Annotated in this window: 56 protein-coding genes, 4 pseudogenes and 1 riboswitch (2 of these 61 cut by a window edge); of the genes and pseudogenes, 24 read left to right on the top strand and 36 right to left on the bottom strand. The window is 64.4% G+C overall.

The window, feature by feature from the left end:
* The 12 genes from AC0KS4_RS15535 to AC0KS4_RS15480 form a co-directional block, all read right to left on the bottom strand.
* Positions 1-52, bottom strand: the 5' end (the start) of a protein-coding gene (locus AC0KS4_RS15535) for a GNAT family N-acetyltransferase (protein ID WP_008260795.1). Its footprint begins 575 nt before the window's first position; only the first 52 of its 627 coding nucleotides appear in the window; the start codon lies at positions 50-52; its stop codon lies off the left edge, out of view.
* Positions 53-658: 606 nt separating this feature from the next.
* A complete protein-coding gene (locus AC0KS4_RS15530) occupies positions 659-1,633 on the bottom strand; it encodes an ImmA/IrrE family metallo-endopeptidase (protein ID WP_008260794.1) in 975 nt (324 codons plus the stop codon).
* Positions 1,630-2,220 carry a hypothetical protein gene (locus AC0KS4_RS15525; RefSeq protein WP_225325531.1) on the bottom strand — a complete coding sequence of 197 codons (591 nt, stop codon included), beginning with the start codon at positions 2,218-2,220 and terminating at the stop codon, positions 1,630-1,632. The genes AC0KS4_RS15530 and AC0KS4_RS15525 overlap by 4 nt, the downstream gene beginning before the upstream one ends.
* A gap of 203 nt (positions 2,221-2,423) precedes the next feature.
* Positions 2,424-2,972: a hypothetical protein gene (locus AC0KS4_RS15520; protein ID WP_008260789.1), complete on the bottom strand. Its 549-nt coding sequence runs from the start codon at positions 2,970-2,972 to the stop codon at positions 2,424-2,426.
* A gap of 66 nt (positions 2,973-3,038) precedes the next feature.
* The gene (locus tag AC0KS4_RS15515; RefSeq protein WP_008260788.1) at positions 3,039-3,245 is read right to left on the bottom strand and encodes a hypothetical protein; all 207 of its coding nucleotides are present in this window, start codon (positions 3,243-3,245) and stop codon (positions 3,039-3,041) included.
* A gap of 104 nt (positions 3,246-3,349) precedes the next feature.
* The gene (locus AC0KS4_RS15510; RefSeq protein WP_041321066.1) at positions 3,350-3,760 is read right to left on the bottom strand and encodes a hypothetical protein; all 411 of its coding nucleotides are present in this window, start codon (positions 3,758-3,760) and stop codon (positions 3,350-3,352) included.
* 308 nt (positions 3,761-4,068) lie between these two features.
* Positions 4,069-4,812, bottom strand: coding sequence for a hypothetical protein (locus AC0KS4_RS15505; RefSeq protein WP_008260785.1), 744 nt, complete (start codon positions 4,810-4,812; stop codon positions 4,069-4,071).
* Positions 4,809-5,765, bottom strand: coding sequence for a hypothetical protein (locus AC0KS4_RS15500; RefSeq protein ID WP_225325532.1), 957 nt, complete (start codon positions 5,763-5,765; stop codon positions 4,809-4,811). Before AC0KS4_RS15500 ends, AC0KS4_RS15505 begins: the two co-directional genes overlap by 4 nt.
* Before the next feature lie 575 nt (positions 5,766-6,340).
* Positions 6,341-6,502 carry a hypothetical protein gene (locus tag AC0KS4_RS15495; protein WP_008260783.1) on the bottom strand — a complete coding sequence of 54 codons (162 nt, stop codon included), beginning with the start codon at positions 6,500-6,502 and terminating at the stop codon, positions 6,341-6,343.
* On the bottom strand, positions 6,495-7,997 hold the full coding sequence (locus AC0KS4_RS15490) for a replication initiator (RefSeq protein WP_310917267.1): 1,503 nt from the start codon (positions 7,995-7,997) through the stop codon (positions 6,495-6,497). Before AC0KS4_RS15490 ends, AC0KS4_RS15495 begins: the two co-directional genes overlap by 8 nt.
* A gap of 2 nt (positions 7,998-7,999) precedes the next feature.
* Positions 8,000-9,436, bottom strand: coding sequence for an FtsK/SpoIIIE domain-containing protein (locus AC0KS4_RS15485; protein ID WP_014942901.1), 1,437 nt, complete (start codon positions 9,434-9,436; stop codon positions 8,000-8,002).
* An 83-nt stretch (positions 9,437-9,519) separates the two neighbouring features.
* Complete coding sequence (locus AC0KS4_RS15480) at positions 9,520-9,861, bottom strand: hypothetical protein (RefSeq protein WP_008260780.1); 342 nt, start codon at positions 9,859-9,861, stop codon at positions 9,520-9,522.
* Positions 9,862-10,109: 248 nt separating this feature from the next.
* Here AC0KS4_RS15480 and AC0KS4_RS15475 point away from each other — a divergent pair, with 248 nt between their 5' ends.
* Both AC0KS4_RS15475 and AC0KS4_RS15470 read left to right on the top strand, forming a co-directional pair.
* Positions 10,110-10,910: a helix-turn-helix domain-containing protein gene (locus tag AC0KS4_RS15475; RefSeq protein WP_008260779.1), complete on the top strand. Its 801-nt coding sequence runs from the start codon at positions 10,110-10,112 to the stop codon at positions 10,908-10,910.
* Positions 10,911-10,917: 7 nt separating this feature from the next.
* Positions 10,918-11,385 carry an NUDIX hydrolase gene (locus AC0KS4_RS15470; RefSeq protein ID WP_008260777.1) on the top strand — a complete coding sequence of 156 codons (468 nt, stop codon included), beginning with the start codon at positions 10,918-10,920 and terminating at the stop codon, positions 11,383-11,385.
* Positions 11,386-11,392: 7 nt separating this feature from the next.
* Here AC0KS4_RS15470 and AC0KS4_RS15465 read toward each other — a convergent pair whose 3' ends face one another.
* The gene (locus tag AC0KS4_RS15465; protein ID WP_036429517.1) at positions 11,393-11,929 is read right to left on the bottom strand and encodes an HD domain-containing protein; all 537 of its coding nucleotides are present in this window, start codon (positions 11,927-11,929) and stop codon (positions 11,393-11,395) included.
* Positions 11,930-12,550: 621 nt separating this feature from the next.
* Between AC0KS4_RS15465 and AC0KS4_RS15460 the strand changes: the two genes are divergently transcribed.
* The gene (locus AC0KS4_RS15460) at positions 12,551-13,474 is read left to right on the top strand and encodes a cation diffusion facilitator family transporter (RefSeq protein WP_008260765.1); all 924 of its coding nucleotides are present in this window, start codon (positions 12,551-12,553) and stop codon (positions 13,472-13,474) included.
* A gap of 787 nt (positions 13,475-14,261) precedes the next feature.
* Here the strand turns inward: AC0KS4_RS15460 and AC0KS4_RS15455 are convergent.
* A complete protein-coding gene (locus AC0KS4_RS15455) occupies positions 14,262-14,612 on the bottom strand; it encodes a hypothetical protein (RefSeq protein WP_225325533.1) in 351 nt (116 codons plus the stop codon).
* Between the two features lie 541 nt (positions 14,613-15,153).
* Here AC0KS4_RS15455 and qcrB point away from each other — a divergent pair.
* The gene (gene qcrB / locus AC0KS4_RS15450; RefSeq protein ID WP_036429510.1) at positions 15,154-16,842 is read left to right on the top strand and encodes a cytochrome bc1 complex cytochrome b subunit; all 1,689 of its coding nucleotides are present in this window, start codon (positions 15,154-15,156) and stop codon (positions 16,840-16,842) included.
* A 450-nt stretch (positions 16,843-17,292) separates the two neighbouring features.
* Here the strand turns inward: qcrB and AC0KS4_RS15445 are convergent, their stop codons facing one another.
* The 6 genes and pseudogenes from AC0KS4_RS15445 to AC0KS4_RS15420 form a co-directional block, all read right to left on the bottom strand.
* Positions 17,293-17,421: a hypothetical protein gene (locus tag AC0KS4_RS15445; RefSeq protein ID WP_255642287.1), complete on the bottom strand. Its 129-nt coding sequence runs from the start codon at positions 17,419-17,421 to the stop codon at positions 17,293-17,295.
* A gap of 27 nt (positions 17,422-17,448) precedes the next feature.
* Complete coding sequence (locus AC0KS4_RS15440) at positions 17,449-19,047, bottom strand: Nramp family divalent metal transporter (RefSeq protein ID WP_008257385.1); 1,599 nt, start codon at positions 19,045-19,047, stop codon at positions 17,449-17,451.
* A gap of 74 nt (positions 19,048-19,121) precedes the next feature.
* Positions 19,122-20,414, bottom strand: a complete 1,293-nt coding sequence (locus AC0KS4_RS15435; protein WP_008260758.1) for a magnesium transporter MgtE N-terminal domain-containing protein — start codon at positions 20,412-20,414, stop codon at positions 19,122-19,124.
* 179 nt (positions 20,415-20,593) lie between these two features.
* Positions 20,594-22,837, bottom strand: a complete 2,244-nt coding sequence (gene ctpC / locus AC0KS4_RS15430) for a manganese-exporting P-type ATPase CtpC (RefSeq protein WP_014942896.1) — start codon at positions 22,835-22,837, stop codon at positions 20,594-20,596.
* A gap of 8 nt (positions 22,838-22,845) precedes the next feature.
* Positions 22,846-23,127, bottom strand: coding sequence for a DUF1490 family protein (locus AC0KS4_RS15425; RefSeq protein ID WP_008257367.1), 282 nt, complete (start codon positions 23,125-23,127; stop codon positions 22,846-22,848).
* A 214-nt stretch (positions 23,128-23,341) separates the two neighbouring features.
* Positions 23,342-23,608 (bottom strand): annotated as a pseudogene (locus tag AC0KS4_RS15420) (IS21 family transposase); the annotation flags it as partial.
* Between the two features lie 164 nt (positions 23,609-23,772).
* Between AC0KS4_RS15420 and AC0KS4_RS15415 the strand changes: the two are divergent.
* The 5 genes and pseudogenes from AC0KS4_RS15415 to AC0KS4_RS15395 all read left to right on the top strand — a co-directional run bounded on the left by AC0KS4_RS15415 (position 23,773) and on the right by AC0KS4_RS15395 (position 29,258).
* Entirely contained in the window at positions 23,773-25,599 is a 1,827-nt protein-coding gene (locus AC0KS4_RS15415) for an IS481 family transposase (RefSeq protein WP_014942895.1), read from the top strand.
* Between the two features lie 561 nt (positions 25,600-26,160).
* Positions 26,161-27,678 (top strand): group II intron reverse transcriptase/maturase, encoded by a 1,518-nt coding sequence (gene ltrA / locus AC0KS4_RS15410; RefSeq protein WP_306454289.1) that lies wholly within the window; start codon positions 26,161-26,163, stop codon positions 27,676-27,678.
* A 251-nt stretch (positions 27,679-27,929) separates the two neighbouring features.
* Positions 27,930-28,160 (top strand): annotated as a pseudogene (locus AC0KS4_RS15405) (methylated-DNA--[protein]-cysteine S-methyltransferase); the annotation flags it as partial.
* Between the two features lie 52 nt (positions 28,161-28,212).
* On the top strand, positions 28,213-28,521 hold the full coding sequence (locus AC0KS4_RS15400; RefSeq protein WP_008260736.1) for a hypothetical protein: 309 nt from the start codon (positions 28,213-28,215) through the stop codon (positions 28,519-28,521).
* A gap of 23 nt (positions 28,522-28,544) precedes the next feature.
* Positions 28,545-29,258 (top strand): hypothetical protein, encoded by a 714-nt coding sequence (locus tag AC0KS4_RS15395; RefSeq protein ID WP_008260734.1) that lies wholly within the window; start codon positions 28,545-28,547, stop codon positions 29,256-29,258.
* Positions 29,259-29,298: 40 nt separating this feature from the next.
* Here the strand turns inward: AC0KS4_RS15395 and AC0KS4_RS15390 are convergent, their stop codons facing one another.
* Positions 29,299-30,444, bottom strand: a complete 1,146-nt coding sequence (locus AC0KS4_RS15390; RefSeq protein WP_008260733.1) for a PPE family protein — start codon at positions 30,442-30,444, stop codon at positions 29,299-29,301.
* Between the two features lie 362 nt (positions 30,445-30,806).
* Between AC0KS4_RS15390 and AC0KS4_RS15385 the strand changes: the two genes are divergently transcribed.
* The 3 genes and pseudogenes from AC0KS4_RS15385 to AC0KS4_RS15375 form a co-directional block, all read left to right on the top strand.
* Positions 30,807-31,106: a PE family protein gene (locus AC0KS4_RS15385; RefSeq protein ID WP_008260731.1), complete on the top strand. Its 300-nt coding sequence runs from the start codon at positions 30,807-30,809 to the stop codon at positions 31,104-31,106.
* A gap of 12 nt (positions 31,107-31,118) precedes the next feature.
* A complete protein-coding gene (locus AC0KS4_RS15380) occupies positions 31,119-32,288 on the top strand; it encodes a PPE family protein (RefSeq protein WP_008260723.1) in 1,170 nt (389 codons plus the stop codon).
* A gap of 124 nt (positions 32,289-32,412) precedes the next feature.
* Positions 32,413-32,567, top strand: a pseudogene (locus AC0KS4_RS15375) (IS256 family transposase); the annotation flags it as partial.
* 387 nt (positions 32,568-32,954) lie between these two features.
* Here AC0KS4_RS15375 and AC0KS4_RS15370 read toward each other — a convergent pair.
* The 7 genes from AC0KS4_RS15370 to AC0KS4_RS15340 all read right to left on the bottom strand — a co-directional run bounded on the left by AC0KS4_RS15370 (position 32,955) and on the right by AC0KS4_RS15340 (position 39,754).
* Positions 32,955-34,622 (bottom strand): NRAMP family divalent metal transporter, encoded by a 1,668-nt coding sequence (locus AC0KS4_RS15370; RefSeq protein ID WP_008260722.1) that lies wholly within the window; start codon positions 34,620-34,622, stop codon positions 32,955-32,957.
* A gap of 31 nt (positions 34,623-34,653) precedes the next feature.
* Complete coding sequence (locus AC0KS4_RS15365; protein WP_225325986.1) at positions 34,654-34,998, bottom strand: CBS domain-containing protein; 345 nt, start codon at positions 34,996-34,998, stop codon at positions 34,654-34,656.
* Positions 34,999-35,345: 347 nt separating this feature from the next.
* On the bottom strand, positions 35,346-35,630 hold the full coding sequence (locus tag AC0KS4_RS15360; RefSeq protein WP_008260719.1) for a WXG100 family type VII secretion target: 285 nt from the start codon (positions 35,628-35,630) through the stop codon (positions 35,346-35,348).
* 28 nt (positions 35,631-35,658) lie between these two features.
* Positions 35,659-35,955, bottom strand: coding sequence for a WXG100 family type VII secretion target (locus AC0KS4_RS15355; protein ID WP_008260715.1), 297 nt, complete (start codon positions 35,953-35,955; stop codon positions 35,659-35,661).
* A 115-nt stretch (positions 35,956-36,070) separates the two neighbouring features.
* Complete coding sequence (locus AC0KS4_RS15350; protein ID WP_008260714.1) at positions 36,071-37,291, bottom strand: PPE family protein; 1,221 nt, start codon at positions 37,289-37,291, stop codon at positions 36,071-36,073.
* A gap of 14 nt (positions 37,292-37,305) precedes the next feature.
* The gene (locus AC0KS4_RS15345) at positions 37,306-37,605 is read right to left on the bottom strand and encodes a PE family protein (RefSeq protein WP_036429503.1); all 300 of its coding nucleotides are present in this window, start codon (positions 37,603-37,605) and stop codon (positions 37,306-37,308) included.
* Between the two features lie 293 nt (positions 37,606-37,898).
* A riboswitch (M-box (ykoK) riboswitch) is annotated at positions 37,899-38,069 on the bottom strand.
* A 414-nt stretch (positions 38,070-38,483) separates the two neighbouring features.
* Positions 38,484-39,754, bottom strand: a protein-coding gene (locus AC0KS4_RS15340) for an IS3 family transposase (protein ID WP_085978347.1) whose coding sequence is annotated in 2 segments (ribosomal slippage) — positions 38,484-39,481 and positions 39,481-39,754 — 1,272 coding nt in all. Because the reading frame shifts where the segments join, the coding sequence is not laid out codon by codon here.
* 253 nt (positions 39,755-40,007) lie between these two features.
* On the opposite strand from AC0KS4_RS15340, the gene lpqS (AC0KS4_RS15335) reads away from it, so the two are divergent.
* The 8 genes from lpqS (AC0KS4_RS15335) (at position 40,008) to AC0KS4_RS15300 (ending at position 47,574) form a co-directional block, all read left to right on the top strand.
* Entirely contained in the window at positions 40,008-40,448 is a 441-nt protein-coding gene (gene lpqS, locus AC0KS4_RS15335; RefSeq protein ID WP_457602220.1) for a putative copper homeostasis (lipo)protein LpqS, read from the top strand.
* A gap of 308 nt (positions 40,449-40,756) precedes the next feature.
* Positions 40,757-41,884 (top strand): pyridoxal-phosphate dependent enzyme, encoded by a 1,128-nt coding sequence (locus AC0KS4_RS15330; RefSeq protein ID WP_008260707.1) that lies wholly within the window; start codon positions 40,757-40,759, stop codon positions 41,882-41,884.
* Positions 41,885-42,029: 145 nt separating this feature from the next.
* Entirely contained in the window at positions 42,030-43,061 is a 1,032-nt protein-coding gene (locus AC0KS4_RS15325; RefSeq protein ID WP_008260705.1) for a cation diffusion facilitator family transporter, read from the top strand.
* A gap of 12 nt (positions 43,062-43,073) precedes the next feature.
* Positions 43,074-43,517, top strand: a complete 444-nt coding sequence (gene lpqS / locus AC0KS4_RS15320) for a putative copper homeostasis (lipo)protein LpqS (RefSeq protein ID WP_046182027.1) — start codon at positions 43,074-43,076, stop codon at positions 43,515-43,517.
* A 109-nt stretch (positions 43,518-43,626) separates the two neighbouring features.
* Entirely contained in the window at positions 43,627-44,772 is a 1,146-nt protein-coding gene (locus AC0KS4_RS15315) for a PLP-dependent cysteine synthase family protein (RefSeq protein ID WP_036429502.1), read from the top strand.
* Positions 44,769-46,073, top strand: a complete 1,305-nt coding sequence (locus tag AC0KS4_RS15310) for an MFS transporter (protein WP_008260700.1) — start codon at positions 44,769-44,771, stop codon at positions 46,071-46,073. Before AC0KS4_RS15315 ends, AC0KS4_RS15310 begins: the two co-directional genes overlap by 4 nt.
* Positions 46,070-46,369, top strand: a complete 300-nt coding sequence (locus AC0KS4_RS15305; protein ID WP_036429500.1) for a PE family protein — start codon at positions 46,070-46,072, stop codon at positions 46,367-46,369. Before AC0KS4_RS15310 ends, AC0KS4_RS15305 begins: the two co-directional genes overlap by 4 nt.
* A 14-nt stretch (positions 46,370-46,383) precedes the next feature.
* Entirely contained in the window at positions 46,384-47,574 is a 1,191-nt protein-coding gene (locus AC0KS4_RS15300) for a PPE family protein (protein WP_008260696.1), read from the top strand.
* A gap of 378 nt (positions 47,575-47,952) precedes the next feature.
* On the opposite strand, the gene AC0KS4_RS15295 is transcribed toward AC0KS4_RS15300, so the two are convergent.
* The 3 genes from AC0KS4_RS15295 to AC0KS4_RS15285 form a co-directional block, all read right to left on the bottom strand.
* Positions 47,953-48,288 (bottom strand): TFIIB-type zinc ribbon-containing protein, encoded by a 336-nt coding sequence (locus AC0KS4_RS15295; RefSeq protein WP_014942886.1) that lies wholly within the window; start codon positions 48,286-48,288, stop codon positions 47,953-47,955.
* A gap of 122 nt (positions 48,289-48,410) precedes the next feature.
* On the bottom strand, positions 48,411-49,148 hold the full coding sequence (locus AC0KS4_RS15290; protein WP_008260692.1) for a DUF1275 family protein: 738 nt from the start codon (positions 49,146-49,148) through the stop codon (positions 48,411-48,413).
* Between the two features lie 330 nt (positions 49,149-49,478).
* Positions 49,479-50,132, bottom strand: a complete 654-nt coding sequence (locus tag AC0KS4_RS15285) for a cation efflux transmembrane domain-containing protein (RefSeq protein ID WP_043955849.1) — start codon at positions 50,130-50,132, stop codon at positions 49,479-49,481.
* A gap of 610 nt (positions 50,133-50,742) precedes the next feature.
* Between AC0KS4_RS15285 and AC0KS4_RS15280 the strand changes: the two are divergent.
* Positions 50,743-51,126 (top strand): annotated as a pseudogene (locus AC0KS4_RS15280) (hypothetical protein); the annotation flags it as partial.
* 28 nt (positions 51,127-51,154) lie between these two features.
* Here AC0KS4_RS15280 and AC0KS4_RS15275 read toward each other — a convergent pair.
* The 3 genes from AC0KS4_RS15275 to AC0KS4_RS15265 all read right to left on the bottom strand — a co-directional run bounded on the left by AC0KS4_RS15275 (position 51,155) and on the right by AC0KS4_RS15265 (position 52,268).
* A complete protein-coding gene (locus tag AC0KS4_RS15275) occupies positions 51,155-51,379 on the bottom strand; it encodes a deoxyribodipyrimidine photolyase (protein WP_225328495.1) in 225 nt (74 codons plus the stop codon).
* A gap of 22 nt (positions 51,380-51,401) precedes the next feature.
* Entirely contained in the window at positions 51,402-51,896 is a 495-nt protein-coding gene (locus AC0KS4_RS15270) for an SRPBCC family protein (RefSeq protein ID WP_225328494.1), read from the bottom strand.
* A gap of 72 nt (positions 51,897-51,968) precedes the next feature.
* A complete protein-coding gene (locus tag AC0KS4_RS15265) occupies positions 51,969-52,268 on the bottom strand; it encodes a glycosyltransferase family protein (RefSeq protein ID WP_238956312.1) in 300 nt (99 codons plus the stop codon).
* A 143-nt stretch (positions 52,269-52,411) separates the two neighbouring features.
* Here AC0KS4_RS15265 and AC0KS4_RS15260 point away from each other — a divergent pair, with 143 nt between their 5' ends.
* Positions 52,412-53,437 (top strand): Rv2578c family radical SAM protein, encoded by a 1,026-nt coding sequence (locus AC0KS4_RS15260; protein ID WP_238956311.1) that lies wholly within the window; start codon positions 52,412-52,414, stop codon positions 53,435-53,437.
* Between the two features lies 1 nt (position 53,438).
* Here AC0KS4_RS15260 and AC0KS4_RS15255 read toward each other — a convergent pair whose 3' ends face one another.
* Positions 53,439-55,022, bottom strand: coding sequence for a purple acid phosphatase family protein (locus AC0KS4_RS15255; protein ID WP_238956310.1), 1,584 nt, complete (start codon positions 55,020-55,022; stop codon positions 53,439-53,441).
* 101 nt (positions 55,023-55,123) lie between these two features.
* Between AC0KS4_RS15255 and AC0KS4_RS15250 the strand changes: the two genes are divergently transcribed.
* Positions 55,124-55,567, top strand: a complete 444-nt coding sequence (locus AC0KS4_RS15250) for a hypothetical protein (protein WP_238956309.1) — start codon at positions 55,124-55,126, stop codon at positions 55,565-55,567.
* Here the strand turns inward: AC0KS4_RS15250 and AC0KS4_RS15245 are convergent.
* On the bottom strand, positions 55,542-56,066 hold the full coding sequence (locus tag AC0KS4_RS15245) for a helix-turn-helix domain-containing protein (RefSeq protein ID WP_238956308.1): 525 nt from the start codon (positions 56,064-56,066) through the stop codon (positions 55,542-55,544). The genes AC0KS4_RS15250 and AC0KS4_RS15245 overlap by 26 nt on opposite strands.
* Positions 56,067-56,142: 76 nt before the next feature.
* On the opposite strand from AC0KS4_RS15245, the gene AC0KS4_RS15240 reads away from it, so the two are divergent.
* Positions 56,143-56,552 carry the 5' portion of an aldolase gene (locus tag AC0KS4_RS15240; protein WP_225328488.1) on the top strand. Its footprint extends 388 nt past the window's final position, so only the first 410 of its 798 coding nucleotides appear in the window; it begins with the start codon at positions 56,143-56,145; its stop codon lies beyond the right edge, outside the window.

Raw genomic sequence — 56,552 nt, 5'->3', positions numbered from 1 at the left:
CCTCAATTTCCGCGATACTGGCGTCCTGGATGCCGATCTTCTTCCTCGCCACCGATGTCACCTTTCCTTTGCGTCAAGCATGCTGGGAGTGATCGCCCGTGCCGCTTCGGCTTTGGCTGCGGATGCTAGCGGTTGCCTCCGACATGTCCGCCAAACGCATTTCGTTGAGCAGTCGCGACACGAATGCTGGTGAGCGGCCTCAGCTATCCTTGGCGCTACAGCCTGAGCGCCGCCGCGGCTGTCGGGGTGTCCACCTCGGTGACGCACCCGATGGTGGGTGTGCTTTCGTTCCCCGGCGCACCGCCACCGTGTGCCTGGGTCTGCTGAGCGGTCAAGGCCTAGCTCCGGTCGGTCGAACCACTGTTCGAACTCGGACAGCCCGCCTGCCCCATTGGAGCGGACAGTAGACGAATCGGTCAGCGCACGGAATCTGGCCTAATACAACCCTTTCCCTGGCCACAAGCGCATCCCGTTTCTGGACCTTGCGCGGGCAGTCTTCTTGAGTCTTGGCGCGCTGCATGACACCGGTATGAGGTCTACTGGTTCTCCTGAAATGGATCTTCCGGTGACCGGAGTGAAAAACTGAAGTGCCCCATAGCTTCATTGAACGCCGGCCTTGATTTGCCGGGGATTGACTATCGGGCTGTCGCCATCGTGTTTACGCTAGCCGAAGGTGGCTCCAGTTCACGACTGCAGCAAGGTGTTTGGGATTGATTCCGAGGCGTTTCGCAACGTCCTGCGTGCCTCCGTGGACCTCAACGAGGCGCTGAAATAGTGTTCCTGTCGCAGGTTTGAATTCGCCGGGCTCGGTTCGGCGCCACTTCGACATCTGGATTTGTAGGGCACGGTAGCGAGCATCGTCGATGTAGTCGAGTTCGTGTGCGCGGTAGATGATCGCGGCCACTGACATGCCCCATGAACTCTTCAACTGAATGAAGTCGGCCAACTTGGGCTTATCGATCATCGCGGCGTCGAAATCTGCACGCGGAAACAGCAGTGCACCTGCAAACTGATTCGCTTCGCTTTCCACGGAATCGTGACGACGATCGTGAAATATCAAGTGGCCGCATTCGTGTCCCAAACTGAACCGGAACCTATCGCCCGGAACTGCGGGATTGAGACCGATGACCGGTACACCATTCACCCACGCGGACAAGCCGTCTAGCCCGGGAAGGCTAGGAATCGGCACAAGACAGATCCCCGCGCGTTCGACGAGCGCGGTCAGATTGCGGATGGGCCCCGATTCCTCCTGGCCCAGCACAGCACGGATGTCGCCGGCCAGTTCCTCGATTTCATCGGGGCCGGCCCCTGGCCCATGTCGGTGCAGGAGAATATCGGGGGCCTTCGGCGTGACGTTAAGCAACTCGCCGAAGACTTCGCCGGCCAACCGGAGAAGCTCCTTGGCCCGCTTCTTTGCCGCAACCGATGTCGACGCTCGGGCCCGATGAATGGGTTCGGACATGTCAGGCAAGCTCAGTCGATCATTGCGGTAACCCAGGGCCGCGAGATCGCCTCCGAAGCTTCGGCGACCGCTTTCGATCGCTGACACCATTGGTACCGACAGGCCGAGAATCTCTGCGAGGTCGCCCTGGTTGAGCCCTTCGATGTCGCGGAATGCTCGCAGCCTGTTCACAGGCCGTCTGCCTCCCCGAAGTCCAAATCCTCGCCGAGGTCATCGAACGGATCGTTCTCGCCTTGGTCAAATTTCAAGTCGCCGCCACCGTCTGGCGGCGAATCGGCCGCGAAGGGCCAGAATCCAACGTGGTCCAATTCTCCTGCGGGTACCAGTCGCTGCCGATTGACCATCCGCTTGGTTGCACAGGCCCACAGTCGCATGCCGCCCCGTTCGAAGGTGTAGGCGAGCAGCTTGGGGTGTCCGCTACGATTCTGGCGCGGTGGTTCGAACAAGACAAGTTGTTCGGCCCCGGAAAGGGCTTCCTCAATGTCGATCGCGGCCTTGCTGCGGATCAGGTAGGAATCTCGCGTGCTCATGTCGGTGACTTGCACGCGTCCCGATTCCATGTATTCCTGGTGCAGCGCGAATTGATCCGACTGAGCAATCTGCGCCTGGGCGATTGAGCGGAATCGATGCGACTTATCCATCCGGGTGGGCGGTGAACCCCATTCCGCGGTGAAGGTCCGCGCATCGGCGGCCGCACCGACGTATGCCGCTAATAGGATCTGGGCGAAAGCATCGACCTCGTGCCGCTCTAGCTGCATGCTGTACATACTACATTGCTTGTAGAAATTTTACTGCGAATGTTGCATCGTGTCGGTGACGCGCCAGCGGCTCCATCCACCGTCAGGTGGAGTTACCGCTACTTCGCTCGGCCGGGAGACGGGCAGCGATTCGGTATGAACTTTAATCCGCTTGCATACCATCGAGTTCAACGGAGAGATCCCAGTTCGGCTGGCGTGGGTGCTCACCATTTGACGAGTTCTGGGTGGGTTGCCCATATTTGGGGTAGCGACAGTTCCCCGAAGGGGGTGACCGCGAACGGCATGGTGACCCTCGTATTGCCTGTGCCGGGATCGAAGTGTGGCGACACGATTTCCAGGCTGGAGCCGCGTCGTTGCGGTGCGGCGTACAGGGTGAACTCGTAGCCGTCATAGGAGCGGCCGACGAGCGTGTAGCCGTCTCCGACCGGGGGTAGTCCCAGGGTGGCGGTCCATCCCCACATCCGCCACAGTTGTTGCAGCCGCTCACATACCGTTGAGGCGTCCCATTCTCCGCCGGGGTAGAACACATATCCCACGGTGAAGCCCAGGTTGTTACCGTGCGTTGTCGGTTGGGCGTGGTCCATCCATTGTGACCATTCCGTGCCCACACGCGCGCGGGGTAGGTGCAGGAACACCCGCTGTTGGTCGGGCAGGTCGCGCAGTGTGTCCGCCATATATTTGATCAATTCTTCTCGAATCACCCGCCCGCTGTCGGGCGGCACGCCGTCACCATTGTGTGTCCCAATGTCCACCTCGACCTCGTTTCTTTTGCGACGGAAGTCCCAGCGTTGTGCCCGCAAAGGACAGCCCACCAATCATCAATTATGTTGCCGCACACCATCTCTATGCGCGACCTGGCCCAGGAATGCATCGTCGAATCGGTAACCGGTCGGGCCGAACTCGAACCCTCGTCCGCTGCCTTGGTCATAGCAGTACACCCCGCCGTTGCGCAGGGAGCGACAGGTGAGCATGGCGGCACCCAGCGATCCGTACGTGGCGGTTTGGCCGGCATCGAGCACCTCCATCGACAAGGGCGCACCGAGTGGCCCGTCGGCGCACACCGACTGTGGGCCCCTCGCCCGCGCGTAGCGCCACGATGGCGCCGTACCACTTGCTCTCGCACAACGGGTTAGCGCTCACGGCTTGACGGCGCAGACCGTCTGCGAGTTGGCAGCGCACCGACGGCCTCGAACCGGCCGGTGGCCTCGCACACCACACCGGCCGTGGCAAACCATGAGGATCCCGCCAGTGGGGCCGGGTTCTCCAAACGGTCACCGGTGAACTCGCGCACCTGCCCAGCCGCCTGCCACAGCGCCCATCCGGCCACCAGCACGCCCGCCGCAGTAGCTGCCAGCTTGGTCGCACCCTTGACCACGGACCCCCCCGCACCCCACCCGCTGCGCCGACCGTCGATGACCTGGGCAGCTCGCAGGGCGTCCTGCTGGCCCAAGCGTGGGGCCGCCGCTCGGCGCCGCTGCACGTACGGCGGCACCCTGCGGCCGTTGCAGTCGGTGTAGCCGCTGATCGGTACCAACCTCATGCTCGGCATCGTGCACGTGCACACCGACAACCTTCCGTGCTCCGTTAATACGCCGTCACGTGATCGAGCCCGCTGAAGCCGGCCTGGCCTTTGCTGATCAGCTAGTCACGAGGAATATCGAGTTGGCTTAGTGCAAGGCCAGCGGCTGGAGGCTGCGGTTCGTCAAATGTTGTGTCAGCCATGCTGGTCGCCCTTCCTTATTTGACGGCACAGCCGTCTCAAGTCACCGCAGAGCGACCGCACGTCAAAATAAAGACGAAAGATGCTCGAAGGTGGCAGCAAATTATGTTGATAGAGGGGTCCTAATGTCAGCGTGGCGCGAACGCGACGTGCTGGCGAAGCAGAACCCGCACCCGGGCCGGAACTAGCCGGGGCGGGCTGACGATCATCCGTCCCGCTGCCCGAGCTGCGTCTTTGCGCTCACCGAACTTGGTGACAGCGGGATCATGCATCCGCCACGGCGAAGCGCGGTACTTCGGTTGCGACGCAACGATCTCCAGCATCGTCTCGATGTCCTTCACGTCGCGGTCGGAGTGCCGCACTGTCCATGCCAGCATCTTCATCACGAACGCGGCCTCAACGTCGGGAAGCGGGACTTCGAATTCCAGATAGGTGCCGTCGGTGAGCCGCGCTGTGACCGCGACCTGGATCGGCGGTGACGCCAGCGCCAGGCGCAATCCGGGCGCCCCGTCAAAGGCCCGTTCCCCGAGGTATCGCTTGCCCGCCTTGGCCTCGGTGGGTACCAGGAGATCGACCGCCTGCCCACCGAGCTCGTATCGGTTTCCGCTGGTGTCCGTGTAGCCCAGCGCAGTGAGCTGGTCGTGCAAGTCGCCGGCGACAGCTACCTGCTCGTCAATTCCGGTATCGGCATCGGAGGTCACCCGCGGGATTCCCGGCACGTCATAGACATGACGTAGCAGCCGCACCATGTGGCCGCCGATGACGCGGTAATCCAGGTCAGCGGCTACGGTGAACACGTCGTGCAGCGCGCGCATCCCGTTGTCATCGGCCACGGCGGTGCACGCGACGATGACCGATACCGCGCCGGTCACCGGCCCGCGATCCAGTCGTCGAGTCGTTGCAGGGCGCCGTCACCAGCATCAGCACCGGCGTTCATATCCTGCAGGACAACCACCGGGTCTGCGGTGATGATGTCGGAATGCTGCACATCGGTGAGCTGGTTCCACCACGCGGCGGTCGCCCACACCGTCGAGTCGGCAGGAACACGTACGGTCAAGGTTGCTTCCTCAGCGGTGGCTTGCACCAGACCGAAGTCGGTGAGGTCGATCAGCTCCTGGGCGTAGACCAGGCCGTGTCTCGGCACCCGCCACGGCGCCAGCACGTCGGCGGCGACCTCACCGCCGGCGATCACCGGCACGGTCAGCTCTGCGCCGAGCCGGATCGCGCTGCGGACCTGGTCGGTGACGGGGTCCATCCCGTACCAGTAGGTCTCAACGACTCCGTCATCGGCTGGCACTGACGCCAGCTCGACGAGCGACTCCCGACGAGCGTCGGGCGCCATGGGGGTATCTGGCAGCGGCTCCTTCTCGACCATCTTCGATACCGCCTGCTGGCTGACGGCGATGGCCGCGGCGAGGTCGCTTTGGCGCAGGTGCTCGCGGGTGAGCACGCAGACCCGCTCGGCCGCGCGCCGCCGCCAGCTACGTTCGCCTGCGCCTCGGTGTGGGCGCGCCCCCACGGGGGCACGATAGGTCGTCCCGGAGAGCACCAGTTCGCCGGTGCTGGCGACGCTGAGGTCCACGTTAGTGTCGGCCAGCAGAGCTGAACGTGCCTCCTCGGATATGGTTTCGCAGATGAGGAAGATCCGGTGGCCGGGGCGGCGATCGCGGCCCAGCACGGATGCTGGTGACGACACTCGGTCGGCCAGGACGAGTTCGGCGGTGACCGCGTGGTTGCCATCGCGGTAGGTGATGCTGCGGGCATCGCCTGTGACCACCGGCACTCCGGCTTCGACCAGGCGTGCAGGCACCGACGTAGGACGCATTTCTTTACTCTAACACCGAGGGAAAGTCAAACAACTATATTTGCGGATGGGGGCACACAGTTGTTTGACTGGTACTGCGGAAGGCGGGTATAATTGGGTTCCCCGACGATGGCTGCGCTGCTTCGTCTACGCGCCGGGTCTTTCTAGTCCATCAGGCCGGGTCTTTCTAGTCCATCAGGTAGACCATCTCGGGTCTTGGCTTCGGTGTCGTATCCAGCGACCTTGGCATGTGGCGCTCGTGCACCACGAGCGCCCGTCGCGGTGGCAAAACTGGGGCGTCGGGTCGGGTATCGGGGTGGTAGCTCATCGCACACTGTCCCGGGCGACCCGGATAACTGGCCAGTGCGCATCGCGTAGTGAACCGGTCGCTGAATCACGGCTGTCCTGTTGCCTGGTCGCAGTCGAGTGTGTGTTGGCTGACGCTTGGCGTCAAGGCTCAACCCCTGGTTGACCGCCGGCGGCACGGCCTTGACATCAACTGTCAGCCAACGGATTGCGCTGATATGGCCAGGCAAGGAACAACTCGAACGTTGATACTCTTTCGTGGCCAGCACCCGGATGTGTCGGCTGTGAGCTCAGCGCAGCAAAGTGGCGATGTCGGCAAGGATGGCGGGGTTGGCGATGGTGACTGCGAGTTGTTGGCGCTCACAGGATTTGATCAGCCAGGCGGTGAATTCTTCACGGCTATAGGGTTTCTCACTCCGCTGGCTCGCGGCGTGCGCCGGGAAGCTAGCCATCGGGCACCTCGACAGGAAAGCCGCTGCGCTGCGGTTGTTGTGCCTCGCGCGCGGTATGACGCTGTTGAATGCGCCGTAGTGAGGCACTGATGATCAAGGTCCGCTCACCGAGGCTGGCATGGCCGGCGCGGTCAAACTCCCACCCCACCAGATCCTCATTATCAACGGGGCTAGCGGAATCGTCACTCGATCCTGAACCAAATTGGCGTGCAGTGCTTTTCGAGTGTTGTTCGCGAGTCCAGGTAGCGCGGCGTTCACGTAGGGAGGTCATCGTGGTGGAGTAACGGCGGGATTTGCTGGTGATGTGGCCGCGGAACCCGAGGGTGTGCAACCAGCGTCTGATGCCGCTTAGCCCTTGGTCGGCGAGCTCGCTGATAGTGGTCAGGATGGCGCGCACATGCTCAGACACATCCAAGTCCGGGATCGCCTCGGTTGAGAGACGGCGTGCGTTGATCCCCAGGTCGGCCACTGATTTAGTGACGTATTTGGCGAGATAGCGCGCCACCTGTCTGCCGGATAGCGATCGGCCGGTAGGTGGATTCTGTTCTGTTGGGGCACTCGTCACCGGCTCACAGGATGCGCTGATGGGCTGGGTGTCGAGCTGTGTGCCGAAAATGATCGTCCGCACGGCGCTGTCGGCGGTTGGGTCCTGGATGGTGAGCGTCACGGCGCGGGCGGCGTACTGAATGATGCTGGCGAGGTCTGTTGCGCTAATCGGTGATTCCCACTCGGTCTGATCGGGATCGTCGTGGGGGTCAAGGCGAATCAGAGCGTGGATGTGCGGGATGGCGCGGGCCTGCAGTTCGACGATTTTGATGAAGCTGACCCGCACCGTATCCAGGTCGCATGTGGCGGCTTTCAGTTCTTTGCGTAGCGCGCGTCGCAGGGCGATGGTGAAGCGGCGCCATAGTTCGGGAAGGTGCCAGGTGAACAGCACGTGCCCGGCATAGTCGTAGCACTCTCGGCAGAGTGGCTGGCCGACGTGTGGATCATCATGGTCGTGGGTGGTGCTGCACCATAAGGGCTTTCCGTGCGGGCAGCGGCGGTATCCACCAATCCGACGGTGGCCGCGGCATACCTGCTGGTCCTTGTCCCTTGACTTCGTGGTGGTGTGGACAGCCCCGTAGCTGGGGGCGGTGAGGGTGACAAATACTTGCGGGCGGTGCGCCACCGCGGCGGGCATGTCGTGGTGGCCGCCTGCGGCGCCGGCGTGTACGAGTTGCCAGGTGTCGCGGGCGTAGAGGTCTGAGCATGAGGGGCAGATGTGGGCGCGTCGGTTGTTGCACCGTGTCCATACCACTCGATCCCGACCGTATTCATCGGTGCTGACCAGTTGAATGGGGTGGGCGCAGAAGCCGACGGATTCTGCTCGTTGCCACCATGTTTCATATCCGAATGAGGAGGCGCGGCGCACCATCTGATCCACCACAGCAGCGGTGTCGATCGAATCAGGAACGCCGGGCAACACCATGGCACCCTTTGGTGTGATGGCCATCGTCACGGACGATCCCCACCCAAGTCGGGACTGCTGGCATTGCGTGGCGTGTCACCGCCGTACCGGCGAACTGGTGCGCTGAACCGCGCAGCGAGGGTGGTGATGTCGTGGTCGGTGACATGGAAGGCTCGCACCCGTTGCGGTTGGGCGCTGCCGTCGATAAGCACATAGCCCACACCCGGCGTCGCATCGGAGATACGGTCACATTCAGCGCCGGCGTCGCGTGCGCCCTGGCCGAGGACCATGGTGGTTTGGGTGGCTTCGGTCAGCCGCAACCCGATGCGCACAGTGAAGAGTTGCCGCACGGGCAGTGTCTCTTTGGCCGGATCTTGCACCGCGGCCACCACACTAATCCCCACGGCCCGGCCCTGGGAGAGCAGCAGACCGAGAAGTTGTTCGATTTCGGCGCGGATTTTGCGGTCGGTGACGTAGGCGGTGAGCGCGGCAATCTCATCAATGACCACGACGAATAGCGGTTCGGATGGTGTGGGGGTGTGTAGACGGGTCTTGCCGCGCAGCCGGTTTGCTCTGGCGTGCATCACCTCCACCAGTTGGCGCAACAGGCGCAGGGTGGTGTCGGTGGCGTCGTGGGTGAACACCGTGAACAGCGGTGCCCCGGCGCCCAGTTCCATGCCCCCTTTAGGGTCGATCACGCATAGCCGCACGAGCCCGGTTTTCACGGTGGGGGCAATCCCGGCGATCAGTGACCACAACACGCTGCCTTTGCCGGCCCCGGTGGCCCCAGCTGTCAGCACGTGATGGCCCAACAGGGGCAGGTACCACCAGTGGCGAGTTTCGGTGATCCCGACCGGCACCGCCCGTAAATCCACTGAGGTTGTCGAAGTGGCTATGGGCAGGTCGACGTGGTCAGCCAGCACGTCGCCGCGCATGAGGGTGATGCGGAGCTCTCCAGGTGCGGTCGAACGGATAGTGATCCGGTCGGCGCGCCAGGCGGCGGCCAGTGCGTCGGCTTGTTTGTGCCAATCAATCAGGGATTGCCCGGTGACCATCCGCAGCGTCAGAACGTCGGTGGTCTTGCCGATGTGTACCGACTGCAGGGTTGGCACGAGGGTGCATTCACCTAGGCGGGCAGTCAGTCCGTGCAAGATGCACACCGATTCCCAGGTGCGGGTGTAGCGCGACCAGGTCAGCCAGCGGTGCCGCACCGGTTCGGTCACCCAGGCATGAAATGACCGCGGGTCAAGCCATGCCCATCCCACATACGCGGCACCGAACGCGACGGCGGTGATCAGGCCCGGCTGTGGGCCGTGGGTGATGGCGACCGCCAGACTGGCGATGATGGGGATACTAATGGCGGGGAAGAGAATCGACCACCACAGCAGGTACCCCATGGCCTTGGCCAGAGACAGAATCAGATCTTCGAACCAGTCGCCTTGAGTCGACCCAGAGCTGTTGGTGTGCTTGTTGTTTGATGCCATGACAAGTGCCTTCCGCGAGTTTCGGCGATAACAGTCCCGTGTTGGGGCGCGACAGGCGCCCACGCCGCGCCCCAACAATCGGGTTATTTCTGCGGGCGCGCCTGTTCGCTGGATATAGCGGCGCCGGTCGTGGGGGTAATGGCGTCGGCGCGGAAGGCCACGCCGTTGCGGTCACCTTGAGCCCAGGGGATGGCCACCAGTCCTGACACCGATACCTGCTGTGTCACACCGATTTTCGGGTCACCGGCTACGGTCACATTGAGTACTTCGCCGCCGGTGTCATCCAACGCCAGCAGCTGCGCAGCGTAGAGCGGTACGCCGGTCGCGGTGTCGACTTTGGGGCTGCCGGTGTCGAAATTCAGCCGCGGCTCGGCCGCCCTGGTGACAATGAACCGCGTCCCGGATGTATCAATTCTCAAACGCATTGTCCTGCTGTTCCTTTCGTGATCTGTACACGCCCGATCAGGCGCAGATTTCAGTTCACGCGGACACAGCAGGCATCACCAGGGACCTTTGCCTACGTTGCCGACACGGCCACGGGCATTACAGACACAGGCAGGGACATAACCGCCGGCATTGCCCGACACCGGGCCAGTCGCCGCCGTCATGGCACACTGGAACCCGAGGCCGCCACACGCGGCGGCATCGACACGGGAGGTCTGTGCGAGGGGCCATGGAAAGTGCCGATGATTGCCCGGTTTTCGCGATGATGCCCAACGAGCGGCTCAAACAACGACTCCACGCCAAGGGGCTATCGCCGGCTCAGTTCGCCCGCGCGATCGAGGTGGACCTCAAGACCGTTCGACGCTGGCTGTCCAACACCGATCTCAACGTCCGGGGGGACAATGCCCGCCGCGCCGCCGACGCACTCGACTGCACTCCACACGACCTGTGGCCCAACCAATTCCCGCCCTCCACGATCAGCACACTCTCTACGATCACCAGTGCGCCATTCACCGCGACGCTCTACGCCAGCCGCACCCAGTTACCGATCACCGCATGGAAGCAGCATTTCGCTCATGCGAGCACCGGCATCGACATTCTGGTGATTGCGGCTACGTTCCTGTTCGACACGCTCGACGGATTCCTCGATATCCTGCTCGACGCCGCCAAGCGCGGCGTGCAGGTCCGTTTTCTCACCGGAGACCCCGACAGCGCCGCCATGACCATCCGCGGCGCCGAAGAAGGCATCGGAGAAGCCGTCATCGCCCGCTGTCGCACCTCCGTCGAACTCCTCACCCCATATACGGGCACACCGGGACTACACATCCGCACCCACGACAGCACGCTGTACACGTCAATCTTCCGCGTCGATGACACCATGATCGTCAACTTCCACATCTACGGCTCCCCGGGACGCAACAACCCTCTGCTCGTGCTGTCCCGCCACCATGAACCACGCCTCTGGACCACCCTCGAACAGGCGTTTGACCGTGTCTGGGACAACGCCACCGCCCTGACCAGGAAAGGTTGATTTTGGAATGCGGACCGACTACTACAATGACCCTAACGCCCCCCAACCCAACAGCGTGGTCCCGTCCGCCTCAGCCATCGTCACCGACGAACAAGGCCGCATCCTTCTGGTCAAACGCCGCGATAACACCCTATGGGCACTGCCCGGCGGCGGACACGACATCGGCGAAACCATCGCCGACACCGCCGCGCGCGAAGTCAAAGAAGAAACCGGCCTCGACGTCGGAGTCACAGGGCTGGTTGGCGTCTACACCAACCCCCATCACGTCGTAGCATTCTCCGACGGGGAAGTCCGCCAACAATTCTCGCTGTGCTTCACCACCACCGTGCTCGGCGGCACCCTGGCCATCGACCACGAAAGCACCGACATCACCTGGAGCCACCCCGACGACATCGCCGCGCTGGATATGCACCCCTCGATGCGACTGCGCATCGACCACTACCTGCAACACCGCGACCGCCCCTATCTGGGCTGAGCTGGTCTCACAGCCAGCCGCGCACCCGGCCCACCGCTGCCAGCAACTCCTCCCGCGCGGCATCAACAGCCCGATGCACCGGATCATCGGGCCCATAGCGTGCCAAGACATCGCTGAGCCGATCCTCGACCGACACCGCAGAACCATCAGGTCCAGTCGTCAAATCACAAAACGTCAACGCGTCCAACACCTCTCGGGGAGGCTCGCTGAATGCCGATAAGCCCGACACGCCCCGTTCGCATGCCTCCCCGCGCGCTCCGCTATGAAACGCCACCAACGACGCAACCAGCTCCCCAAAGCCTGCCGATCGGGCAAACATCGCGCCATCGAGGGGATGGAAACCGGTTTGGCGCACCGACGGCGCATAGCCGATATCGTGTAGCCAGGCAGCCGCCACCAGACAATCAGCAGTCTCGGCGTCGAAATGTCGGCCAAGCTGCCCCGCTGCCGCGACCACACCCCGCACATGCGCCAACCGCCGAGGCTGCCGAGCAAGCCGCGTCTCGGCCTCCCACCGTGCACGCTCTGCCAGCACCCCGCTCACACCAGCCAGCCTACGAGGCCCACCGTCATCTCGCAGTCCCCATCCCACACCTGCACACCGAACACAGCGTGTAACCAGCACGCATCCAGTGGCCACCTGCGGGCTTCGCTTCGCTCCCTGTGCTCCCGTCCGCTGACGCTCCCGTCCGCGCCGGTCGCTACGCTTCGCCCTCCGTCCGCCACCACAGCAGCGCCCATCAGCAACGACCTCCGCGTGCGCCCTGGCATTACTGAACGGCCGGCGACTCCGCAGCCCCGCCCCACTGCCAGCATGATCCCGGGAAGCTGATCCTAGCTCAGGGCGACGCCACCCCGCTCGTACCAACCGGGCCGGACCGCCTCTGACCTGCGGTGTGAGAATTTTCTTTACTGGTATCAAGCGGCTGTCCGGTCGGCTATTTCCTGGATTCGCTTGCCGTGTGGCGCGAAGCGCACCGGGCTGGCACTCACCCCGCCTTGGCCCCACCTGCTTTCTGCGCCCGCTGCTGGCAGTATGGCGGGTGAACTTTGCCGAGATGGCGACGGCGACGACCCTCAGCTCGCTAGCGTGAAATATGTAGTGGTCATTTAGCTAAACGCGGGAGACATCCAGATGAGCTCATCCAGCAAGCGCGATAACACTATGGAGCCCACTCCCAGCCGGCCCGATGGTGACGGGCACGGGCTGCGCATCGGCAGCGCCGGTGAACGCCATCAGAAACCGTTGATGATCGCATTCGCGTTGACCGCCACCTATGCCATCGTGGAGGTCATCGGCGGTATCGTCACCGGGTCCCTGGCGCTGATCAGTGACGCTGCCCATATGGGTACCGATGTGCTCGGACTCGGGCTCGCCTTGTCCGCGATCTATATGGCAAAGCGGCCGGCCGCAGACCAGCGCACCTATGGCACATACCGGTTGGAGGTGCTGGCCGCAGTAATCAATGGGCTGTTGCTATTTGGCGTCGCCTTTTACGTCCTCTATGAGGCGGTGCGGCGCTTCCTCGCGCCGCCAGAGGTACTGGGTGTGCCGATGTTGATCGTGGCCACGGTCGGGCTGGCGGTCAACATCATTTCCTTTCGGCTGCTCACCGCAGGCGCCAAGGAGAGCCTGAATGTCAAGGGGGCCTACCTGGAGGTGCTCTCCGACATGCTCGGTTCGATCGGCGTCATCGTCGGAGCCATCGTGATAGCAATCACCGGATTCCGCTATATCGACGCCATTGTCGCCGCGGCTATCGGCCTGTTCATCCTTCCGCGCACCTGGCAACTCATGCGTCAAGCGCTGCGCATCATCATGGAGGTCGCACCCCCCGGAGTCGACGTCAACGGCGCCGCCCGTGACCTGACCGCAATTCCGGGTGTCCGTGAGGTCCACGACCTGCACATCTGGACGGTCACCAGCGGCATGGAGGCCGCAACCGCACACGTGGTGATAACCGATGGCGCCAACTGGCACGCTGTGCTGGACTCAAGCCGCCAACTCCTTGCCGAACGCTACGGGGTAACCCATTCCACAATCGAGGTCGAGCCTGCCGGCCACGTCGAACAACCCGCCGGCTTCTGACCGCAGCGAGCAAACGGGTGTCCGAAGCGAAGCCTCGACACCAACGTGGGCCGCCGGAAGCCGCTGACGACACCTTGCATCTGTCGTGAACCAGGCTCGCGCGACGCGAAACGTTTACACCGCGCAGTCTGAACGACCACCAGAGAACGGCAGTGTGCTCGCTTCTCGTCGGCTCAACAACGCGTTCGGCACGGTTCCAGCCGGGTGCATGGAACATGCTGGTACCACACAGCAGTGCGAGTCGGGCACCCGGGCATTTGGACCCGTAAGCCTATGGGCACGTTCCTACACAACGCGTCCCAGGAGGTCCAATGATTGGAGGTCGGCGGCTGATCTTACGCCCGAAGTTGCGCGTGTGTTCGCCGACCTGATCAACGGACCACTGGCGCGGACGCCCTTGGAGCGTTCGGCGCCAACAGGATCCGATCCCGCTGCCTTCGCCCACAACCTGCCGCGCGTTGCCGCAAGCTGGGATCAACCGCAACTCCGTCGCGCGGGACGCCACACTGCGCCACAAGGTCGTCGACGTTTCGGCCCGCCTGACCCGACCTCAACGCCGACCTCTTCTGCATCTGCTCAGCCATTGGCCCTGGGCTGACGCATGGCTGACGTTGTGGTGCAACATGATCGGACAGCGCCCACCACGGCTGACCGCCTGACGATCGCCGAGAAGGCCGGAGCGGAGCAACAAGGAAGCCGGGCAGACCAGCGGATACAGCACGCCGTCCGTCGAAATCATGATCAGACCAGTCGGCGTCAGCTAACACCAGCCCCCGGTGGATTCAGGCTAAGGCAGCGACGGCAGCGTGATCTCCGATGGCAGCGTGATTTTCGACGGCAGTGATGGGAGGGTGATTTCCGACGGCAGCGACGGCAGCCGAAAGCCGCCCGACGTGCTGGTGGTCGGCGCGGTAGTTGCCGTAGTTGTCGTTATGGAGGGGCTGCCGCCCTGGCCGCCTGTGAACAGAGCGACGATGCCCCAGGTGATCAGGGCGATGAGGATCGCGAGGACCGCTCCTAACAACACCACGCGCCTGCGATACCAAGGGGTGAGACGCGGCTGGTTTCGACTCTGGCCGAGATTTGTATAGCTAATCTGGTCATCGCCACCGTTATTCGGAGATTCGTAGCGGGCCACGGTGCCCGATCGTAACAGTTACCATTCACGCCCGGAACGCTTCCGGGTCGATGGGCGCGAGCCAGGTGGTATCGCTGGCGCCCAGCCGCAGTCGCAAAGTGAAGAACGGGCTACTGCGCGTGGGCAATTGCTGGGTTCCCCTCATGACACGAAATTTGAAAGCCGTCACGGAGTTTAGCGCTGCTACTGACAGCGATTCTACTGCAGGTGAGCACTTAACCGCGTGACATCCGCGGGCCAGATATCCACGACGCGGTGGCGCGGAGCCGCGATACTGATGACGCGAACAGTCGACCCGAACAGTCGACCCTGCTTGCCGTGGTGCTTGGCCGTAGGTAAGCAGTATGCACGCGCCTCAAAGCATGGGGGGTGTGCCGCGAACGAGCCTCGACTATTGTGCCTGCGGCCCACTGCTGCGGGTTCGCCGCCCGGGGCAGCCATTGGGGGATCGCGCTACGCGTTTAACGGCCCCAGAAATGGTAAACACTTTCGCCGTGAAGCGATGCGTCCACTGCTCACTTTCGCGGCATCTGCGTTGCCGATGAGCCAAAAATTCGATGACGTGCTCGTTGATCAGGGCGGCGCGCTTGATTCGCGGTATCACCCCTCGGCGGCGCTACGGCGTCAGCTCAATAAGGTGTTTCCCACGCATTGGTCGTTTCTGCTAGGCGAGGTGGCCCTGTACAGCTTCATCGTGCTGGTGATCACGGGGGTGTATCTGACCCTGTTCTTTGACCCGTCGATGACTGAGGTCACCTACAACGGGGTCTATCAACCGCTGCGCGGCGTGGCGATGTCGAAGGCCTACCAGTCGACGCTGGGTATCAGTTTCGAAGTGCGCAGCGGGTTGTTCGTCCGGCAGGTCCACCATTGGGCGGCGTTGATGTTCGCCGCGGGGATCATGGTGCATCTGGCCCGAGTCTTTTTCACCGGGGCGTTTCGGCGGCCCCGGGAAGCGAACTGGGTGATCGGCGCGCTGCTGCTGATTCTGGCCATGTTCGAGGGCTACTTCGGCTATTCGCTACCCGATGATCTGCTGTCGGGCACCGGGCTGCGCATCGCGTTGTCATCGATCACGATGAGCGTCCCGGTAATCGGCACATGGCTGCACTGGGCGCTATTCGGTGGCGACTTTCCCGGCGACATCATCGTTTCGCGCATGTACGCCATCCATGTCCTGATTCTCCCGGCGATCTTCGCGGCACTCATCGGCGTGCATGTGGCGTTGGTGTGGTTTCAGAAACACACCCAGTTTCCCGGTCCCGGCCGCACCGAGAACAACGTGGTGGGTGTGCGGGTCATGCCGGTGTTCGCGGTCAAGTCCGGCGCGTTTTTCGCGATGACGGTAGCCATCTTGGGTCTGATGGGTGGGCTGTTGCAGATCAACCCGATCTGGAATCTCGGTCCCTACAAGCCGTCGCAGGTGTCGGCCGGTTCCCAACCCGATTTCTATTTGATGTGGACCGAGGGGCTGGCTCGCCTTTGGCCGGCGTGGGAACTGTACGTGTGGGGCCACACCGTGCCCGCGGCGTTCTGGGTGGCGCTGCTCATGGGAGTGGTATTCGTCCTGTTGACGAGTTATCCGCTCATCGAGAACAAGATCACCGGCGACAACGCCCACCATAACCTGCTGCAGCGGCCGCGCGACGCGCCGGTGCGCACCGCCATAGGGGCGATGGCGATCGCCTTCTACCTGGTGCTGACCTTCAGCGGAATGAACGACATCTTGGCCTACAAGTTTGAAGTCTCGCTGAACGCTACGACCTGGATCGGTCGCATCGGGATGGTGGTGCTGCCGCCGATCATTTACTACATCACCTACCGGTGGTGCGTCGGACTCCAGCGCAGCGACCGCGCGGTGCTTCAGCACGGCGTCGAGACCGGCATCATTAATCGCCTTCCGCACGGCGCCTACATAGAAATACATCAACCGCTAGGAGACGTCGACGAAGACGGTCACCCAATTCCATTGGAATATCAGGGCGCGGCAGTACCCAAGCGGATGAACAAGCTCGGCGCCAGCGGCGCCCCCGGCACGGGCAGTTTCCTGCGGCCAGATCCGGCCGAGGAAAGCGACGCACTCGCCCGCGCCGCGCAATCCGCTGAACGGCACGCGATCGCTGCGCTGCGGCAACGCCAGACAGTCACTAGTTCAGGCGACGGGCGAGCGATCAGAGACGACAGCCAGAAAGCCGAGATTCCCCCGAGGTCGCAGAGGCATCAGCTATAAGGGGTAGCGATGTAGAAAAACCGAAGAAGTACGACAGAGAGTTACGCGGAGCAGCGGTTCGGATGCAATCCCACCCCGTAGGGGATGCCATTCGGCGACGTCAACACCCGTTCTTTGACCGAGGAGGGCACCACCCCACACCCGGGCAGGCCGCCGCCGTTTCGTCAGCCGTGAACACGTTGCACCACCCAGACCTCGCCGGCGCGCCGCTCGCACGCTCAACCCGTGGCAAGCCAAACAACGATGTCGTAGCCCCACACACGGTCCTTGTCCTTGCAGCGCCGCAGCAAAGAGCAGTATTATGCTGGTCGTCGACCGTTTCCCACGAGACATATTCGTTTGGGCCACTGGTTTTCCCTCAGGGTGTCAAAGGTCTTTTAACGCGGGAGCGTTGCGGACCACCGACATGATTTCGGCTGGTGCGCGCGCAACATCATCGACATTCGATGATCATGAACGGCACTGCCAGAGCGGCCGCAATGGTGGCGAGGATGGCGTTCCGGTGATCTGTTGGATGTCGTTGTAGTGCGGTAGGTATTTGGCTTCGGCGGCGAATCGCCCGTTGCGTGGCGTGCTCATTTGGTGACCTTTCGGATTGGCCCAAATTCATCGGCCGCTGAGCTGGACAGCCTTGACGATGAGCAGGACGGCGCCGACGACGAGGTAGCCGCGCAGCGCAATCATGCCTAGACGGGTCCCTGGCGACCACGTCACGGGCTCTAACAAGGTCAGTGGTGGCATTCGCCAGCTATTGCGGTCAATAGGCCGCGCCGGGCTCGATGCCGCCGGTGGTGAGGGCTGGCGGCGACCCATCCAACGAAGTGCCGGTACCGTGGCTGCGGCGAGTATGACCAAGGTCAGTGCCAGGTAGCCGGCGACAACGATCACGTCGAGGCCGGGGAACAAGGTAGTCGCCATCAGGATTCCCGACAGCAACAGCAGGACGCCGACGATCAGCCCGGCAACCCAGTTGAGCCAGGGCCGATTCACCCAGGGGCCCAATACTTCCCGGTCGTTGCACAGCAGCAGGAGGAACACGCTGGCGCTGGGCAACAGCAAGCCAGCGAGGGCCTGCACGGCGGTGGTGATCAACCCAAGGGGGGCGCCAGGAATCAGCACGATCGCCGCCGCAAACGCCACCATTGCGCTGTAGGAAAGGTAGAACGGTTTGGCATCGGCGAACCCCCGGTGCAGCGAGTGTTTCAGGCCGAATACGTCGCCAAAGGCGTAGCTGGTGGCCAGGGTCACTGCGGCGGCGCCGACGATCGAGGCGTCCATCAGCACGATCGCGAACAACCAGCCGAGCGTCGAATTGTGTTGGCCCAGCAGATGCGAGATGGCGCCGGCGTCGGTGAAACCACCTGCTGTGCCAGTGGAGCGCGCCGCCCAATCGCCGATCATGACCAGCGCGGTGGCGCCGATCACCACGATGAACGCCCCCAACACCGTATCGGCGCGCTCGTAGCCCATAAATCGAGGTGTAATGCGCTTGTCGACGACGTTGGACTGCTGAAAAAACAGCTGCCAAGGCGCCACGGTGGTGCCGACGATGGCAATGATCAAAAGCACCGCATCCGAGGTCACGCCGCCGGAGATGTTCGGCACCACAAATGATTTGGCGGCGTGGGCCCACTGTGGGTGCGCCATCAACAGGATTGGGATCTGCACCAAAGTGATGGCGATGAAGACGAACATGGCCCGCTCCCACCGGCGAAAGCTGCCGCTGGCCATGATCGCGATGAGCGCGATCGCTGAGACCGGAACGACAATGTATTTGGAGATACCGATGTAGGTGGCGGCCAAAGTGATGCCGATGAACTCGGTGACGATCGTGAGGAAGTTGAGCAGGAACAGGTCGCCGACGGAGAACCAGCCCCAGCCGCGGCCGAAGCGTTCGTTGATCAAGCGGGCGTGTCCGACGCCGGTAACCGCGCCGAGCCGGACCACCATCTCTTGGTTGACGATGAGCACCGGGATGAGCAGGAGTAGCACCCACAGCAGGGAGTAGCCATAATTTTGGCCAGCTTGGGTGTAGGTGGCCACCCCGCCGGCATCGTTATCGCCGACCATCACAATGATTCCGGGACCGATAATGGCAAGCAGCGTCAGCAGCCGCGTCTTGAAAGTGCGGGGATGGTCGGTTTCCGCGACGTTAATGCGCCCGAAGGCGCCCTCGATATTACCGAGGTGAGCCGAGTCAAGCACAGCGGTGCGCTTCGGTGGTGGCGACTCGGATCGGTGAGTCGCTGCTGCGTGGCCGGTGGCCTTCTCGCCGGAGGTCACGGCGCCTCACTCTCTGGTGCAGGCGCGTCGCGATCGTCATGCGGTGGGGTGATTTCGCGGACCGGGCGGGGGGCGGGTTCGCGGCGACGCCAATCCTCGGGGATGGTGGCTTCTAGCACGTCGTCGACGGTGACAACCCCGAGCACGCGGTCCTGGCCGTCGACGACGGGGATGGAGTAGAGGTTGAAGTCGGCCATCAATAGGGCGACGTCGGTCAGATCGGCTTCAGCGCCGATTCGAATTGGGTCGCAATCCATCAGTGCTTCAACGGTTTGACCGGGTTCGGCTTGCAGCAGGTCGATCACCGACACGACACCAGCCAGGCGGTTGTCTTCATCAAGGACATGCATCTTGACCAATGCCTCGGGCTGTATCGTCGTGGCGCCCGCGATCAGTGCCAGCGCCGTGCCGGCAGTGGTGCTTGCGGCGCAGGAGACGAAGTCGACGTTCATCAGGCCGCCGGCACTGTCGGGGTTAAAGCCCATCAGGGTGATCACCTTCGTGCGCTGCGGGCCCGGCATCAGCTCCAGGACGCGCCGGCGCCGCGATTGACGCAGGTCTGCGATCGCGTCGGCGGCGTCGTCGGCGCGCATCCGGCCCAATAGTGCGGCGACCTCGTCATCGGCCATGTCATTGAGCAATCGGCTGGCCTTGTCAGGGTCGAGTTCTTCGAACACGTCGGCTTCCAATTCCGGGTCGCTGCGGACCCGGTCGAGGATCTCCCCACCCTCGGCTTTGTCAGCGTCTTCGAGAAGATCAGCGATGTCGGCGGGTTTGAACCCGCCGAGCCGGCCTGACTGACGTCGCGATGCACCGGAGCGGGCGTGGCCGATCAGTGGTTCGAATGCCTTCCAATCTCGGGCCGCATGCCCACCCCGACTTTTGACTAGTCCGAAGAACCGCGCCGGGCGGCGGGTATCCAGACGGGCAAGCACCCACCCGCCGCCGGTATCTTCGAGCTCCACGTCATAGGCGCGTACCAACTCCACGGCAGCCACATCGATCAACCGGTGTCCTAGCACATCAGCGCGCAGCAACACCTCGCCGTCGCGGCGTTCGAAACCGCGCAGATCGATTTTGTGTGTCGCCAATACCACGCGGTCTGGGGCGTACTGAGAAATGGAGGGGCTGCCGATGAACACCCGCCGCCTCCCCACCACAGCGACGATCCCACTCACCAACGGATACTCGTCGGCGCCGCGCAGCCGCACGATCACGTCCTGCACCCGGCCCACAGCCTCGCCCGACCGGGCCAGGACCGGCGCGTGCAGCAACTCTGAGAGATGCATAACCGGGTGCGACCCGACCTGCTCAGCCGACGGCTTTGGTCCACTCACTTGTGCTCCCCTTTCTCACCGGGCGCTCCTCGGCCTCAGGCGTTAAGCGGCCCACTCGAACGGGAGGCCCGTGAGCCCAGACACGCGCCCTTTAAGGATGGCGCTGCGGGGAGGCGCGACAGCATGGGCAATCAATTGGCGACCGGGGACGACACCGCGGCTTGCTGACGGGTGGTGCCGACAGGCGCCCCCGTTGAGTGTTCGTTCGCGGTCGCGGTTTGACCGTTCATCAGGCGGTAGCGGATGAGTCGAGAGCTGTTGGTGACCACCGCGACCGAGGATGCGTTGTGCAGGATCGCGGCGAGCACCGGCGATAGGGCCCCTCCGGCGCCCATGAGCAGACCGACGGAGTTGACGGCGATGGACATGCCGTAGTTCTGCCGGATCACCGCGACGGCTCGTGCACCCAGATCGGGTACGTCAAGCAGGCGCTGCAGGTTGTCGTTGGCCAGTGCGATATCGGCGGTTTCCACGGCGACGTCGGTGCCGGCCAGCCCCATGGCGATCCCGATATCGGCGGTCGCCAGTGCCGGCGCGTCATTGACGCCGTCACCGATCATCGCGACGACGTAACCTTCGTCTTGAAGTTGGCGCACCGCCTGAAGCTTGTCTTCGGGTAGCACCTCGGCGCGCCACTCGTCGATACCGAGTTCGCCGGCCACCACCTCGGCGGTATCCGGATGATCACCAGTCAGCATCACGATGCGCCGAATGCCCTTGCTGCGCAACTTGTTCAGCACGTCGGCGGCCTCGGGGCGGATTTCGTCGCGCAGGCTAATCAGCCCGACCAGCGTGCCGTCCACGGCAAGCAGCAGCGGGGTCTCGGCCTGGCGGCGCAGTTTGTTGACCCACTCGGTTGCCTTCTTGGACACGCGGACTTTTTCGGCACGCAGCAGCGAGGGGCTACCCAGCAGCAAAACGCGGCCATCAGCCCAGGTGCGCATGCCCAGGCCGACCAGCACTTCGCACTGTTCGTGCGGCGGGATCGTGATGTGGCGTTCGGTGGTCGAGCGGATCACCGCTTCGGCGAGCGGATGACGTGAGTGGATCTCTGAGCTGGCCGCGTAGGCCAGGACCTCTTCGGGTTGCCAGTCCTTCTGGAAGGCAACAACATTCGTCACGACGGGGCGCCCAACGGTCAGCGTCCCGGTTTTGTCGAACACGATGGCGTTCACTCGCCCGGCTTGTTCGAGGTGTGACCCGCCCTTGATCAGGATGCCGCGGCGCGCCCCGTTGCCGATCGCGGCGCTGATCGCGGTCGGGGTCGACAATCCCACCGCGCATGGGCACGCGATCAACAGCATGGTCATCGCGCGCCGGATGTCGCCGGTCAGCAGCAGAGTTGCCGCGGACACGATGAACGAGATCGGGACAAATCGGCGCGAGAAGTTCTCACCGACGGTTTGAATCGGTGCCCGGTCGTGTTGGGCCTCTTCGACGCGGGAAATGATGCGCCCGATCGTGGTTTCGCTGCCCACCGCGGCCGCGCGCACCACCAGGCGTCCGCGTACCACCACCGATCCGGCGTGTACACGGGAGCCGACGACCATGCCGACCGGCAACGTCTCTCCGGTGATCGCCGACTGGTCGACCACCGCTTCGCCGTCGAGCACCTCGCCGTCCACCGGGATCGCCACGTGATCGTGAATGACGACCTCGTCGCCGATTTGCAAGGTATCGATGGGGACTTGGACTTCGCTGCCATCATTGGCCCTGATCCAGGCGGTGTCCGCGGTGCCGCGCAACAGGTCGGCGATGGCCCGCCGGGTGCGGCGCAGCGTCAGGTCCTGCAGGTACTCGCCGATATTGAGTAGCCACAGCACGGTCAGTGCGACCACGTTCTCCCGCAACACCATGCTGGCCACCGTGGCCACCGTCACCAGCGTGTCGGTGCCGGCGCGGCCAGAACGAAGCGAGCGTAGCGCCCCGCGGAAGAACGGATAGCCCATGAACACCGTCGCGCCGGTGGCCACCAACTGACCCTTGGGGCCCAGCAGCGGCGGGCGGCGGAAACCGTAGCGGCGCACACCCAACAACACCAGCGCCGCCCCGCCGATCGCGATGCGCAGTACCTCAGTGTTGCGGACGTCCGCCGAGCGCGGCGTACGCGCGGGAATCAGCTCAGCTGCAACGTCTTTGGCCGCCGCAATGGCCGCCATGATCGCCGAGCGATCGCAACGCTTGGGTGAATACCACACCACGACCGATCCGGTGTGGGGATAGGCGTGCACCGCGCGCACCCCGGTCTGCTTGTCCACCTTGTCTTCGACGGCCACCGCACGACGGGAATCCGAACGAACCCACGGAACATGCAATCTCATCCGCCCCGCCGCATCGGAGAGGACTTCTACGGCGGTGTCCTCGACAACAGTCATAACAGCGATCAGTGGTCGTGGTCGTGGACCGCGGCCGCAGCCGGTGGGGAAGCCTCTTCGCCGATGCGTTCACGCGCCTCGGCGACCACGTCAGCCGCCTTCAGCCGAGCCGACTCCGCTACCACTTCTGCGCGACGCGTCCCTCGCAAACTCAACTCCGCGGCCGCGACCGTCGCCCGACGCACCGGCGCCCCACCAGCCGCCTTACGCAACAGCTCATAGGCACTCACGCCCACCAATCCCGTGAACACCGTAGCGGCCGCCTTCGCCGCTAGCGCATGCGGAAACATCAACTTCCTCCTCGTGTTCGGCCCTGTCGGGCGCATTTCATCTACTACTCATTCGACCGTAACATAGATACATCGCAATATCACTATGAATCGACCTTTGGCGAACATCATCAGGGGGGACGTACCCGGATCGTGTTCCCTAGGTCCGGGATTGCAATAATGAGGTGTAAACGGCCATCGGCCACAGCGTGTCGGGCCGGAGGGGCCGTCTGATGACTAAGGCGCGTCGGGCCGAACGCCACGGCTCCCCGTAGTGTTTGGCCGCCCGGGCGAATGCGGCCGTGACTCGGCCGTTTCCGGGGTCGCAGAGGGTGGCCATTCGGTCGAATCTCCAGACTCGGGTCACGCCGCCGAGTTCACGGGTCACCTGGTCCAGGGCGGCGAGCAGGTGCGGTTGATCCTGCGACGGCGACCACGCCGCTCGCCACTTGCCGGAATGGGCCAGAACTCGACGATTGACAACGAGCAGGTGCGCGGTTTTGTCTTACCCGCAGGACTCAGGTTAGTTGGCAGTTTTGGCGAGTCCCTGTCGGTGTTTGGTTTCAAGAGATCTTTGACGGTCTGTTCTCAAGAGACGCTTGACGTTTCGGCCTTATTCGTGATCTTGTTCGGTCCGGCTTTGTTGGTGTCGGGGTGGGCGGGGTTGTGGATCAGCAGGGGTTGGTGGAGTACCGGTATCGGGCGGTGTGCGAGGTGCTGGGTGGCTCGCCGATCGGTGAGGTCGCGTTGCGCTACGGCACGACGCGCCAGTCGCTGGACTCGTGGCGGGCGCGGTTTAAACAGGAGGGCATGGATGGGCTGGCTGATCGGTCTCGTCGGCCGCATTCCAGCCCGAGCATGTTGTGCGCTGATGTCGAGGCCCTGATCTGTCAGATGCGTCGGCAGCATCCGCGCTGGGGGGCTCGCCGGATCAGCCATGAACTGGGACGTCAGGGTCTGGAGCGAGTGCCGTCGCGGGCAACGGTGCATCGGGTGTTGGTGCGCAATGGCCTGGTCGATCCCCAAGCCCAGCAGCACAAACGCAAATACAAGAGCTGGCAACGCGAAGCGCCGATGCATCTGTGGCAGCTCGACATCGTCGGCGGGGTGCCGTTGGCCGATGGGCGCGAGTGCAAACTATTGACCGGCGTCGATGACCATTCCCGGTTCGTCGTGGTGGCCACTGTGTTGGCCACTCCGTCCGCGCGGGAGGTGGCTGAGGCTTTCACCGCGGCGATGCGCCGCTACGGGGTGCCCGCCGAAGTGTTGACCGATAACGGTGGTCAGTTCACTGGGCGGTTCATCAAGCCGCTGCCGGTTGAGGTGATCTTTGAGAAGATCTGCCGCGACAACGGCATCAAACAGCGGCTGACCAAGCCCCGCTCACCGACCACGACCGGCAAGATCGAACGATTCCACAAGACGCTGCGCACCGAGTTCCTCGATCACGTGGCGCCGTTCGAATCGATCGTTGCCGCCCAGCAAGCGATCGACGGTTGGATCGCCGCCTATAACCATCAGCGCCCGCATCAAGCGCTGGATATGGCGGTGCCGGCCAGCTTGTTTCGACCCAACGGCCCGACTCGCCTCGACGCCGAGCAGTCCACTGCTCCCGGGGTTGCGGCCCCGGCGGCGCTGGTGATCGATGTGATCGAGCCACCCCCGCTGCCGCCCGCTGCGGGCACTGCCCTCGAGTTCGACGTGCGGGTCCCGCCCAGCGGAGAGGTCACGATCCGCTCCGGGCGCCAGTCGGTCGCCGTGCATAAGAGCCTGGCCGGACGAACCCTGCACGTGTGGGCCGATCTGCGCAGCATTCACGTCAGCCTCGACGGCGAGGTCCTGCGCACGGTGCGCTCTCGACTCATTCCCGATGATCTGCGATACATGGCGATGCGCGGGGCCCGGCCGGCCGGCCCCGAACCCGAGCGCCCCGCGTTACGCCGCGCCAACGGCACCGCGGTGATCCGGCCCGGTGATGCGGTGGAGATCGAACGCACCGTCACCAAAGACGGCACCGTCTCGATCGCCGGCACCACCCACCTAATCGGGTTCGCCTGGGCCGGACGGCGCGTCACGCTGCGCCTCGACGGACACTTGATGCACGCCGTGATCGACAACGCCCTCGTCGGCACCTGGCCCTGCCCCATAGACACCGGGCAGCTGGGCCGTCTGAGCGGCGCACGTCCACCGGCCACGCCGCTGCCACCCCCACCGATGCCCGCGGGATCGCTGCGTGCTCAACGCAAGGTCCACGACAGCGGCCGGATCATGGTCGCTGGCCAAAACATCAAGCTCGGTCCCCGTCACCGCGGCAAGATCGTCACCGTCGTCATCGAGGACACCCACTTGCGCATACTGCACGGCGAGGAAGAGATCGCCGTCCGTCCCCGACGAAACCTCAAACCCATCACCCGGTTTCACGTCAGCGGCGCAGGAGCCATCCCCCAAAATCGTCAAGCATCTCCTGACGGCAAAACGTCAAAAATGTCCTGAGCCCATACATTGAGTGCGCCGTGAGGCGCTGTGTATTCGAGAGGGGGTGTGAGACCTCCTCTGCCGATCCTGTCGCAGCAGGGCGGTGAAGCTGGGGGCAGCCCGATCCGGGTGATGCCGGTGAGGGTGGCAAGCGGCCCCGACAAAGTCGGAACGTGTCAGCACTGCCAGATGGTGCGGGTCCGGCGAGCGAGATGGAAAGGAGTACGAGAGGAACCGGCGTTTACGTCTCTCAAGGCTGGATCGGCTCGAACCTGGTGGATGTGGGCCGAGAGCGGTGCGTCCCAACATGTTTAGCGTGTTGTTGGGAACTCCTGGGTCGGCTTCAACGACCGACCCGGAGACCACGGTGAAGTGCTGCGGGGTAGTCGTGGTGATGCCGCAGGGACCGAGTCGGGCTCCTCCTTCATCGAGCGAATCACAGTGAACACGGGAACCGTTCTGGTCTCGCCGGTGTTCCGGGCATCCAGTCTTGGGGCGTCGGCTGGGCGCATCGACAGCCGATCAGTCCAGGACGGGGCGGAGCCGCCGTAGTACTTCGAGCCGGGGAAAGCCCGGCACATGGGGAAGGGCGGCAGCGGTTATCGAGAAGGGAAGGACACTGCAATGCCGGAAGATGCGCCAGTGAATACCGGCGCTCTCGATCAGGATGCCCCGCTGGGGCCTTGGTCGCGGGTATCGGGGATGCAGACCAAGCTTCACCATTGGGCAGCGGCCGATCCCGGCCGCAGGTTCGATGATCTGTTCAACTTCGTGTGCGACTCGGCGACGCTGCTGGTGGCGTTTGACCGGGTCGCAGGCAACACCGGCGCGAAGACTCCTGGCGTGGACGGCATGACCGTCGTGACGATGGAGGACACCGTCGGTGTGGCCGGCTTCCTGATCGACCTGCGAGCCCAGTTGAAATCGGGTTCGTTCCGCCCGCTACCGGTACGGGAACGCATCATCCCCAAGCCCGGTGGGAGCGGAAAGGTGCGGCGGCTGGGTATTCCCACCGTCGCCGACCGGGTGGTTCAGGCGGCGCTCAAGCTGGTGCTGGAACCTATTTTCGAGGCCGACTTCGTGCCGGTCTCTTACGGGTTTCGGCCGATGCGGCGAGCGCACGACGCGGTCGCGGAGATTCAACGTTTCGGCACCAAGGGTTATCGCTGGGTGCTGGACGCGGATATCGAAGCGTGTTTCGACTCGATCGAGCACTCGGCCCTGATGGATCGGGTGCGCGCACGGGTCAAGGACAAGCGCGTGCTCGCGCTGGTGAAGGCGTTCCTCAAGGCCGGGGTGATGACCGAACTCGGCATCCGTGAGGCCAGCTTCACCGGCACGCCGCAGGGAGGCATCTTGTCCCCGCTGTTGGCCAACATCGCCTTGGGCGCGCTCGATGAGCACGTGCACGGGCCGTGGATGCCTGGCGGGATCATGAGCACTCCTCGCCGACGCGCCCGACGTCGCGCCAAGGACCTGCCGAATTGGCGAATCGTCCGCTATGCAGATGATTTCGTCGTCCTCGTGCACGGCAACCAGGCCGACGTCGAAGCCTTGCGCGAAGACATCGCCAAGGTGCTGATTCCGCTGGGGTTGCGGCTTTCCGAGGCCAAGACCCGGATCGTGCACATGGGTGACGGGTTAGACTTCCTTGGGTTCCACATCCAGTGGCGCCGCAAGCGTGGAACGACCAAGTGGTACGTCTACACCTTCATCGCCGACCGGCCCGTCCGGTCGTTGAAGGACAAGGTACGTGCCCTGACGAGCAGGTTGTCGCAGCAACCACCCAGGGTCGTGCTGATCCGGCTCAACCAGATCATGCGCGGCTGGTCGGCTTACTTCCGGCATGCAGTGGCTAAACACACCATGAGCTCCCTGGAAAACTTCGTGTGGCACAGGGTGATTCGATGGTTCCGAAAGCTGCACCGCTGGAATGGAAGAGACATCCGCCGACATCACACCGGTCTGCATGGCCGGTGGACCAGACCCTCGGCGGACGGGATCGAACTGTTCAACCTGGCCTCGGTACCCATCACGCGGTACCGCTACCGGGGCAACACGATCCCCAACCCCTGGACGGTGGCACACCCCGCCTGACGGCAGATGCCGTGGAGAGCCCGCTGCGTGGAAACACGCACGGCGGGTTCGGAGAGCGGCCTGGGGAAACGGACCGATGGCAACACCGGCACCGCGCCCCAGGCCGACTCAACCAGTCCCAGTGGATTTCGTCGAACGCTCCGCCCGTTGGCGCCCGTGGTGTTCCTAGGCCATCCAATATCTTTGGGTCATTCTTGAGCTTCCGGTAAACCATTGGCCGCCGTCGAGGTCGCATATCGAGTGCCGCACCCCCGACAGGGGAGACGAGGTCGTACGGACGCATCGCCGAGCAGATCGGCGCTGCGGGGTCCGCGCGCGCGGTGGGATTGGCCAATGGGCATAACCCGATCGCGATCGTCGTGCCGTGCCACCGGGTGATCGGCGCGAACGGCAGCCTCACGGGCTACGGCGGCGGCCTGCAGCGCAAACGCGCCCTGCTGGACCTGGAAAAGATCCACGGTTGCGCGACGCTGTTCGATTAATGGCTCGCGCTTCTTTTGCGGGGTCGGTCGAACGGCGCTATCGTCCATAATTGTGGACGACAGTGCGAAGGACCCGGCGGTGGTGCTGCCGTACCTGGTCGGTCGGCCTTTGGCGGCTACCGAGGTCTACGAAGCGTTCGGCTACCGCAAGTCCGCGTACTATAAGGCGGCTCGCGAAGGCAGGTTGATTACCGCGGACAACTTGATCAGGGCGGCCAAGTATTTGGGGTTGAATCCGGTTGACCTGCAAGTCCGCTTCGGCTTGATCGACCCCGACTCGGTCACCGAGTATGTGGAGTCCCAGGCCGGCCCGCCCAGGCTGCGTGATCTTCGTCCCGATCCCAACAGTCCGCCGGTCTGAGCGGGACTGCCGGGACCGTTTGAATGATCAAAACCGCACTCATCGTCGCCACCTTGGCCGCCCTGCTGTGCAGCCTGTGGATCCGGCGCGACACCTGGCGCTCGAGGTGGGAGGCCGGCGCTACCCGCAACATCGCATTGCATGGCTGCGCGGTGCTGCTGATGTCGCAGTGGGCCGCGGCCGCGCTCGGACCGCTCCTGCACCGCATCTTCGGGCTGTGGAACGTACAACATCTGCTCGGCCACATCTGCTGGATCTTCGCGGTGACGGCGATCATCCGCCACGGACTCATCCGCCTGGTCGACGAAACCCACGAGAGCGAGCTGTTGCGCAAGCACGTGACGCGCCCGCTACGGATTGGGGTTCCGTTGCTGGTGGCGCTGTTCGTCATCGCCGACGAAGGCCATCATCTTGACTTTTTCGCGGCCCCCGCCGACTTCTGGTTGCTGGCCTATTGGCTGGTCCTGGGTGCCCTGATGATCTACCTGCTCTCCTACGCCGGGCGAGTGCTGCTGATCCTGCGGACGGATCCCCGCTCAACGACGACCGTCGACCTCTATCTGATCTCGGCGGGATTCGGGGTGGCGGCGAGCGTGATTCAAATCGGCACCGCTTGGGCGGGCACCGATATCGCCTTGTCCGTCTGGTTGTGCGCCTGTCTGAGCGCCATTGGCTTCGCGTATGGATCTGCCCGGTCTTGGCAGGCGAAGGTCGCCTGGTTCACGTCCGGCAAGTAGGCCCACGCCGCGCGTTCGCCGCGCCGCGGACCCTAAGCGTCTATCCGCCGACGACGTGCCGAGCCACCACCATCGGGCGGAACCCGTACCGCTGCCCGACAATCTTGCCGCCAGCCGCCCGGCCCGTGCCCGTCAGCGGCATGCCGCGGAGCAACCCGCTTCCCTTGGCCTCGGAGCCGGCGCTGACGGTGCTGACCGCCGGGGGCGCTGTTTCCGCGCTTGTCGCCGGTGCCGCGGCGGCCCAACTCTGCGGCACCGACAAGTGACCCACCGTGGCCGCCCTGCCCAGACCCGCCGAGACGGGCGAGGCAGAGGACGTCGGGCCACCGCCCAGGGTTCCGCCCAGGGTTCCACCCAGACGAGGCACGGCCGCCGCGGCCTGAGTTCCTTTGCTGGCGGCGGCCGGCCTCCCACCTAGCCAGAGCTTCATAAAGTGGTCATAGTCGCCCAGTTGGTAATATAGGATGCCAAGGTCGCTGGTATACATTTTTACCCAGTCTTTCCAGGCCACCGGTTTGGATGATTCCGATGACGCAGCCGATGCATTCAGTACTGCGCTGGAGGCCGATGTTGGGTTTGCCAGCCCCGAGGTGGACGCGCTGGATTGCGCGCTTGTTTCGGCCGCGTTGGCGACCGCGGTGGCTTGACCGGCCTGCCCCGCCGGGTTGGTGGTGGATGGCGGCCGGTCGAAGGTGGTCAACGTTGAGGCGCCGGCTGACGCCGCGGCGTAGCCATACATCGCGGCCGCGTCCTGGGCCCACATTTCGGCGTACTGGGCCTCGGTGGCCGCAATCGCCGGCAGGTTTTGGCCGAAGAAGTTCGTCGCGATCAGCATCATCAGTTGCGCGCGGTTGGCCGCGATCACCGGCGGCGGAACCGTCATCGCGAACGCCGCCTCGTAGGCACCCGCGGCGGCCTTCGCCTGGACGGCCGTCTGCTCAGCCTGCGCGGCCGCCGCGGTCAGCCACGCCGCATACGGGGCCGAGGCGGCGGCCATCGTCGCCGAGGCCGGACCCCTCCACACGGCGGTGAGTTCGGCGATCAACGAACTGTAGGAGGCTGCCGTGGTGTACAGATCGATGGCCACCCCGTCCCAGGCTGCGGCCGCGGCCAGCATTGGCCCCGACCCCGCGCCAACGTACATCCGCCCGGAGTTGATCTCCGGCGGAAGCGCCCCGTAGTCCACTAATGGGTCCCTTCGTCTTGTCGACGGCGGTCGCACGCACCCCAACGCCGCCCGAAACCGTGGTCAGATACTGGTGCGCGAGTACCGTCCAGCGCCGCCGACACCGTCGGCCGTGGAGTCACGAACGCGATGCCGTTCCGCGGCCGCGGTGGCTACCCCTCAAGCGTGGACGTTTGTACACATATGCGATTCTAAGAACATATATGTACGTCACAGTTCACAGCTATGAACTGAATCTAGCTGACGATGAACATTTGTCTTTGGACATACACTATTGCGCGCGCAGCACTTAACCTCGCGGAGGAGCGGCTTTAGCGGCCCTTCCACACCGTTGACCGGAACCAGCGAGGAGAGAAATCACCGTGTCGTTCGTGACCACCCAACCCGAAGCGTTATCCGCCGCAGCCCAGAACCTGGCAACTATCGGCGCGGCGCTGGCCGCACAGAATGCGGCGGCATCGGCGCCGACGATGGGCGTGGTTCCCGCGGCGACCGATGAGGTCTCAGTGCTGATCGCGGCCCAGTTCGCCACGCACGCCCAGATGTATCAGAACGTCTGCGCCCAGGCCACGATGATTCACGACAGCTTCGTGAGAATGCTGCACTTCGGCGCCGGTTCCTATGCGGCCACCGAAGCCATCAACGCCGCCGCGGCCAGCTAAGGAGGGTGACAAGTGCTGGATTTCGGAGCGCTACCCCCCGAATTCAATTCTGCGCGCATGTATTCCGGCCCCGGTTCGGCATCGATGATGGCCGCGGCATGGGCCTGGAACATGCTGGCCGCCGAGCTGGACTCTGCAGCCACCGCCTACGACACCGTCATCACACAACTGACCAGCGAAGGGTGGATGGGCCCGGCATCAGCCCAAATGGCCGAGGCGGCCCAACCTTATGTGACGTGGATGCGTACCAGCGCGGCGCAAGCCGAACAGGCCGCCACATCAGCCAGAGCCGCCGCGGGGGCGTACGAGACCGCGTTCGCCGCCACGGTGCCCCCACCACTGATCGAAACGAACCGCACCCTGCTCACCCAGGCGATTTCCACCAATGTCCTCGGCCAAAACATTCCGCTGATCACCCAACTCGAGGCCCAATACGGTGAAATGTGGGCGCAAGACGCCGCCGCGATGTACGGCTACGCGGCCCAAACCGCACCAACTGCCGAAGTGACGCCGTTCACCGAGCCGGCCCAAACCACCAACCCCGCCGGACAGGCCATGCAGGCCGCCGCGGTCACCCGAGCCGCCGGCACCTCGGCCGGCACGGACGCGCAGACGCAACTGTTATCCTCCACGCCCTCTGCACTGCAAAGCCTCGCATCACCTAGTTCATCAACCGCATCCACAACACCGATCTCGGATGCGTTGAAACAGAACGAGTTTGTGAGCTTGTGGTCGCAATACGCCAGCCCCACCCAGAACACCCTCGCGATGATGTATCGCGCTACCGGCATGACAACGCACTTTCAATCACTCGGCAAGGCACTAGCACCCGCCGCCAAAGCCGCCAGCGACGGCGCCAAGGCCGCCGCGGCCCTGCCCACCGTTGGCGCGTCGCTGCGCGGCGTGGCCGGTGGTGGCGGCGCCATATCGGCAAGTTTGGCTTCTGCTGCACCGGTCGGTGGGCTGTCCGTACCGCCCACCTGGTCTGCCGCGACCCCGGCGGTCCCTTCGGGGGCATCATCGATCCCGGTCAGCCGCTTCATCACCACGCCCGACACGTCAGGGCCCGGAAACCTGCTGGGCGGAATGCCGCTGGCGGGCGTCGGCGGAAGTTCGGGCGGCACCGGTCCGCGCTACGGGATCCGCCCGACGGTGATGGCGCGCCCCCCGTTTGCCGGATAACGCGACGACGTCCCAACCATTTGCGCCGAGATCCAGTTCAGCGCAACGCTGTTCGAGTGGCCCACGGACACCGCGCCGCTTTTTGAGCGCGGCTGGGCCATCCGTGTCCGCGGACACTTCCCGCTTCCCGACCAATCAGGCTGCACTCGAATACCTCTACTTAATCACGCGGTCACTGCACCTGACCGGGACAGGACAGAAGCGATGGACATGCGTTCAAGATTGGCAGTGAACGCCTTCGCGATCTGCTTCGCCGACCGCATGCCGGAAAGTGAAACACCTAACCGAAGATGCCGCTTACACCGTAATCTGACGGACCCCGATGGGCCGGCCCCAGGATGTCTAAGCGGCATCCCAGCAATGCCATCGATCGCGACCCGCCGGCGAGGAATCTTCAGATGTTTCCCACCGCTCAAGCCTGCGCGTTCATTGGCGGGGCGCTCGCGGTCCAGCTTGGACGGCACCGACAGCTGTTCGATCGAGCCCGCTCAGCCGACGCGCGTGAAGGTTTTGTTGCCCAGACCTGGTTGCGCGGCGACAGAGTTCGCAAGCAGGTCTGCTCGGTGAAGCTGCGGTTACAAGTGCGTGGGGGGGCGTTTGGGTGAAGCTCACTCGCGCTGGCGAGGCCACTAAGTGAGCTGCTGCGTCCGACGCGCACGGTCGTCGTCAGGTGCTACCGAGTTGGATGGCTTTGGCCACGAGCAAAATCGCCCCGACTACGAGGTAGCCACGCAAGGCCAGCATGCCTAGCCGAGTTCCGGCCGACCAGGACACCGGTTTCAACGAGGTCAACGGCGGCATTCGCCAGGTGGCCCGTTGGGCTGTGGCCAGGTCAAGGGGGGGGCTGGTCAGGCCATTGTGTTTCGGGCGGTGGCGGCCATACCACCGCAGCACACCGAAAACGGTTGCGGAGCATAGGGCGATACCGACGGTGAGGTCGGCGGCGAGTGAGACGATGTCGAGGCGGGGGAATACGGTCGTGGCCATGAGTATTCCCGAAAGTAGCAACAGCACACTGACGATGAGCCCTGACGCTACGTTGAGCCACGGCCGGTTCACCCAGGGGCCTAAGACTTCCCGGTCGTTGCACAACAGCACCAAAAAGACAGTCGCGCTGGGCAGCAGCAACCCGGCCAGCGCTTGCACGCCGGTCGTGATCAACCCCAACGGCGCCCCGGGGATTAGCACGATCGCTGCGGCGATCACGACCATCCCGGTGTAGGACAGGTAGAATGGCTTGGCGTCACCGAAGCCACGGTGCAGGGAATGCTTGAGCCCGAGTACATCCCCGAAGGCATAGCTGCTGGCCAGGGTCACCGCAGCCGCCCCAATGATGGAGGCGTCGAGCAACACGATCGCGAACACCGACCCGAGGGTGGTGTTGATTTGGCCGAGCAGGTGCGCAACCGTGCCGGCGTCGGCGAAGCGCCCACGGCTGTTGGTGGCCCGCGCGGCCCAGTCGCCGGTCATGATCAACGCCGCCGCACCGATCACCACGACGAAGGCACCCAGTGTGGTGTCGGCGCGCTCGTAGCCGATGAAACGCGGCGTGATGCGCTTGTCGACAATGTTGGACTGCTGAAAGAACAGCTGCCACGGGGCCACCGTGGTGCCGACCATCGCGATGATCAACAGCACCGCGTCCGAGGTGACTCCGCCACGCATGCCCGGGATGACAAACGATTTCGCGGCGCGCCCCGCATCTGGATGGGACATCAACAACATTGGGATTTGCAGCAGCGTGATCGCGATGAACGCGAGCATCGCGCGTTCCCAGCGCTGGAAGCTGCCGGTGGCCATGATGGTGATCAGCGCGATCGCGGCCAGCGGGACGACCACATATCGGGGGATGCCGATGTAGTCGGCCGCCAGGGTGATGCCAATGAATTCGGTGACCAGGGTCAGAAAGTTCAGCAGGAACAGGTCACCCACGGAAAACCAGCCCCAGCCGCGGCCGAACCGCTCATTGATCAACCGCGCGTGTCCGACCCCGGTGACCGCACCGAGCCGGACCACCATCTCCTGGTTAACAATCAGCACCGGGATCAACAACACCAGCACCCACAGCAGGCTGTAGCCGTAGTTCTGTCCGGCCTGCACGTAGGTCGAGACGCCTCCGGCGTCGTTGTCGCCGACCATCACGATCAAGCCGGGCCCGATGATCGCCAGCATGGTGGCTAGGCGGATTTTCAGGCTACGCGGACGGGCGTTGTCGCCGAGGCCGATTCGGCCCAGCGCACCTTCGATGTCGCCGACGTGTGCGCTGTCCAGCACCGCGGTGCCGTGCGGCGCCGCCAACACTGTGTCGGAAGTGGGGCGGTCCAAGAGTGTCATAGCCAGTCTCCTTCTTCGCTGCTCATCGAGGTCAGGTCTTCGCGAACCAGGCGTGGCCCGGGCGCTCGCTAGCGCCAGTCGTCGGGAATGGTGGCCTGAGCACGGCATCGACGGTCACCACCCCCAGCGCCTGACCCTCGTCATCGACGACCGAAATGGTGTGTAAGTTGTAGTCGGCTATCAATACCGCGGCATCGATCAGATCGGCATCGGGAGTCACCAAGATGGGATTCGAATCCATCAGTGTCGCAACCGCATCCGCAAGGTTCGATTGCAAAGTGCGATCACTGACACCACGCCGGCCAGCCGCCCGCGCTCGTGGAGGACGTGCAGCTGCAGACGCCCATGTTTCGCAGGAGACAATGTCGAGGTTCATCAAACGGCCTGCGCTGTGCGGGTTTGAATCCCAACAAGGGCGATCACCGTGGGAGCGCTGGGGTGCGGGCATCAATTCCAGAACACGGCGCCGGGTGGGACTGGCGCAAAATGAAGGCCGCGTCGTCGGCGTCGTCGGCACGGATCCGGGCGCGCAACGCGGCGACCTCGTGGGAGGGCGGGCAACTTGGCCGCCGGGTGTCTTCAGCAGTCCGAGCAGGCGGAGCGGTCGTCGGGTCTCGGTCGCCGGTTTGTTCATGGATCTCTCCTTGGCGCAACATGTGGATCAGTGGTGGGTGGTGGTAGCACGGGAGCGGCAATACGGCTGCCGCGCTTGGGGTTAGGCGGTTAGGCCCAGCTGGAGCCCACGGCGCTGTCGGTGCTGGCCATGTGGGAACCGGCCGTTTGTACTTTGGAGCCGTGAGCGTTGGCCTGCTCGTAGATCACCTGGAAGTTGCGGCCCAATTGGGTGATGAACTCCTGGCAGGCCAGTGAGCCCGCGCCGCCCCAGAAGTCGCCGGCGGCAAGCACATCGCGAATGATGGCCTGATGCTCAGCCTCTAGGGTGGCGGCTTGGGTGCGGATCAGCGCACCGTGGGCGTCGACGTCGCCGAACTGGTAGTTGATCGTCATCGGTGTTCTCCTCACGGGTGCAAAGCAGTTAGTTGCCCAGGATCTGCTGGGAGGCCTGTTCTTGGTCCTCGTAGTTGCTGGCGTCACGAATCAGGTTGTCGCGCACCCCGTGCAGCATGGTGACGATATTGCGAAAGGCGGTGTTCATCTGGCTCACGGTGTTGTAGGAGGTGGCTTGAGCGCTACCGCTCCAGCCGTCGCCGGCGATGTTTTGCGAGGACGCCAGTATCTTGCGGGCCTCGTCCTCCACGGTTCGGGCGTGCACTTCGAAACGCCCTGCCATCGAGCGCATCTCGTGCGGGTCGGTCGTAAAACGCGTAGTCATCTGAATGTCTCCTTATCTAGAAATCATCGAGTGCCACATAAGCGGTGAATCGTGGCCGAACTGCTTATGCGGTTGGGGCCGTCGAACTGAGGCTCGCAGCCGATCCCCGTATCTGCTATCCGGCGATGGGTGAGCGGGCCATTACGGTGAGCCGGAGCCCGTATTTGGGAGCACTGCCTATGTGGCTTCCGGCCGTGTTCGCCATCGGCATGCCGGGCATCATGGGCATCACACCTGCCGGAGCCGCGGTGAGGGGCGTGCCGCCCAGCCCTGAGGCAAGAGAGCTAGGGGGTGGGGTTAGGGCGGTCCAGCTCGCGGGCACCGATAGCGGGCCGATCGACGCGGCCCGTCCAAGGGCCGCGGATGCGGCGCCGCCGGGTCCCAGGCTCGTCAGACCCAATAGGCCTCCGAGGGGGCCGGTTGTGACAGCTTCTCCGATGGCGTTTCCCGCGGCGCCCCCGGCTGCGCCGGCGCCCAACAAACTCGTGAAGGCACCCAATGTGTTACTGGGCGTGTAAAACCCGGACGAGAAGATGGTGTTCCAGATGTTCGCGTTGGGCCCCCACTGGTTCCAGAAGTCGTTGAGCTGTGAATTCCCAGACCCACCAGAGCCAGTCAGTTGGCCGAGGATTTCCGAAAGTCCCGACGTCGACGACGAAGACGACGCGGGTGAAGCGAGGCTCTGCAACTTTGTGGGTACCGTGGAGGTCAGCTGTGACAGTGCCGTCTGCGTGCTCGTGCCTGCCGACGTAGCAGTGGCCTGGCTGACCGTCGCGGCCTGCCCGTCCAGCCCCGCCGCATTGGTTGTCTGTTGTGGCGCGGTGAATGGCGTCACCGTCGAGGCGGCCGCCGAAGCGGCGGCGTAGCCGTACATTGCGGCAGCGTCCTGGGCCCACATTTCGCCGTAGTGCGCCTCGGTGGTCGCGATCGCCGGCGTGTTCTGCCCCAAGACGTTGGTGGCGACCAACGCGCTCAAAAGGCTACGGTTGGCCGCGATTACCGGTGGGGGCACCGTCATCGAGTACGCGGTCTCATAGGCACCCGCGGCTGCGGTGGCCTGGGTAGCGGTTTGTTCAGCCTGCATCCCAGTCGTGTTCATCCAGGCGACGAGAGGTGCTGCGGCGGCCGCCATCGATATCGACGCCGGGCCGCGCCAGCCTTCGCTGCTCAATCTCGAGATCGTCGAGCTGTAGGAGGTTGCCGCCGAACGCAATTCAGCGGCCAGCGTGTCCCAGGCCGCGGCGGCGCTAAGCATCGGCGCTGAGCCCGCGCCGGAATACATTCTTGCGGAATTGATTTCCGGCGGCAACGCGCCGAAATCGATCATGACAGTCATTGGACACACTTCCTTTAGCCGGCCGCGATTGTGTTGAGGGCCTCGGTGGCGGCGTACGAAACGGCACTGGCCGCTAAGGTCCGCACGAACAGGTCACAAACTGCTGCGGCTTGTGCGCTCACCGCTTGATACAGCTGCGCGTGCGCAACGAACTGGGTCGCGGTCAGCGCCGAAACCTCGTCGGCCGCTGCAGGAATCACGCCTGTCGTAGGCGTAGATGCGGCCGCGTTCTGGGCGGCGAGCCCTGAGCCGATATTGCGCAAATCATTGGCTGTCGTCGCCAGTATTTCTGGCTGTGCGGTCACAAAAGACATCGGACTTCTCCTCAAGGGGAATGCAGACTGAAGCTGCGGCTGTGGTCGTGTCAGAGCACGCCAAAAAGACGCACGTCCACGAAGCGGGACGCGGGCGAGTGCGAACCGAAGCGGCGCAAGCCGATTCAGATAGTGGAAATGGTGCCGGGGCCGGATCCGAACGAAATGCTCATCGGACTCGGATAGGGACTATCACCGCGACTCATCTCGCTCTCACCTCCTCACGGCCAGGGCACACGGGGGTGCCAACAGTCGCACACCGGGGATGAGGCAACCCGGCGATTCAGCCGGGCGCGGCACCCCTCTCGTCACAGCTTTGGCACCACACGGCGTATCCGGCTGAGCCGGAAGCCACTTGGGCTCAACCCTTAAGCCGGGAAGAGCTGTCCTGACCCGGGGCGTCTCTCGACGTTCGAGGTCAGTGGCCTATGTCCGTGCAGACGCCTCACCTACCGAGGTTTATGCGAACGTTATCTTGGCACTCAAGGCGGCACCAGTCAACCCGGCGCGTTGACTCACCAACAATGCCCGCCTGCCCCCTTCGTTGTCCCAAAGAGAAATGCTGCCCGCGAAGTGGCGTGTTGAAGCGGCGAAACCGGTGCGGCGCAGCAGGCCCAGACGATGGGATTGACGGTGGGTGAACGCCAGCGTTTGCACCGGGCCTTTACTAGGCCGTGCTGGACATGCCGGCTGGCATGTGGCTGGCGCCGATGCTGGGTGAGCTGGTGAGGATCTTGCGGCGGTTCGGCGCACTGGACATTGATGGCGACACCGGGGGCGCCGCTATGACCGCGCCATATCGTCGGCCATCTATTGCCGTGTGGCGCCCGAAGGCGAGAAGTACGAATTGAACCGCCCCGAGTTCGATGCACACGCGGTTATGGGTGTGCAGCCTCTGATTGGGCTGTGTTCGTAGCGTAGTAGATCGTCTCGTACTCGGTCGGTGGGATGCGGCCCAGGCGGTGCATGAGCCGGCTGGTGTTGTACCAGTGCACCCAGTCGGCGGTGAGCAGTTCCACGTCGGTCAGGCGCTGCAGGGGGCCGCGCCGGAAGGGCGAATCCGCCCGGACGGCTTCGGTCTTGTACAGCCCTATCGTTGTTTCGGCCAGAGCGTTGTCGAAGGCGTCCCCGACAGTGCCGATTGAGGCCACCAGCCCGGACAGGGTCAAGGTTTCCCCGAACCGCACCGACGTATATTGCGACCCTGCGTCCGAATGGTGAATAGTGTTGCCCATCAATGGATTGCCTTCATTGAACCGCAGTTGCGCCGCATGCCTGATCGCCTGACGCACGAACCGGTCTTCCTTGCTTGCCGAGCAGGTCCAGCCCACGATCCGCCCGGCGTAGGCATCAATGGCGAACGCGGTGTAGACGAACACCCCGGTGGCCAGGCGCACGTAGGTGAAATCCGCGACGAGCAGCACGTTGGGGGCGCGCACCCGGAACTGGCGTTTGACCAGATCCGCCGCCCGGGTCGCGGCCGGGTCGGCCACGGTGGTGCGGACCTTTTTGCGCCGGGTGACCCCGCGCCAGCCGTTGACGCGCATCAGTCGTTCCACGGTGCAGCGGGCCACGGTGATGCCCTGGCGTTGCAAGTGAGCCCACATTTTCGTGGCCCCGTACAAGGACTCCGGTTTGCGCCGGCCGTGCTCGTCGGGTTCGTAGTAGCCGGCCAGCACCTCGGTAATGACGGTGTCCCACAGGGCCCGCGCCGACGGTGGGCGGGCCAGCCAGGCATAGAAGGTTCTCGGGGCGATCACGCAGCCGTGCTCAGTGAGCACGCGGCAGATCGGAGCGACCCCGAACCGAGCACGATGCTCGGCGATGAACGCACAGATCAACGGTGTCGCGGGTCGCTCTCCCGCACGAAGAAACTTGTTGCCGCCTTGAGGATTTCGATGGTTTCCTCAAGTTCGCGGTTCTTGCGTTTGAGCTCACGCAACTCGCGCACGGTATCGGTGGGCGCCCCGTCGCGGACCCCGGTGTCGACCTCGGCCTGGTTGATCCAGCGTCGTAACGATTCATACGACACCCCCAAACGCTTGGCGACCGCGGTCAGGCAGGCCGTACGGGTGGCGTACTCCTCGGCATGGTCGCTGACCAACCGCACCGCCCGGGCCTTGAACTCCTCGTCGTACTTCTTCGGCATGATGCGAACAACCTTCCCTCGAAAGAAGGTGTGCATCGAACTCGGGGCGGTTCAAATTGACGGACCGTTGACGCAACCGAACCGCGGTCATGCAAAGCAGCCAAACCGGCGCGGGTTAACGCTCGATCTGGTTCGTTAAGTGAGCTGGTGGTGAGCAAGCGCTGAACGAGTCGTGACAAGTGGGGCACATATTGTCGTAGCTAGGCTTTTGCCGACGACATCGTTCCCGTGCGGTGCTAGCTTCGGGGTTGTTATGAGAATCGACGTTGCCGATCCGACAATGCTGCGATCCCGTTTGGTCGCGGTAGCAGCCACAGTGTGGTTGATGTTGTGGATGGTAATCGGTGGCGCACACCACCACGAAAGTAGAACTAACTCAACGGATCTGGAAATCGTTGCCGGTGAAGCGCTGACTTCGCTTGAATCGTCGCAAGTGGTCAGGGATCAGCTTCCCCCAGACCATGCGCACGCAGAAAGGGATTCGTCGACACACCACGACGACCAGTTCATGGCCGCCGCCTTGACACCGTCTGTGGCCGCGTTGGCGAGTTTCGGCGCCGCGGTCAGCCCGGTTGGGGGGGCGGGGTGGTCGGCTTATCCCGCGGCGGCGCCGGGGCGGGGTCCGCCCACTGTGCTTGCAGTGCGTTGCGCCGGTCGAGATCTGTTGACTCGGCTCTGCTTGTCTCGTCGCTGATCAGTCGCCGTCAGGCCGTTGCGCTTCGCGTCGCCGGCCGGTGAACGCTTCTTACCAATTGTCGCGTGTCGCGCGTTGATGGAAGTGACGATCAGATGATTGACGTTGTTCACACTGGCAATAATCTTGCGGGCAGTCCACCTCGTACCGCCACCGGGGCGCGCTCCTGCTGGCGGCGCAGGCCTGCCACCTATGGGCGGCTGGTGTCTTGGTGTGACATGCTTCGGTGCCCAGGATCTCGGCGTCCCAGAGCATTGCGGAACCGTGGTTTCTGGGCGAAGCTTGAGTGCTTCAACCCAGGTGGCAGCATGAAGGAAGTCCTTGCCACGCAGTTGGTCGATAAGGCGCGCGACCGCGGCGGGTTGCTGCCCGAAGCTCGGACCGCGGAGTTTTCCGGCGGCAACCTATGTTTGGGACTGGTTCTAGCGGGCGAGGTGTGCGTGGGTCCGGTAGCGGTTGTCATCGATACCGGGATGATGGAACCGATCATTGGGCGGATGCTTGCTGCCTACTGCGCCGACGTTGTCCTCGTCGATGCACCGCGCCCGGTTGGTGGATGGGAACAAGCCCGCAAAGATCGGGTCGTGCAGGCGTTGGCCACCGATCACGGTGCATGGATTCCGGTTCAGTACACCAACTTTGACAACGTTGTCGGTGATCAATCCCTGGATTTTGAATTGCCCGTCCAGCGCGGTGGAATCGATGTACGGGTGTGCCTGGCGGCTACCGGCAGCTATTCGGCAGGAGTTGTGCGAATGCTACTTCAACAGAGCGAGCAGGCGCCGAGATCCGCATCGGTTTTGCAGGATTGGCGGATCATCCTGGTCAACGGGTCTTTGCTGCTCTTGGCCGCGATGATGGGTTTGTATCTAGTGACTTTCCAGGTCTATCTTGTCCTGCCTGTGCAGGTGTCGGTGCTAACGCCGTGGTCCCAATGCTGTTTTGCCGCTGGTGTGTTCGCGATTTCAGGTGTGGTGGTCGTTGCCGGCCAGTTGCGGACCACCCCATGGTTGTCCGACAGATGGGGTTGCTGGCGTAGCTTGATCGCCGGTCTAGCCATCCTGGCAGTGTCGTATCTGCCGCTGATCATCCTGGCCGACGATCGGAGCTCAAGTTCGCCACCGGACGTCGAAGCACTCGCAGTCTCCGCAGCGCTGCTTGCGCTAGGATCGGCCCCGGCGATCCCATTCGAACTGCATGCTGCAAATACTTTTACCCGTAACCGTTCGGGGGCAACACCTTACCGGTTCTATGGCACCGTCGTCGCAATCAGAACCCTGATCTGCAATGGGCGACAGCGGCAATCTCCGGCACAGCGGTACATCGCGGGCATCACGAAATGCTCTGCGCTGCATTGTTTTTTGTTAGCGCCGCCGCAGCACTTGCGCTCAATCCGCTCTATCGCGAACAGCGGTCAGGCAACCGCGATCATCTGAACAAAGGCCTTAAGCCGTGCGTCACGGCGTAGTCAACACGAGGAAAGAAAAGAGGCGCAACTCATATGGAAAACCGAACAGGAACGTCTGACAGAGCAAGTCTAGCCGGGGATTTAGTCCCCAGCCGGCCGCCGAGGGTGCGGCCATGAGCGGGCACAGCCACGCCCACGGGCACGGGCACACAACCGATGCTGACCGGCGGTGGCTAGCCGGCGCCCTGGCGGTGATCACAGCATTCATGGTCGGCGAAGTGGCGGTAGGAATCGTTGCACGATCCCTCGCACTGATCTCGGACGCGGCGCACATGCTTACCGACGCGGCCTCAATCGCTTTGGCGCTGTGGGCTATCGGGTTGGCAGCACGGCCGGCAGCGGGCCGTATGACCTACGGTTGGCGACGGGCGGAAATCTTGTCTGCGCTGGCCAACGGCCTGACTTTACTAGTTTTGGCGGGCTGGCTGGCCTATGAGGCGGCCCGTCGACTAATTGACCCGCCGCCGGTCACCGGCAGGCTGGTGCTGATGACGGCACTGATCGGGGTCGTGGTGAACGTGACCGCGACGTGGATGATCAGCCGCGCCAATCGCTCCAGCCTGAACGTCGAGGGTGCTTTCCAGCACATCCTCAACGACCTGTTCGCTTTCATCGCAACGGCAATCGCCGGCGTGGTGATTGTGTTCACCGGGTTCGCACGCGCCGACGCCCTCGCCACGCTCGTCGTGGTGGTGTTGATGGCGAAGGCCGGGACGGGATTGGTGCGTGCTGCAAGCCTGGTACTCCTGGAGGCCGCGCCTCGCGGGTTCGAGCCTGAAAAGATTGGCCAGGCGATGGCGGCACGCGACGCGGTGGTCGAAGTTCACGACCTGCATGTTTGGGAAATAACGTCAGGGCAAACGGCACTTTCAGCGCACGTGATCGTGGATGAGGACCGCGATTGCCATGAAACCCGGGCCGAGTTAGCGGCGTTGCTGGCGCACACGCACGGAATTTCACACATCACCCTGCAGCTTGAGCACCAAAAATCAGGCAGGCTCAACGAACACGGTTTCGCAGGCGCATGCGCGCACTGCGCAGAACCGCACGGGCTCACCCACCGCTCAGTAAACAACCAAGCCCATTATCACGAGTCGGATACAGGCGGCACCGACTCCTCGTCGTTGTCGCATCTCCGCGGTTAAGAACGGGCTGTAATGAGGTTGGGCGGCGCTAGCTGGTTACTACGGCTGCGGTATGTGGCGGTGGTGGGAACTGCAGTGTGGTTGGCGGCGTGGGGCGTGCTAATCGGCGCCGACAGTGTGATCATGCCTTCGCACTCATCGGTGGCGCGGCCTGCACCTGCGGTTGTGGCCTCGACAAGTGGTGGTGATCATCCCAGTTTCGGCGTCGATCATTCGCATGTGGGCAAAGGATTGTCGGGCGAGCATCCTGAGCAGTTCACCACGGCGGTGTTGCCGCGCTCGGGTACTGCGGTGGCCGCGCTGGCCGCGTTGGGTGTGGTGTTGGCCGTGGCCGTGGCCGTCGCTGGTGGGCTGGCCTGGTTTGGGGTGCCCGCCGGGCGCGGCCCCCCGCGTGCCCCGGCTTTTTCTGTTACCGGTCAAGACGTCTTGACCCGGTTCTGCTTGTCTCGTCGCTGACTGGTCAGCGCCAGGCCGTTTCTGCCCTTTGTGGCGGCGGCCGGTGACCGCTGACCCATGTCAAGTGCCGCGCTCTGGTTCGCGGCTTCGCAGGAAAGCGACGATTCCGATGACTGAAGTTCGTTCTTTTGACAACATTTGTGTTCATTCCGTTGCGGCGCTGACGGTCCTCGAGCCGCGCGACTGCGGCCAGCGTGCCCCTGGTACCTATCGGCGACCCGCCGCGCTGGTGGGTAACACGCCGGTGTTGCGGATCTCGGCCCCGCTGGTCCCGCCCGGACGCGGGTTTTGGGCCAAGTTGGAGGGGTTCAACCCCGGCGGCAGCATGAAAGACCGCCCCGCCCTGCACATGGTCGAAGCCGCCCGGGCCCGCGGCGAACTCACACCCGGGGCCCGCATCGTGGATTCCACCAGCGGCAGCCTCGGATTGGGCCTGGCGCTGGCCGGGCAAGCCTACGGGCATCCGGTCACCGTGGTCACCGACACCGGCATGGAACCGATCGTGCGCCACATGCTGGCCGCCTACGGCGCCGATGTCGAGCTGGTCACCGAGCCGCACCCGGTGGGGGGCTGGCAACAGGCCCGCAAAGACCGCGTCGCCCAAGTCCTGGCCGCCGAGCCGGGGGCTTGGTGCCCCGACCAATACAGCAACCCCGACAACATCACCGGCTACCGATCGTTGGCGTTGGAGCTGCTTGATCAGCTCGGCAACGTCGACGTGCTGGTCTGCTCGGTAGGCACCGGGGGACACTCCGCCGGCGTGGCGCGGGTGCTGCGCCGATTCAACCCCGACATGAAACTGATCGGGGTCGACACCATCGGCTCGACCATTTTCGGCCAACCGGCCACCACCCGGCTCATGCGCGGACTGGGCTCCAGCATCCACCCGGCCAACATCGACTACCCCGCCTTCAACGAGGTGCACTGGGTGGCCCCACACGAAGCCGTCTGGGCGGCACGCACTTTGGCGGCCAGCCAGTTCGCCAGCGGCGGCTGGAGCGTCGGCGCCGTCACGCTGGTCGCCGGCTGGGCCGCGCGCACCTACCCCAAAGACACCCGCATCGCCGCAGTGTTTCCCGACGGACCCCAACGCTACTTCGACACCATCTACAACGACGACTACTGCCGCGAGCACCAGCTGTTGAACTGGCAACCCGTCGCCGAGCCCACCACCCTCACCGACCCCAACCAACACGTCATCACCTCCTGGACCCGCACCACCACCATCACCAACCCCACACTGGTGTCGCGATGAAGGGCTTTATCGCGCGGTTTCGCGGATTCGACGGGCCCAGCCGGGTACTGATGATCAACCAGTTCGGCATCAACATGGGTTTTTACATGCTGATGCCGTATCTGGCGGGGTACCTGGCTGGCCCGCTCGGGCTGGCCGCCTGGGCGGTGGGATTGGTGCTGGGCGTGCGGAATTTCTCCCAGCAGGGCATGTTCATCGTGGGCGGCACGCTGGCCGACCGGCTGGGCTACAAGCCGTTGATCGTGGCTGGATGTCTGTTGCGCACAGGCGGTTTCGCGCTGCTTGTGGTGGCTCACTCGTTGCCGGCTGTGCTTATCGCCGCGGCGGCAACCGGTTTCGCCGGCGCCTTGTTCAACCCGGCGGTGCGTGCCTATCTGGCCGCTGACGCCGGAGATCGCCGGGTGGAGGCCTTCGCCATGTTCAGCCTCTTCTATCAGGCCGGAATCCTGTTGGGTCCGCTGGTCGGACTGGTCCTGGTGGCCGTTGACTTTCAGGTCACGGCGGCGGCAGCGGCGGCCGTGTTCGCAGTGTTGACCGTGGCGCAGCTGTTGGCGTTGCCGCAACGCGGTGTCGATTCGGCGCCGCAGCAGAAGTCGTTTCTGCAGGACTGGCGGGTTGTCGCCGGCAACCGGCCGTTCCTGCTCTTCGCGGCGGCGATGATCGGCTCCTACGTGTTGACGTTCCAGGTGTACCTGGCGCTGCCGCTGCAGGCGTCGATGCTGACGCCGCGCTCTGGAAAGGCTTTGGTTGCAGTTCTTTTCGTTGTCTCTGGCCTGGTTGCGGTGATCGGACAGCTGCGCATCACCCGTTGGTTCACCAAACGCTGGGGATCTGGACGTAGCCTGGCCATCGGTGTGGCCATCCTGGCGGCCTCGTTTGTGCCGCTGACGGTCGTCCCCGACGGCCATCGGTTCGGGACACCCGCGGCGGTGGGGGCCCTGCTGGTGTCGGCGGCACTGCTGGCCGTCGGTTCGGCCGCGGTCTTCCCCTTCGAGATGGACACCGTCGTCTCGCTGGCCGGAGGCCGGCTCGTGGCCACCCATTACGGGTTCTACAACACCATCGTCGGAGCCGGAATCCTCGTCGGCAACCTGGCTACCGGATCGATATTCGGTGCGGCACAACGGCTCAGCGCCGGCGCACTGGTGTGGGGCGGGCTGGTTCTCATCGGCATCATCGCCACAGTTGCCCTGCACCACCTCAACCCCGCCCGCTCCGCCGGACCCGCGTTCTCCGATGCGCGGGTTGAGTCGTGTCCATCAGAAGAAGTCCAGGCGGAAACAGTGAGGAGCAGCCCATGATTTTTGTGACTACCCAGCCGAAGGCTCTGACTGCACCGGCAGACGATATGCAGGGCATCGGCTCGGCGATGAGCGCCGAAAACGCGGCCGTGGCCGCCCCGACGACCGGGGTGGTTCCCGCCGCCGCCGGTGAGGTGTCGGCGTTGACGGCGCTGCAGTTCGCCGCGCGCGCGCAGATGTACCAGGCCGTCAGCGCCCAAGCTGCGGCGATCCACGAATTAGTCGCGAAACCCCTTGGTGTCAGAGCTGATTCGTATGCGCTCACCGAGGCCGCCAACGCGATCGCGGCCGGCTAAGCACTCCGAGGTGAATGATGGATTTCGCAGCTTTGCCACCCGAGATCAACTCGGCAAGGATTTATGCCGGTCCGGGCCCGGGCTCGATGCTGGCCGCAGCGTCGGCCTGGGCGGGGCTCGCCGAGCAGCTATATGCGGAGGCCGCTTCGTATTCCTCGGTGGTTTCAGGGCTGACGAGCGGACCGTGGCTGGGTCCGGCGTCGGCGGCGATGGCCGCCGCGAGCGCCCCTTTCGTGGCGTGGATGGACACCACTGCCGCCACGGCACAGCAGACGGCTTCGCAGGCCATGGCGGCCGCGGCCGCCTATGAGTCGGCCTTTGCGATGACGGTGCCGCCACCAGTCATCGCGGCCAACCGCAGCCTGTTGCTGTCGCTGATCGCGACCAACATCCTCGGGCAAAACACGCCCGCGATCGCGGCCACCGAGGCACAGTACGCGGCGATGTGGGCCCAAGACGTCGCCGCGATGTATGGCTACGCCGCCGCCTCGGCCAGTGCGTCGCTCCTGACCCCGTTCACCCCGCCGCAGCCCGCCAGCAACCCGGCCGGCCTGGCCGGACAGGGGACCGCGGTCGGCCAAGCTGTCGGCAGCTCGGCCAGCACCGACGCGCAAGCGGTCCTGTCTCAGGTGACCTCCACGGTGCCCACGGCCCTGCAGCAGCTCGCCTCCCCGCTATCGTCCACGTCCGAGTCATCGACGGGGTCGCTGTCGTCGTTGAGTTCGTCGCTCAGTTCCATGAATCCGGCGTTGTCGATGACAAGTTCGGTTGGGTGGATATCGAGTGCGCTGCTCTCGAACGCGAATCAGCTGAAATCTCTGATGCCGGCCGTCACCGCCGCCAGCACCGCAGCTTCGGGACCGGGGCTGACGGGCGCGCTTGCGTCCAGCGCGCTGGGAGCACCCGGCTCAGCAGGACTCGGCGGGGCGGCCGTGTCGGCGGGCGTGGGCCGGGCGGCCACGGTCGGGGCGTTGTCGGTGCCCCAAACCTGGGCATCGGCGGCCCCAGCAATGAGTTCTGCCGCGACGGCGCTGCCCAGCACCAGCCTGGCCACTGCCCCAGGAGCCACAACGGGGGCTCCCGCAAGCATGCTCGGCGCGCCGCTGGCAACGATGGCCGGGCGCGGCATAGGCAACGTCGGCGAAACCGACCTCCGGTTCATGCCCCGCCTGACAGTGCTACCACCCTCGACGACCCTCGGATAACAAAGGAGGAACACCACACCGCCGTAGTCCGGGGCTGTGGCCATATCGAGCAGAAGTGTGGGGTCCCGCCGCACCGCTTCATCTCACATGTGTTAAAAGATGACTCGAGGGGACGCCAGGTCGCGATCGTGAAACGGACCGACACCGTCGCACCGAAAAACGTCAAGCTACGCTGCGATCCGCGCCGCACACAGACGACCCGTTGCGGCGATTTACAAATCAATGCCAGGATCGCGCCGCTCAGATCCTGGGCACGCCGGCGCTGAGTTGGCTGAATTGACTAATTCAAGAACAACCCAGCATGGCATCAGTTACGGCGGACGCTACCGGTAGCAGACCACGACCAATCCTTAACCGGACCGCGTCAACACATCAATGTCAGTGATGTCCGCCGCGATATCCTCCGTGGCGACCACCGTAATAGCCTTCTCCGAACAATCCACCCAAAAATCCTCTAGGGCGGGGATTTTCGACGTACGCGGGCTGCGCTGGGTACTGCGCAGGCGCATACCCTCCCGGCGGTGGCGCGGGTTGGGGTGGCTGTTGGGCGGCGTAGAACTTGGCCTCGGCCTCGGAGAGTTGCTCTAGTTCGCCCCGGTCCAGGAAGACGCCGCCGCAACCCGTGCACTGATCGATCGTCACGCCGAAGCGCTGCACCGGCAGCATCTGCGACACACACCGCGGACACAGCAGCGTTGACTCTTTGGCCTCCATTGATCCGCGCTCGTCTGCCATTTGGACCTCCCTAATCAGGCAACGGCGATGCCTTACCCGCCCAGACTAACAAACTATAAACGCATGCGCATATACGAATGCGCATGGCTTGGGCTCCGCGGTTACCCCGCCGTCGCCTGATCAGCAAGGGAGCGATGCGAGCGCTCGGGGGCCGATATCGCGCGGGCCAATCGGGTGCTGCGCCGCCGGCTATACAGCAGGCTGGCTATCGCGACAGCCAGGCAGGCGGCAGCTGGAAGAAGCAGTGCGTTGTGGCCCAACCGGCCGCCAATGAGGGCGCCCGTCGCGCCGCCGCCGACGAATAGCACCACGGTCGTCGTGAGCACCGCGGCCTTCCACTTGTCCATCCCGTGGCGGCGGCTGCGGCCCAGTATCAATCCGAGGTCGGTGATGGTGCCGGTGAAGTGCGTTGTGCGGATTGCCATCCCGGGCGAGTTCGAGGTCATCGCGTTTTGCAGCCCGCACGCGGCCGCAGCCAGCAGCGCCTTGAACCCGGGAATCTCGATACCGGCTGCGGCCAACAGCAGCGCGGCCTCGGCGAGCAGGACCGCGGCGTGGCGCGCACTGGTGTGGGTTTGCACCGGCGCCAGTACAGCGCCGGCCCCGGCGGCTCCGGCCAGAAATCCGCCTACGATCAGTGCGATCATGCAGCTCTCGTACAGCAGCGGATTGGCTGAATCCATGCCCAGCTGGGTGCTCAACGCGGTCAGGTTGCCCACCGGAAACGCCAAGACCAGCAGCGCCACCGAATTGATGAATCCGGCAACCCCGGCCAGCAGCCCGTTGTAGCCGAGCACCAGCGCCCGCAGGCGCGTCTCACGGGTTGGCGTGTCCGGCATGTCTTTCCTGTCCGGTGATAGGCGGTGGCACAACGCTACCAAGACCGCGTTAAGAGAAGTCGCCTCCGCCCAACGCTGCTGCCCGAGAAAACCTATAAAATTTCGGATTGGGGGCCACTGCTGGCGCCATCACAACTGCCAGTCGCCATGGTTGTTCGACATGGGAGGTGCCCGCATAGCGGGCCCATTGGTGAACGCGAGTTATGGAGTAGTCCCAAAGGCGGGGGTGGTCAGCGATCCGGCACAACCACGGCCGATGGCGGAGGTCACCAGCAGCCGCCTGCCCCATCCCCCCGCGGCTGACGGTGCTCGCTGACGTGTCGTTCTGATTCAACATCCACAGTCCTCGCCGCGCCAGGCTCGAATGCCTTGCCACACGGCGACCGCGGCGATCGCAAGCCCGATCGCCGGATCAAACCACCAGCTCCCCGGCCAGTGGGCAGTTACCGCCAGGCCGACCAACACCGCGGCGGCCTGGGCCGCACAAAGATAGTTCTGGGTACCTTCGCCAGCGGTGGCCGGCGAGCCCAGCCGGACGGCGAGTTGCTTTTTGGCCCGGCCGAGGATAGGCATCGCCAACAAGGTAGCGGCCGTCAACACGATACCGATCATCGACGTCTCAGCGTGGTGCCCACCAGCGAGGTGCCGAATAGATTCGGCGGCGATGTAGGGGGCTGTCAGCCAAAACGACACCGCAACACCGTGCTGGGCGCGCCGTTCGGCGGTCTCGGACAGAGTCCGCGAGCCGGTGAACCGCCACGCCACCATCGCGCTGGCCAAGCCCTCTGGCGCGCTGCTTAGCGCCCACCCAGTCAGTGCGATAGACCCGACCGCCAGGCCCTGCCACAGCCCCACGACACCCTCGGTGAGCATCGCGATCAGGCTGACCCAGGCCAGACGCCGCGCCCAACGCGCGGCGCGATGCCATTCCCCGTCCCGCGCCAGAGACGTCTGCCCGACGTGCGTGGACTCCGCGCAGCACAGATCATCTGCAAGCTCGGTGGGATCGCCGACTGGACGGAAACTACTCACGAGGTTGGCTCCGTTAGCCAGCCGTCCGCGCCGCAGCTCGGGCACAAACCCACCGCATGGCCCATCACGGCCGACACGGCCCCCGAATAGCTGAGCCCATCAGCGAATGAGTGCTGCATCAACCGGGACAACAAAGTCAGCCCCGGTGGATCGGACACCGCCACGCCTCGGAGATGTAGGCAAACAGCGCATATCGATATCACCGACCGCTCCAAAACCACCAGCTGCAACTCATTAATAGACTGCAACATTTGCACTGGGCCATCTTATAGCCGGCGCGCAACCGCCCCGGCACCGCCACACTGTGACGGCTTCCGTTGAATTTGCGCAACATGGTGCGCGCACGCTCACTCCCATCCCGGGGTTCTGCGGTGGTAAACATCGAGGTCTCAGATGGCAGTGCTGATCCCGGTGCGGAGTTCTCAGCCCTGGCGTGGCGCGGTGGACTCCGATGAGGTGACGATGTGGCGCATCCAACCAGCACTCGCCGTGTGCCCGGTTTGCGGATCCTTAACGCGAATCCTTCTAGGCCCAAAGTAAGCGGGCACATTCATGACTTATCACTAACCTCAAGGCTTTGTGCCGGACGCATCATTTGGTGAAAACGTTTTGGGGCTGGCGCGACCAGCAACTGCCCGACGGCACGCTGATCTGGACCTCCCCGGCCGGGCGCACTTATGTGACTACCCCGGGCAGCGCCCTGCTGTTTCCCACCCTGTGCGCACCCACCGGCGACCTGCCCGCCCCGGCGCCAAGACCCCAACCCTGCGCCGACCGTGCCGCGATGATGCCCCCACGCCGCCGCACCCGCACCCAAGACCGCGCCACCCGCATCGCCACCGAACGCAAACACAACCGACTGGCGCGCCAGGCCGAAAGGCCTTCGTACGCTTGGTATTCCGATTCGACCCACGCCGTCGGGGATGGGGAGCCGCCGCCGTTCTAACGCGCCGGCGTCGGACGGCGCGGTCCGGTCATTTCTTGCTGGGAATGACGATCACCACAATCAGGGTGAGGATGGAGAAGAACAGTCCAAGGATTCCCCATCCCAGTGGGTTGCGGCCCTTCATCATGGCGATGACGCCGCAGACTATTGCGGCGATGATGCTGCCGATCGCGACGAAAATCCCTTTGATGCCACGCAGAATGAAGCCGGCCGCGACGGGATCCGAACTCGCCAGAATCATCGAATGCAACATGTCGATCCTTTCTGCCGCCCGGCTACAGGATTATTCCCCGGGGATAACCGCGGCGGACGGTGCGGTCGAGAATCCCCAGGGTCGCCCGCAGCGCGCCCTCGGACAGGATCGGGAAAATCCCGGCTTCCCGCCACTTGGGGTCGATGTCCGACCAGTCGTAGAACGAGGTGACCACGGTGGCCGCGCCGTCTTCGGTGGGCGCCAGCACGTAGCCGTACACGTGGCCGATCGGCGGTTGGATCTGCCCCAGAACCGTCCACGCAATCAGGCGATCCTGCTCGAACTGCTTGATGTCGACGGTGACGTCGTATCTGCCCAATTGCGGGAAATCATTCAAGGATTCGCGGTCCATGTGGACGACGAAGGTGTCGCCGACGCCGCGCACCGGATCACCCTCGGCGTCTTGGAGCATCCCGGACGAATCGATCGCCACGTGGCCCTGCGGGTCGCACAGCACGGCGAAGATGTCCGACGCGGGTGCGGCGATTGTGCGGGAAGTCTCGATGCGTTCGGTCATAAGTCCTCGTGGCTGACGTGGAGGGCGACGATCCGAAGCTTAGCCCCGGGTCCGGCCTTCATCAGAAGAGGGCTAATGCGGTGAGTTGACCAGATAACACTGCACGCGGCGAACGGCGTCCTCGCGCTTGACTCCCATGTTCACCAACCTCTCAACGACTTCGGCAGCTGGCACACCCGAAATAATGTCGTTGTCAATCACATGGACGCTGGGGAACCACAGGTCTGCACTCACCCCCGGCGGTGGGGGCTTCGCGTCGCCTCCGATGCATTGGGCGTAGCCATTGGCGCCGGTTTCCGCGTGAGCGGGCGACGCCCCCATCAGTACGACGACGGGAATGCCTACCGCCGCCGCGACATGGATCAAACGCATGCCTGAACACCCCGCCTTCGCCTCGGTTAACCGAAACTAATCTGGTTTGCTACCTCGCACAAGGCCGACTTTCGAAGGCGCACACAGGGTCGGATGAGCCGCCGGCGCTTGACTCGATCTCGAACTGATGTTCGAATGAAGGGATGCGGTGGGCAAACCAGGCCGTCGCGGTCAACGGGAAGCCGGTGGAGGACGGGGCGCTGCCGGGGCTGCAACGTATCGGTTTCGTCCGCAGCGTGCGCTCGCCGCAGTTCGAGGGGATCACCTTTCACGAGGTGCTGTGCAAGTCCGCGCTGAACAAGGTGCCGAACGCGGCGGCCCTGCCGTTTCGCTATACGGTCAACGGCTACCGCGGCTGCTCGCATGCCTGCCGGTACTGCTTCGCCCGGCCCACCCACGAATATCTGGAGTTGAACTGCGGCAACGACTTTGACACCCAGGTGGTCGTCAAGACCAACGTGGCCGAGGTGCTGCGCCGCGAACTGCGCCGCCCGTCGTGGCAGCGCGAGACCGTCGCCCTGGGCACCAACACCGATCCCTACCAGCGGGCCGAGGGGCGCTACGCGTTGATGCCCGCCATCATCGGCGCCCTGGCCGAATCGGGTACGCCGTTCTCGATCCTGACCAAGGGCACCCTGCTGCGCCGCGACCTGCCGCTGATCGCCGACGCCACAGCGCAGGTCCCGGTGTCGGTCGCGGTGTCGCTGGCGGTCGGGGATGCCGAGCTGCACCGCGACGTCGAGCCCGGCACGCCCACCCCGCAGGCCCGGCTGGGTCTGATCGGCGCGATCCGCGCCGCGGGGCTGGACTGTCATGTGATGGTCGCGCCGGTGCTGCCGTATCTCACCGATTCCGTCGAGCATCTCGACGGGCTGCTCGGCCAGATCGCGGCGGCCGGCGGCGGCAGCGTGACGGTTTTCGGTCTGCACCTGCGCAGCTCGACCCGCGGATGGTTCATGTCCTGGCTGGCGCGCTCCCATCCCCAACTGGTCGGCCGCTACCGCGAGCTGTACCGGCGGGGCGCCTACCTGCCGCAGGGTTATCGCGACATGCTGCGGGAGCGGGCCGCCCCGCTGATCGCCAAATACCGGCTGGCCGGCGATCACCGCCCGTTCTCCCAGGCGGTTTCGGCCGCGGCGCCGGAACCCGTTCAGCAGACGTTGTTTTGAGCTAGCCGGTCTTGTCGCGGCGCGGCTTGGTCAGCGTGAATTCGTCGATCACGACCATGGCGCCGAGCGGGCCCCGCAGCGCATAGTGCGTCGCCTTGATCGAGGTGTTGCCGCCGGGGTGGCCCGGGTCGACGTCGAAAGCCGCGAAGCCGTAAGGGTTGTCGCGGTCGCGGAACGCCGACCATGGCGCGTCCTCGAGGACGTAGATCGGCGCCTTGCGCCGCAGTCCGGGGTCAAACGCCCCCACGCCGGTGACCACCCGGCATCGGGGTTCGGGGAAGAACATCCCGTTGCTCGGCGCCGAGGTGCCGCCGCCGCCGATGACCAGGTGCACCGTTCCCCGGGTGGAGTCGATGAGATCGCTTCGGGTGTCGACGGGTATCGGCGTTCGGGTGTCGGTCCCCAGCGTCCCCCGCAACGGGTGCGAGCGCTCGTAGTGGTGTTCGTGGCCGCACACCACCAGATCGACCTGATACCGGTCGAACAGCGGCAGCCATTCCTCCCGAATGCCCAGGTCGGCCCCGTTGGTTTTGTCGGCGGTGGAGATCGCCGTCTGGTGCATGCACACGACCACCCAGTCGATGTCCGGATCGCTCCGGGCCGCGGCGAGTTCGCTTGCCAGCCAGCGCTTTTGCTCTCCGCCGGAGTAGCCGTGCACGTAGGAGTTGCCGCCGTCCTGGTAGGCCACGTCGTCGTTGGCCAGGCTGATCACCCGCACCGACCCGGCTTTGAACGAGTACCACAGGCCGCGGGTCTGGGGGCTGGACCCGGAATCGGGCACCGCGAAGTAGGTCTGGTAGGCGCCGTAACCGATTGGGCCGTTCCCCAATTCGTTCTCGTGGTTGCCGGCCGCCGGCATCCAGGGCCGGTGGCGCGCCGAGCGGGTGTTGTTGTCGAACCAGTTCGACCAGGTGCGGATCCGGTTTTGGGCCAGGTTGGCGTAGCACAGGTCGCCGTTGACCAGGTTGAACAGCGGGCCGAGGCGCTCGATGGCCATGGTGGTGTCGGCGGCGGCGGGCGAGCCGATGTTGTCGGTGGCATAGCGACCGTCGGGCATCTTGGCCAGGGCCGGGGTCGATTGGTCGCCGAAGCTGGTGAAACGCAATGGCTTTCGTCCTGACGGTGCCGTGCGCACGGTTCCCTGTTCCGGTTCGGCGCCGTCGTGCACCGCGGCGTACACGTAGTCGGTGTCCGGGGTCAGGTCGGTCAGCCGGGCGTGGTTGACGCGAACTTCGGTGTTGGACTTCGCGTCCCGGTAGGTGCGGGTCTCGGCGGCCACGGTGCGGCCGAAGCCGGATGTCGGTGTGCCGAGCATGACGCGCGGATTGCGGACGGCGTCGGTGGTGTGCCAGGACACCACCACCTCGGTCGCGGCGTCCTTGCCGAATTGCAGGTGCAGGCCGCCGATCGGCGGCGCGCCGTTGCGGTCGGGCTGCAGCCAGGCCGACGGCCCGCGGGAGCTTGCGGACTGCGACCACAGCAGCGTGGCGCCGCCCACCCCGACGCCGCCGAGGACCGCGGAGGCCGCACTCGATGTGAGTAACCGGCGGCGGCTGATGCCGGCGGGTTCCGAATCGTTGCTCACCCTTGCTTCATACCGGAGCCGAGCAACCTGAAGGTGAACGCCCCGCATGGTAGGAGCCGTTTCCCGGATGCGGCTGTAACGGATTCGGTAGCGTTTGAGATATGACGAACGTGCGAATAGCGACCACGGGGATCGCGGCGGCGACGTTTGCCGCGGCCGCTGCGATGATTGCGACGCCCGCGACCTCCCATGCGGATCCCGCCGGCCACCAGGTGACGTACACGATCACCGCCACCGGCAACCTGACCGGCAACGTCAGGTACATGAACAGCGATCCGCCCAGCCAGGCGGCCTTCAACTCGAACTCGTCGCAGTTCCTGAACACCGTGCAGACGGCGTTCGCCGCCGGGCAGCCGCTCGTCTACAACGCCACCCTGGCGGACCCCAACCAGTGGGCGTTCGTCAACGCCAGCGGCGGATGCCACTGGCCGGACTGCGACTCGTCGAACATGCCGCAGATTCAGTGCCAGATCGCGGTGGACGGCCAGGTCGTGGTGACCCAGAGCGCCACCACCGGCGTCACCTGCTCGACGCGTCCCTGGTAGCCACGACGACGACTTCGGCGGGTTCGGCGCCCACGGCCCGGACCTTGTGGCTGATCGACGCGTCGAAATAGGCGCTGTCGCCGGGCCCGAGCGTGTACGTCTGATCCCCGTAGTCGAGTTCGACGGTCCCGGCGTGCACGAACATGAATTCCTGACCCGCGTGCTCCGGATGCGGGTCATCGGCCAGCTTCTCCGTCGGGCGAACCACGAACGGCGACATCGACTTTCCCAGCAGCGACGCGGCCAGCACCCGGTAGCGCTCGCCCTCGGCGGTCGCGGCGCGTTCGACGGTGATCTTCTCGTGCGCCGCCTCGTCGGAGAACAGCCGCCCGACGTCGACGTCCAGCGCCTTGGCGACCTTGAGGGCGACCGCGATCGACGGCGTGCTGCGCCGACGTTCGATCTTGGACAGGTAGCTCTTGGTCAGCCCGGTCTGCTGGGCCAGGGCCTCCAGGGTGAGGCCGCGTTGCTTGCGGACCGCGCGCAGCAGTGCGGTCACCGGCCGCCCCTCTCATGACACAAGGTTTCCTATAGTGATACTATTGTGTCACACGTTCGCGCCGAGGGAGCCCGTTATGGCCAGCACGTTCACCGATTCGAAATCCGACTTGATGCGCCGGGCCGCCGAACAGTTGACGGCCTTTCAAGCCAAAGACGCCGCCGATTCGCAGCTGACCACACGCCAGAAGCTGGCCCTGACGTGCCGCGCGCTGTTCGACGCCGGGCACGACTCCGGGCTGGCCGGACAGATCACCGCCCGCGCCGAGACGGACGGCACCTACTACACCCAGCGGCTCGGCCTGGGTTTCGACGAGATCACCGACGCCAACCTGCTCCTGGTCGACGAGGACCTCAACGTCCTCGATGGTGACGGGATGGCCAACCCCGCCAACCGTTTTCACAGCTGGATCTATCGCGCGCGCCCCGACGTGCAATGCATCGTGCACACGCACGCGTTCCACGTGGCGGCGCTGTCGATGCTGGA

This window comes from Mycobacterium sp. NTMscope_MAC_12 (genome assembly GCF_976985675.1).
This window is presented reverse-complemented; position numbering and strand designations above follow the sequence as displayed.

Bases quoted from the DNA above. Each gene is read 5' to 3' on its own strand.
- AC0KS4_RS15525 (WP_225325531.1), bottom strand. From the start codon at position 2,220: ATGCAGCTAGAGCGGCACGAGGTCGATGCTTTCGCCCAGATCCTATTA.
- AC0KS4_RS15515 (WP_008260788.1), bottom strand. From the start codon at position 3,245: ATGGAGGTGCTCGATGCCGGCCAAACCGCCACGTACGGATCGCTGGGT.
- AC0KS4_RS15510 (WP_041321066.1), bottom strand. From the start codon at position 3,760: ATGAGGTTGGTACCGATCAGCGGCTACACCGACTGCAACGGCCGCAGG.
- AC0KS4_RS15500 (WP_225325532.1), bottom strand. From the start codon at position 5,765: ATGCGTCCTACGTCGGTGCCTGCACGCCTGGTCGAAGCCGGAGTGCCG.
- AC0KS4_RS15495 (WP_008260783.1), bottom strand. From the start codon at position 6,502: ATGGCTAGCTTCCCGGCGCACGCCGCGAGCCAGCGGAGTGAGAAACCC.
- AC0KS4_RS15490 (WP_310917267.1), bottom strand. From the start codon at position 7,997: ATGGCCATCACACCAAAGGGTGCCATGGTGTTGCCCGGCGTTCCTGAT.
- AC0KS4_RS15485 (WP_014942901.1), bottom strand. From the start codon at position 9,436: ATGGCATCAAACAACAAGCACACCAACAGCTCTGGGTCGACTCAAGGC.
- AC0KS4_RS15480 (WP_008260780.1), bottom strand. From the start codon at position 9,861: ATGCGTTTGAGAATTGATACATCCGGGACGCGGTTCATTGTCACCAGG.
- AC0KS4_RS15475 (WP_008260779.1), top strand. From the start codon at position 10,110: ATGGAAAGTGCCGATGATTGCCCGGTTTTCGCGATGATGCCCAACGAG.
- AC0KS4_RS15470 (WP_008260777.1), top strand. From the start codon at position 10,918: ATGCGGACCGACTACTACAATGACCCTAACGCCCCCCAACCCAACAGC.
- AC0KS4_RS15460 (WP_008260765.1), top strand. From the start codon at position 12,551: ATGGAGCCCACTCCCAGCCGGCCCGATGGTGACGGGCACGGGCTGCGC.
- qcrB (WP_036429510.1), top strand. From the start codon at position 15,154: ATGAGCCAAAAATTCGATGACGTGCTCGTTGATCAGGGCGGCGCGCTT.
- AC0KS4_RS15445 (WP_255642287.1), bottom strand. From the start codon at position 17,421: ATGAGCACGCCACGCAACGGGCGATTCGCCGCCGAAGCCAAATACCTA.
- AC0KS4_RS15435 (WP_008260758.1), bottom strand. From the start codon at position 20,414: ATGCATCTCTCAGAGTTGCTGCACGCGCCGGTCCTGGCCCGGTCGGGC.
- ctpC (WP_014942896.1), bottom strand. From the start codon at position 22,837: ATGACTGTTGTCGAGGACACCGCCGTAGAAGTCCTCTCCGATGCGGCG.
- AC0KS4_RS15425 (WP_008257367.1), bottom strand. From the start codon at position 23,127: ATGTTTCCGCATGCGCTAGCGGCGAAGGCGGCCGCTACGGTGTTCACG.
- ltrA (WP_306454289.1), top strand. From the start codon at position 26,161: ATGGGGAAGGGCGGCAGCGGTTATCGAGAAGGGAAGGACACTGCAATG.
- AC0KS4_RS15395 (WP_008260734.1), top strand. From the start codon at position 28,545: ATGATCAAAACCGCACTCATCGTCGCCACCTTGGCCGCCCTGCTGTGC.
- AC0KS4_RS15370 (WP_008260722.1), bottom strand. From the start codon at position 34,622: ATGACACTCTTGGACCGCCCCACTTCCGACACAGTGTTGGCGGCGCCG.
- AC0KS4_RS15365 (WP_225325986.1), bottom strand. From the start codon at position 34,998: ATGAACCTCGACATTGTCTCCTGCGAAACATGGGCGTCTGCAGCTGCA.
- AC0KS4_RS15360 (WP_008260719.1), bottom strand. From the start codon at position 35,630: ATGACGATCAACTACCAGTTCGGCGACGTCGACGCCCACGGTGCGCTG.
- AC0KS4_RS15355 (WP_008260715.1), bottom strand. From the start codon at position 35,955: ATGACTACGCGTTTTACGACCGACCCGCACGAGATGCGCTCGATGGCA.
- AC0KS4_RS15350 (WP_008260714.1), bottom strand. From the start codon at position 37,291: ATGACTGTCATGATCGATTTCGGCGCGTTGCCGCCGGAAATCAATTCC.
- AC0KS4_RS15345 (WP_036429503.1), bottom strand. From the start codon at position 37,605: ATGTCTTTTGTGACCGCACAGCCAGAAATACTGGCGACGACAGCCAAT.
- lpqS (WP_457602220.1), top strand. From the start codon at position 40,008: ATGAGAATCGACGTTGCCGATCCGACAATGCTGCGATCCCGTTTGGTC.
- AC0KS4_RS15330 (WP_008260707.1), top strand. From the start codon at position 40,757: ATGAAGGAAGTCCTTGCCACGCAGTTGGTCGATAAGGCGCGCGACCGC.
- AC0KS4_RS15325 (WP_008260705.1), top strand. From the start codon at position 42,030: ATGAGCGGGCACAGCCACGCCCACGGGCACGGGCACACAACCGATGCT.
- lpqS (WP_046182027.1), top strand. From the start codon at position 43,074: ATGAGGTTGGGCGGCGCTAGCTGGTTACTACGGCTGCGGTATGTGGCG.
- AC0KS4_RS15315 (WP_036429502.1), top strand. From the start codon at position 43,627: ATGACTGAAGTTCGTTCTTTTGACAACATTTGTGTTCATTCCGTTGCG.
- AC0KS4_RS15310 (WP_008260700.1), top strand. From the start codon at position 44,769: ATGAAGGGCTTTATCGCGCGGTTTCGCGGATTCGACGGGCCCAGCCGG.
- AC0KS4_RS15305 (WP_036429500.1), top strand. From the start codon at position 46,070: ATGATTTTTGTGACTACCCAGCCGAAGGCTCTGACTGCACCGGCAGAC.
- AC0KS4_RS15300 (WP_008260696.1), top strand. From the start codon at position 46,384: ATGATGGATTTCGCAGCTTTGCCACCCGAGATCAACTCGGCAAGGATT.
- AC0KS4_RS15295 (WP_014942886.1), bottom strand. From the start codon at position 48,288: ATGGAGGCCAAAGAGTCAACGCTGCTGTGTCCGCGGTGTGTGTCGCAG.
- AC0KS4_RS15290 (WP_008260692.1), bottom strand. From the start codon at position 49,148: ATGCCGGACACGCCAACCCGTGAGACGCGCCTGCGGGCGCTGGTGCTC.
- AC0KS4_RS15275 (WP_225328495.1), bottom strand. From the start codon at position 51,379: ATGTTGCATTCGATGATTCTGGCGAGTTCGGATCCCGTCGCGGCCGGC.
- AC0KS4_RS15270 (WP_225328494.1), bottom strand. From the start codon at position 51,896: ATGACCGAACGCATCGAGACTTCCCGCACAATCGCCGCACCCGCGTCG.
- AC0KS4_RS15265 (WP_238956312.1), bottom strand. From the start codon at position 52,268: ATGCGTTTGATCCATGTCGCGGCGGCGGTAGGCATTCCCGTCGTCGTA.
- AC0KS4_RS15260 (WP_238956311.1), top strand. From the start codon at position 52,412: ATGCGGTGGGCAAACCAGGCCGTCGCGGTCAACGGGAAGCCGGTGGAG.
- AC0KS4_RS15250 (WP_238956309.1), top strand. From the start codon at position 55,124: ATGACGAACGTGCGAATAGCGACCACGGGGATCGCGGCGGCGACGTTT.